This window comes from Pseudomonas sp. MF6394, assembly GCF_002018845.1.
GTDB lineage: Bacteria > Pseudomonadota > Gammaproteobacteria > Pseudomonadales > Pseudomonadaceae > Aquipseudomonas > Aquipseudomonas lactis.
On the sequence record NZ_MVOJ01000043.1, the window covers coordinates 1 to 45,790 of the forward strand.

General features: G+C 55.4%; 40 protein-coding genes and 1 pseudogene. 22 read left to right on the plus strand and 19 right to left on the minus strand.

The features are described 5' to 3' along the window. Positions 1 to 339 precede the first annotated feature (339 nt). From MF6394_RS29775 to MF6394_RS29785, 3 genes are all read right to left on the minus strand, one after another. Positions 340 to 1,743, minus strand: coding sequence for an aminotransferase-like domain-containing protein (locus MF6394_RS29775; protein ID WP_078468111.1), 1,404 nt, complete (start codon positions 1,741 to 1,743; stop codon positions 340 to 342). Between the two features lie 36 nt (positions 1,744 to 1,779). Further along, the gene (locus MF6394_RS29780) at positions 1,780 to 3,204 is read right to left on the minus strand and encodes a hypothetical protein (protein ID WP_177345161.1); all 1,425 of its coding nucleotides are present in this window, start codon (positions 3,202 to 3,204) and stop codon (positions 1,780 to 1,782) included. 705 nt (positions 3,205 to 3,909) lie between these two features. Continuing rightward, entirely contained in the window at positions 3,910 to 4,932 is a 1,023-nt protein-coding gene (locus MF6394_RS29785; RefSeq protein WP_078468113.1) for a zinc-dependent alcohol dehydrogenase family protein, read from the minus strand. Between the two features lie 268 nt (positions 4,933 to 5,200). Between MF6394_RS29785 and MF6394_RS29790 the strand changes: the two genes are divergently transcribed. The 3 genes from MF6394_RS29790 (at position 5,201) to MF6394_RS35280 (ending at position 8,134) form a co-directional block, all read left to right on the plus strand. After that, on the plus strand, positions 5,201 to 6,115 hold the full coding sequence (locus MF6394_RS29790) for a LysR family transcriptional regulator (protein WP_032903409.1): 915 nt from the start codon (positions 5,201 to 5,203) through the stop codon (positions 6,113 to 6,115). A 153-nt stretch (positions 6,116 to 6,268) separates the two neighbouring features. Next, positions 6,269 to 7,537: a tyrosine-type recombinase/integrase gene (locus MF6394_RS29795; protein WP_070413575.1), complete on the plus strand. Its 1,269-nt coding sequence runs from the start codon at positions 6,269 to 6,271 to the stop codon at positions 7,535 to 7,537. Between the two features lie 306 nt (positions 7,538 to 7,843). After that, entirely contained in the window at positions 7,844 to 8,134 is a 291-nt protein-coding gene (locus MF6394_RS35280) for a LysR substrate-binding domain-containing protein (protein WP_153425704.1), read from the plus strand. 181 nt (positions 8,135 to 8,315) lie between these two features. Here the strand turns inward: MF6394_RS35280 and namA are convergent, their stop codons facing one another. Both namA and MF6394_RS29810 read right to left on the minus strand, forming a co-directional pair. Continuing rightward, a complete protein-coding gene (gene namA / locus MF6394_RS29805) occupies positions 8,316 to 9,383 on the minus strand; it encodes an NADPH dehydrogenase NamA (RefSeq protein ID WP_070413574.1) in 1,068 nt (355 codons plus the stop codon). 168 nt (positions 9,384 to 9,551) lie between these two features. Continuing rightward, a complete protein-coding gene (locus MF6394_RS29810; RefSeq protein ID WP_153332835.1) occupies positions 9,552 to 9,902 on the minus strand; it encodes a winged helix-turn-helix transcriptional regulator in 351 nt (116 codons plus the stop codon). Between the two features lie 275 nt (positions 9,903 to 10,177). On the opposite strand from MF6394_RS29810, the gene MF6394_RS29815 reads away from it, so the two are divergent. Both MF6394_RS29815 and MF6394_RS29820 read left to right on the plus strand, forming a co-directional pair. Continuing rightward, positions 10,178 to 10,390: a hypothetical protein gene (locus tag MF6394_RS29815; RefSeq protein WP_070413572.1), complete on the plus strand. Its 213-nt coding sequence runs from the start codon at positions 10,178 to 10,180 to the stop codon at positions 10,388 to 10,390. Positions 10,391 to 10,451: 61 nt separating this feature from the next. Further along, positions 10,452 to 10,634, plus strand: coding sequence for a hypothetical protein (locus tag MF6394_RS29820; protein ID WP_070413571.1), 183 nt, complete (start codon positions 10,452 to 10,454; stop codon positions 10,632 to 10,634). Positions 10,635 to 10,698: 64 nt separating this feature from the next. Here MF6394_RS29820 and MF6394_RS29825 read toward each other — a convergent pair whose 3' ends face one another. Beyond that, a complete protein-coding gene (locus MF6394_RS29825; RefSeq protein ID WP_070413570.1) occupies positions 10,699 to 11,517 on the minus strand; it encodes a CHAD domain-containing protein in 819 nt (272 codons plus the stop codon). Positions 11,518 to 11,627: 110 nt separating this feature from the next. Between MF6394_RS29825 and MF6394_RS29830 the strand changes: the two are divergent. Then, a pseudogene (locus MF6394_RS29830) lies at positions 11,628 to 12,202 on the plus strand (DNA/RNA non-specific endonuclease); the annotation flags it as partial. Positions 12,203 to 12,315: 113 nt separating this feature from the next. Here MF6394_RS29830 and MF6394_RS29835 read toward each other — a convergent pair. The 3 genes from MF6394_RS29835 to MF6394_RS29845 form a co-directional block, all read right to left on the minus strand. Continuing rightward, a complete protein-coding gene (locus MF6394_RS29835; protein ID WP_070413569.1) occupies positions 12,316 to 13,029 on the minus strand; it encodes a histidine phosphatase family protein in 714 nt (237 codons plus the stop codon). Between the two features lie 167 nt (positions 13,030 to 13,196). Next, on the minus strand, positions 13,197 to 13,511 hold the full coding sequence (locus MF6394_RS29840; RefSeq protein WP_054895773.1) for an EthD family reductase: 315 nt from the start codon (positions 13,509 to 13,511) through the stop codon (positions 13,197 to 13,199). A 305-nt stretch (positions 13,512 to 13,816) separates the two neighbouring features. Next, a complete protein-coding gene (locus MF6394_RS29845) occupies positions 13,817 to 14,884 on the minus strand; it encodes an LLM class flavin-dependent oxidoreductase (RefSeq protein WP_078468115.1) in 1,068 nt (355 codons plus the stop codon). On the opposite strand from MF6394_RS29845, the gene MF6394_RS29850 reads away from it, so the two are divergent. Genes MF6394_RS29850 through MF6394_RS29865 form a run of 4 tightly spaced genes read left to right on the plus strand, consistent with a single transcriptional unit; the run spans position 14,861 to position 21,106 of the window. Then, a complete protein-coding gene (locus MF6394_RS29850) occupies positions 14,861 to 15,967 on the plus strand; it encodes a DUF1329 domain-containing protein (protein WP_231740685.1) in 1,107 nt (368 codons plus the stop codon). The genes MF6394_RS29845 and MF6394_RS29850 overlap by 24 nt on opposite strands. Before the next feature lie 20 nt (positions 15,968 to 15,987). Further along, positions 15,988 to 17,700: a DUF1302 domain-containing protein gene (locus MF6394_RS29855; protein ID WP_070413567.1), complete on the plus strand. Its 1,713-nt coding sequence runs from the start codon at positions 15,988 to 15,990 to the stop codon at positions 17,698 to 17,700. Between the two features lie 8 nt (positions 17,701 to 17,708). Next, positions 17,709 to 20,108, plus strand: a complete 2,400-nt coding sequence (locus tag MF6394_RS29860; RefSeq protein ID WP_070413566.1) for an efflux RND transporter permease subunit — start codon at positions 17,709 to 17,711, stop codon at positions 20,106 to 20,108. A gap of 17 nt (positions 20,109 to 20,125) precedes the next feature. Next, the gene (locus tag MF6394_RS29865; protein ID WP_070413565.1) at positions 20,126 to 21,106 is read left to right on the plus strand and encodes a WD40/YVTN/BNR-like repeat-containing protein; all 981 of its coding nucleotides are present in this window, start codon (positions 20,126 to 20,128) and stop codon (positions 21,104 to 21,106) included. Between the two features lie 76 nt (positions 21,107 to 21,182). Here MF6394_RS29865 and MF6394_RS29870 read toward each other — a convergent pair whose 3' ends face one another. After that, positions 21,183 to 21,473 carry a chorismate mutase gene (locus MF6394_RS29870; protein WP_054895786.1) on the minus strand — a complete coding sequence of 97 codons (291 nt, stop codon included), beginning with the start codon at positions 21,471 to 21,473 and terminating at the stop codon, positions 21,183 to 21,185. Positions 21,474 to 21,602: 129 nt separating this feature from the next. Continuing rightward, positions 21,603 to 22,469 (minus strand): fumarylacetoacetate hydrolase family protein, encoded by an 867-nt coding sequence (locus MF6394_RS29875; RefSeq protein ID WP_070413564.1) that lies wholly within the window; start codon positions 22,467 to 22,469, stop codon positions 21,603 to 21,605. A 687-nt stretch (positions 22,470 to 23,156) separates the two neighbouring features. On the opposite strand from MF6394_RS29875, the gene MF6394_RS29880 reads away from it, so the two are divergent. Then, positions 23,157 to 24,107: a sugar kinase gene (locus MF6394_RS29880; protein WP_099421682.1), complete on the plus strand. Its 951-nt coding sequence runs from the start codon at positions 23,157 to 23,159 to the stop codon at positions 24,105 to 24,107. Between the two features lie 117 nt (positions 24,108 to 24,224). Here MF6394_RS29880 and MF6394_RS29885 read toward each other — a convergent pair whose 3' ends face one another. The 5 genes from MF6394_RS29885 to glnT all read right to left on the minus strand — a co-directional run bounded on the left by MF6394_RS29885 (position 24,225) and on the right by glnT (position 30,125). Next, the gene (locus tag MF6394_RS29885; RefSeq protein ID WP_054895788.1) at positions 24,225 to 25,562 is read right to left on the minus strand and encodes an ammonium transporter; all 1,338 of its coding nucleotides are present in this window, start codon (positions 25,560 to 25,562) and stop codon (positions 24,225 to 24,227) included. Between the two features lie 204 nt (positions 25,563 to 25,766). Then, entirely contained in the window at positions 25,767 to 27,101 is a 1,335-nt protein-coding gene (locus tag MF6394_RS29890; protein WP_054895789.1) for an FMN-binding glutamate synthase family protein, read from the minus strand. 15 nt (positions 27,102 to 27,116) lie between these two features. Then, on the minus strand, positions 27,117 to 27,800 hold the full coding sequence (locus MF6394_RS29895; RefSeq protein ID WP_054895790.1) for a protein glxC: 684 nt from the start codon (positions 27,798 to 27,800) through the stop codon (positions 27,117 to 27,119). An 11-nt stretch (positions 27,801 to 27,811) separates the two neighbouring features. After that, positions 27,812 to 28,717: a class II glutamine amidotransferase gene (locus MF6394_RS29900; RefSeq protein ID WP_054895791.1), complete on the minus strand. Its 906-nt coding sequence runs from the start codon at positions 28,715 to 28,717 to the stop codon at positions 27,812 to 27,814. A 73-nt stretch (positions 28,718 to 28,790) separates the two neighbouring features. After that, positions 28,791 to 30,125: a type III glutamate--ammonia ligase gene (gene glnT / locus MF6394_RS29905; protein ID WP_078468117.1), complete on the minus strand. Its 1,335-nt coding sequence runs from the start codon at positions 30,123 to 30,125 to the stop codon at positions 28,791 to 28,793. A gap of 275 nt (positions 30,126 to 30,400) precedes the next feature. Between glnT and MF6394_RS29910 the strand changes: the two genes are divergently transcribed. From MF6394_RS29910 to MF6394_RS29955, 10 genes are all read left to right on the plus strand, one after another. After that, complete coding sequence (locus tag MF6394_RS29910; protein WP_054895793.1) at positions 30,401 to 31,006, plus strand: helix-turn-helix domain-containing protein; 606 nt, start codon at positions 30,401 to 30,403, stop codon at positions 31,004 to 31,006. Positions 31,007 to 31,113: 107 nt separating this feature from the next. Beyond that, entirely contained in the window at positions 31,114 to 32,418 is a 1,305-nt protein-coding gene (locus MF6394_RS29915) for an AAA family ATPase (RefSeq protein ID WP_070413562.1), read from the plus strand. Continuing rightward, positions 32,415 to 33,221 carry a hypothetical protein gene (locus MF6394_RS29920; protein WP_070413561.1) on the plus strand — a complete coding sequence of 269 codons (807 nt, stop codon included), beginning with the start codon at positions 32,415 to 32,417 and terminating at the stop codon, positions 33,219 to 33,221. The genes MF6394_RS29915 and MF6394_RS29920 overlap by 4 nt, the downstream gene beginning before the upstream one ends. A gap of 248 nt (positions 33,222 to 33,469) precedes the next feature. Beyond that, entirely contained in the window at positions 33,470 to 34,336 is an 867-nt protein-coding gene (gene purU, locus MF6394_RS29925) for a formyltetrahydrofolate deformylase (protein WP_070413560.1), read from the plus strand. Further along, positions 34,333 to 35,253, plus strand: coding sequence for a bifunctional methylenetetrahydrofolate dehydrogenase/methenyltetrahydrofolate cyclohydrolase FolD (gene folD / locus MF6394_RS29930; RefSeq protein ID WP_070413559.1), 921 nt, complete (start codon positions 34,333 to 34,335; stop codon positions 35,251 to 35,253). The genes purU and folD overlap by 4 nt, the downstream gene beginning before the upstream one ends. Further along, a complete protein-coding gene (locus MF6394_RS29935; RefSeq protein WP_070413558.1) occupies positions 35,235 to 36,476 on the plus strand; it encodes an FAD-dependent oxidoreductase in 1,242 nt (413 codons plus the stop codon). The genes folD and MF6394_RS29935 overlap by 19 nt, the downstream gene beginning before the upstream one ends. Before the next feature lie 24 nt (positions 36,477 to 36,500). Further along, entirely contained in the window at positions 36,501 to 36,803 is a 303-nt protein-coding gene (locus tag MF6394_RS29940) for a sarcosine oxidase subunit delta (RefSeq protein WP_070413557.1), read from the plus strand. Further along, the gene (locus MF6394_RS29945) at positions 36,800 to 39,697 is read left to right on the plus strand and encodes a 2Fe-2S iron-sulfur cluster-binding protein (protein WP_070413556.1); all 2,898 of its coding nucleotides are present in this window, start codon (positions 36,800 to 36,802) and stop codon (positions 39,695 to 39,697) included. The genes MF6394_RS29940 and MF6394_RS29945 overlap by 4 nt, the downstream gene beginning before the upstream one ends. Position 39,698: 1 nt before the next feature. Continuing rightward, positions 39,699 to 40,304 carry a sarcosine oxidase subunit gamma gene (locus tag MF6394_RS29950; RefSeq protein ID WP_070413555.1) on the plus strand — a complete coding sequence of 202 codons (606 nt, stop codon included), beginning with the start codon at positions 39,699 to 39,701 and terminating at the stop codon, positions 40,302 to 40,304. A 110-nt stretch (positions 40,305 to 40,414) separates the two neighbouring features. Further along, positions 40,415 to 41,203, plus strand: coding sequence for an IclR family transcriptional regulator (locus tag MF6394_RS29955; protein ID WP_078468118.1), 789 nt, complete (start codon positions 40,415 to 40,417; stop codon positions 41,201 to 41,203). On the opposite strand, the gene MF6394_RS29960 is transcribed toward MF6394_RS29955, so the two are convergent. Then, on the minus strand, positions 41,200 to 41,976 hold the full coding sequence (locus MF6394_RS29960) for an acyl-CoA thioesterase (protein WP_078468119.1): 777 nt from the start codon (positions 41,974 to 41,976) through the stop codon (positions 41,200 to 41,202). The two genes, MF6394_RS29955 and MF6394_RS29960, sit on opposite strands and share 4 nt — an antisense overlap. Before the next feature lie 371 nt (positions 41,977 to 42,347). Next, positions 42,348 to 43,322 (minus strand): cyclase family protein, encoded by a 975-nt coding sequence (locus MF6394_RS29965; protein ID WP_054895803.1) that lies wholly within the window; start codon positions 43,320 to 43,322, stop codon positions 42,348 to 42,350. Between the two features lie 629 nt (positions 43,323 to 43,951). Here MF6394_RS29965 and MF6394_RS29970 point away from each other — a divergent pair. Then, positions 43,952 to 44,665: a FadR/GntR family transcriptional regulator gene (locus MF6394_RS29970; protein WP_054895804.1), complete on the plus strand. Its 714-nt coding sequence runs from the start codon at positions 43,952 to 43,954 to the stop codon at positions 44,663 to 44,665. Between the two features lie 215 nt (positions 44,666 to 44,880). Here the strand turns inward: MF6394_RS29970 and MF6394_RS29975 are convergent, their stop codons facing one another. After that, entirely contained in the window at positions 44,881 to 45,648 is a 768-nt protein-coding gene (locus MF6394_RS29975; protein ID WP_070413553.1) for a DUF3313 family protein, read from the minus strand. Between the last annotated feature and the right edge of the window lie 142 nt (positions 45,649 to 45,790).

Genomic DNA, 45,790 nt, shown 5'->3' on the forward strand with positions numbered 1-45,790 from the left:
GATTTGGGGGGCCGCCGCCACGCGCCATCCATGGCGCGGGGCGGCTAAACCGGCATCCCTGCCGGTTTACCCCCCAAATCCCTGTCGAATTCCGGCCAGCGTGGTTTAACGGGGCGCCTAAGATCAAAAGCAGATCAAGATCAAGAGCGGCTCGCTTCGCATCGTGGTTACGGTTTGCTGCTACAGCCCACAAAGTTGTGTAGATACCTATGCCTATCGCAGGCCAGCTCCTACATTGGATAGTTGTAGGAGCGAGCTTGCTCGCGAAAAACTCACCGGCGCCGCGTTTATTCAGGCAGCGCGCATTATCGTTGACGTTTTTCGCGAGCAAGCTCGCTCCTACTCAGTCTGCGCCTGCCGTAGTGACTGCGCCAGCGTATCCAGGGCGATGTCGAGGTTGGGATGGCCACTAAAGGTATGGCTCAAGCGCATATGTTGGTGATGCAAACCACTGAGGCTGAACAGCTCGCCCGGGGCAATCACCACCTGTTGGGCAAGCATGCGTTGAAACACCAGGCGCATGTCCACCGGGGCCGTCGACTGCAACCAGAAACTCGCCCCGGCCACGGGCATGCGGTAATGCACACGCCCTTGCAGACGCACATCCAAGCGGTGACTCATGGCATGGGCCTGCTCGTGAAGGCGCTGACGCAGCGTCTGCAGGTGCTGGTCAAACCGCCCACTCTCATAAAGCCGGGCAATGGCGCGTTGTCGGATAGCGGACAGTCGAAATGAACGCAGCAAGAATTGGCGCTGCAATTCACTGCTCATCTGCCGCGCCAACAGGTAACCAAAGGGGGCTTCCGGGCCCAACACCTTTTCGAACGAAGAAAACACGATCAGCCGCTCTGGGTTGACCAGGCTGCGCAAGGCCGGCCCGGGCGGCGCAAAGCTCAGGTCACCGAAGGTATCGTTCTCCAGTAACCAGCAGCCGTGCTGGTCGAGCAGTCGCGCTACGTGCAGCCGCTCGGGTTCGGTCATGGTGTTACCCGAGGGCATGCTGACCACGGATGAGAGCAGCACAAGGTGCACCGGCTCATGGCGCAGCAAGTGCTCCAATGCGGCCAGGTCCGGTCGGCCGTCGGCACGCCAGGGCCATTCAATAACCCGCACGCCAGCGGCCTGTAGCAGGCGCAACACCAGGTAATCGCAGGGCGATTCAACCACCACCACGGTGCCTTTGAGGCCCAGTGCATCAATGAGGATGTCCAGTACGCCTTGAAGGTCGGCCCCCACATACACCTCATCCGCTTGCCAGCAACGGGTGGGCGACGAGGTATAACGGGCGGCCAAGGCGGCGCGCAACTCCCACACACCGCAGGGTTGCGAGGGTTGCAGGTGATGGGGATACCGGCGTACCAGTTGGCGCTCCAGCGCCAGCAGTGCGCCATCGAGCGACCCCAACAGCGCCGGTTCATCACCACTGAGTACCACCATCGCCGGGCGCCGTGCAGCCGTGTACAAACGCTCGAGCAGATCAGTACCGGCCATAAGGGGCGCGTTTGCAGCCACGGGCCAGGCGAAGTAGCCGGATTTGGCCACCGAGTACACTCGGCCTTCCTTTTCCAGCAACGAATAGGCGTACTGAATCGTCGAGATCGACACATTCATGCGCGTCGATAACTGCCGCAGGGACGGCAGTTTCACCGGCGTTTCCCGGCTGACTTCGTTGATCAGGTTGATCATGTAGCGGTACACCGCCTGATAGGCAAAGTCTACTTGCCGCTCCCCGCGAAGGTTCATCGTTGCTCACCGGCGTTGATTGGCGGACACACGTTGCTAACGCCCCGACACTTGGGCGACGCGCGCCTCGGGCCGCGCGAAAGCTCGTTTGCGCGCCCGCGTGCCGCGTCCTTCCAACAGCGGGCGCTTACGGTACAGGTGCTGCAACAGCGGCAGCGGCAACCCACTGGTATCCACCAGCCACTGGTGCAGGATGTCCGCTGCGGGCTTGCCCTGTAGTGCCTTGTGGAGTTCGGGGAGCGCCACCAGCATGCCGGGATGGCATTGACGCAAGAAACTCTCCAACCGCTCGCCATGCTGAACAAAAGGTGCAAATAACAGGCAGGTCAATTGGCTGTCGTCCAGACCCGAGAACTCCTGGATGTAGGCGGAGGACAGCAACTGCCCTTCCCGCCCGGCCGCTTCTTTGATCAGCGCGACCGGCACGTGCCGGCGATGCAGGAAGTCTGCCGCACGACGAACAAACCCCGCGACGCCATGTTCGTAGGAAAGCTCACGCAGGCACTGGGCCTGCACGCCGTGCAAATGCGCCATGAGCAATGGGTTGGGATAGGCAGGATGGCTGAAATGGAACTCGAACGGGTCCCGCTTGTGGACGAGAAACCCGGTGAGCAGTGGCGCATGGCCGACGTCGGCGTCTTTGAGCAAGTCGGCGATGCCGATATAGGCCAAATGACGATGCCCGCCCCGGCCCGGACTTTCGTTGCCCGCATAGTGCTCGCCATAGAGGTCGCGATAGCAACCCACACTCCACTCCTCCATGCGTGCAAACCATGCATTGAGCGACGATGGCTTGGCGGGCGCAAAGGTAAGGCCGGTCGCCAGCGCGCTTTTTTTCAGCCACGCGATGTATTGGCTTTGCTTGCGTGCTGAATCACCGCTGACCAGGGCATGCACGCCGCCGTTCCAGGTAGCGACCCGCTGATAGAAATCGCCCAAGGCCAGGAGCGTGTCGTCGCACAGGGCGGCACGGATATCGCCGGACGTCAGGTGCCCGATCATCAGCTTGTTACGCTGGCTGATTTCCCGAGCGGCACTGGACGCCGGGCGCTGATGGTTGAACGGCAGCACCTCATGGTTTTCCACCATCAACAGCTCTACCCGTGGGTCGTCATGGAAGAACAGCGCTGCGTAGCCTTGATTCAAGGAGTCGAGCGTTGCCTGAGTCATACCGGCATGCCGCAATGTTGCCACCCGTATCTGAAACGTCTTGGGCGAGCGGCCAGCAATGGTCAGTTGCGCCGCACGCAGCAACGCGAGGGTGTAGCTGCTCACTTCGCCGCCACCATGGGCGATCAGTACTTTGTAATTGCCCACTTGTTCCATGCCGCCTGCGGCCACCACGATTCGCTGAACGAGCAATTGAAGTGACGTTCGTTCGGCGCGCGTAAAGTGCCCGATTAAACGTTGCAGAACTTGCTGGTAAACATAGCTCATGGCTTGTTCATGAATAGTGCTCATCGTTCTACTACCTGAGTTGAAATATCAGTTTCAAGCAACTACCAAACAGCGTTGCTCGACCTATTACATCTGTAGGCTTGTCTTCCATTGCGCAGCACAAGTTTGAGTCAACATTAGCACCTTGCAACAAAAGCGCAGGTGAGAGCATTGAGGGCGCCCATGGCCGCCCCGCCGGAGAATCCAGCGCCTGCGCGGGCTCCAGCGAAATAGCTGTTAGCCTTAGGAATATTCCGACAACGTCCTACACTGTTTTAACTAAGAAATTAGAGAAGCGTCCGACGAATATTAATCACCTGCGCACCTTCGCTGCGCGCAAGGCAACAGGGTATTCGTTTTGCACTTTGCGGGAGAAACAATCCGAGCCTCGTTAGTGCTGAAGGTGCGTGACGCAACTGCCGTGTAATCAATCATGGCTCAATCCTTGAGATGACAATGAAGACTCAATTATCGGCACTCAAATAATGATTAACAGATACAGAACAGCGTCAAAAAGCAGCTCAGATGACCTGCCAGCCCAACTTAAATGACGCCCACACAAGAGCGCCGCACTGGATTTCAGGGCGGCGCACGGCAATAACGGTATTGTTTGCGGGGCGCAGCGCCCCTGCGGCGGCTCAACCCCGGTGCGGGTTAAGCCCTGTCAAATGGCGCATTTGCCTCATCAGCTCAGGCGCCGGAGTATTCATTTGCGAATACTCCTACAGCTCAAACAGCTTCAACCTGCAACGCCACCCGTTCGCGACACGGGCATTCATCCATGTATCGGTGCGCTTCGACGAACTGACTGAACGGAAATACCGTGGTTTTCAGTGGGACAAGCACACGGTCGGCCGTCAGCTGGTTGATATCGCGCAACGCACGCTGCAACGCCACTTGGTCCTGGATAATGCCCAGCTCCGGCTTGCCGGTGAAGTTGCCGATACAGTGCACAAAGAACTGAATGTTCTTCTGGAACGCCGCACAGGCCGGGAATGGCGTCTGATTGCCACCTTGCAGGCCATACAGCACCAGGCTGCCACGCGGCGCCAGGACGTCACCGAGCAGCGACATCTGCGGGCCACCCAGGCCATCGAACACCACGTCGACGCCACGGTTGTCGGTGAACTTGTTGATCTGCATCAGCAGGTCTTGTTCTTCAGTCACGATGACCTTTTCCGCCCCGAGGGACAGCAGGTATTCGCGCTCAGCACTGTCTTTGGTGGCGGCAATCACCCGCACACCCAGGGCCTTGCCCAGCTGCACAAACGAAGGGCCGGCACAGTGGCTGGCGTCGGTCACCAGGGCAAACTGGCCGGGTTTGACCCGCGCCAGGTCCATGTAGGCAAAGTACGCAATCAGCAGCGGCGTGTAATGCACGCTGGCTTCAATCGGGCTCAAGACATCCGGGTAGCGGGTCAGGGCCGAACGGGGCAAGACGATCTGCTCGCCATACACCGGGTAATCATTGGGGCTCTCGGCCGGAAAACTGGCCACCTTATCGCCTACTGCCAAGTCATCCACGCCGTCGCCGAGGGCGACTACGACACCGGCCATTTCATGGCCCAGGCCAGAAGGCAGACGTGCGTGGGAAGACGCCAGGTTCTGGCGCCACAGAATGTCATACCAACTGATACCGATCGCATCGACACGCACCTGCACTTCGCCCGGTGCGGGCTGCGCGGCTGGATGCTCCTCGCATTTGAGCACCTCAGCCGGACCAAACTTGTGAAAACGAATCGTGCGGGACATCGCAAACCTCGTCAAAGTAACCTCTAATGCCATGAACTTTATCTGGGCTTTGGGGGTAAGACCACCGGTCACCATTAATAGTCGACATGCCTGTCATTGATTCCGCGAAGGAGGAACACCCCTCAACTATCGTAGGAAAAATCAATTAGCCGGTGCAGAGTACCAGCCTTTCCCCGTAAGATTCATGCCGGTCATCCTTCTGAATCGAACCTCAGGGGGGGCTACATGACCGCTCACATCAAGTTTGCTGACTCTTCCAGGACACAAGATGAACCGTAACGACCTGCGTCGTGTCGACCTTAACCTCTTGATCGTATTCGAAACCTTGATGCATGAGCGCAGTGTGACCCGCGCCGCCGAGAAATTGTTCCTCGGCCAGCCGGCCATCAGTGCGGCACTGTCACGCCTGCGCGGGCTGTTCGATGACCCTCTGTTCGTGCGCACCGGGCGCAGCATGGAACCCTCGGCCCGCGCCGTGGAAATCTTCGCCCTGCTCTCCCCGGCCCTGGACTCGATCTCCACCGCCGTCAGCCGCGCCGCCGAATTCGACCCGGCCACCAGCACCGCCGTGTTTCGCATTGGCCTGTCCGACGACGTGGAATTCGCCCTGCTCCCGCAACTGCTCAAACGCCTGCGCTCCGAAGCCCCCGGCATCGTGCTGGTGGTACGCCGCGTCAACTACATCCTGATGCCCAGCCTGCTCGCCTCCGGCGAAATCTCCATCGGCGTCAGCTACACCGCCGACCTGCCCGCCAACGCCAAGCGCAAAGTGTTGCGGCGCAGCCTGCCCAAACTGCTGCGCGCCGACAGCGTGCCGGGCTCGCTGAGCCTGGATGACTTCTGCTCACGGCCCCACGCCCTTGTCTCCTTTGCCGGCGACTTGAGCGGGTTTATCGATGAAGAGCTGGAAAAACTCGGCCGCAAGCGTCACGTTGTACTCGCGGTGCCGCAGTTCAACGGCCTGGGTACCTTGCTGGCGGGTACGGACATTCTGGCCACGGTGCCGGATTATGCGGCGGAAGCGCTGACCTCGGCGGGTGGGTTGCGGGCCGAAGACCCGCCGTTGCCGGTGCGCTCGTTTGAGCTGCATATGGCGTGGCGGGGGTCGCAGGATAATGATCCGGGGGAGCGGTGGTTGAGGTCGAGGATTCAGATGTTTTTCGGGGACCCCGATAGCCTGTAACGGAATTCCACTAAATTCCATAAAACCTTTTAATAACAACAATTTATTGGTTATTTAAGTCCATAGCCGCCTGTCTAAATCCAATGGATTCCACGACTCATGGGGGCATAATTGGGGGCAAATTTCGGTTCCTTAAAAAGGATGCCCCCACCGATGCCCCCAGATAATGCGGTTGTTTTCAAACGAAAACTCAGCGATGCCTTGATCCGGTCACTGACCGAACCTGGCAAACACGCCGATGGCGAAGTTCCTGGCCTCTACTTGGAGGTGAGGGCGTCGAGTAAGGTCGGCAAATCTCCTTCCAAGGTTTGGCGATTGAAGTATCGGCTGCATGGGAAGGAAAACCGCTTCTCCATCGGCGCTTACCCCGACATTAGCCTCAAGGAGGCGCGCGACATTGCCCGCGGCGCACGCCGCGACGTGGCTAACCACACCGCTCCGCTCAAGGCCAAGACCGCCAAGATCGAGGCACAGTTGCTCAATGAAGAGCGCACCTTCGCTTACGTGGCCGAGCAATGGTTGGCATTCAAGTCTGCCGAACTGGTGACCAAATCCATCTCGGGCTTTACCGGAGCGCTGAACAACCACATCTTGCCTGCCATTGGCAAAAAACCGATCAGCGAGATCAAGTTGGAGCACATCACTACGATCATCACTGAGTTGCGCCGCCAGCGGACCATGGCCATGGCCCGGCGCGTGCGCACCATCATACGTGCCGTTCTGGGATTTGCCGAAGGTCGCGGCTGGGTGGAGCGCAACGTGGCGCTCAGCAACATTGAGGAGTTGAAGATTCGCCACATCGTGACCAGCAACCCGGCGATCGAAAGGCCGTCCGACCTAGGCAGGTTTCTTCTACGGCTTGATGACTGCAACGACGGCAGCGTAGCCGCAGCAATGCGGCTGCTGGTCATGTTGCCGGTTCGCCCAGGCGAACTGGTGCAGATGCGCTGGGAAGATGTCGACTTGGTGGGCGCCGATTGGCGTTATGTGGTGAGCAAGACCAAGCACCTGGACAAGAGCAAACACATCGTGCCGCTGCCTGAGCAAGCGTTGGTCCTGTTACGAGAGCTACATAAAACCCGCGTGGTGGATGAAGACGGCAAAGGCTGGGTGTTCGTCTCGCCGGTCTATCCAGGCCGCCCCATTAATCCTACCTCCATGCTCAAGTCCTTCCAGCGTATCTGGCCTGAGTACGACATCACTGCCCACGGCTTTCGCGCTACCTACCGGACCATTGCCCACGAGCACTTGGGTATAGACCCCATCGTGCTCGAACTGTCGTTATCCCACCGTATGCCAGGCGCGTTGGGAGCTGTGTATGCGCGCGCGCAACTGCTGGTACAGCGCCGGGAGGCGGCTCAACAATGGGCTGACTACCTAGACCAACTGCGGCACAACGCAGCTCAAGTGAGGAAAGACTGACGACACAGCGAAAACAATCAGAAGATTTGAGCTGGAAACGATATTGATAGCCCATTTGCTCGCCCATCGCTTGCCTGAATTCCGGGCCAAATATCCAGAAATCACACTTTAGATGTCTGCACAGCCTCAACAGGTATCGTTGAGCCGACGCGAAGCTAGGTGGCATTACGCCTGACCCGTCCCGAAGAACCCAATGATGTTGTGCGCAAAATTGGCCATATTCCGTATGCCTTGCATGCCAGTCCCAACTAAACATTCTTTGATAGTCCAGACAGGTGGGCATTCATCGTTTACGACGCACAATTTGTGGATCTGCCGCAACAACAGTGGCTTCTGAACATTGCTGGCGAGCGTCGAATTGGATGTGAGCTAAGCGATGTTAGTAGTCAATTGGTGGTTGCATGCTCTGGAGCTGGGATTGCTGGATCACCAAGATTTCTCGGCGATGCACAACCAGGACTGAAACGCATCGAATATGACGGCGCACCCTTTTCAAGAAACGTCTGGCTAGTGGTTCACCACGATTTGAAACGCTCGGTTCCTATCAGAGCTGTGATGGACTTTCTTACCCACACGTCAAAATCCGTACGCCTGTAATTGCTGACAGCCTCAAACACTGAATATCCCTGGAGCCCGATCTCGAAGATGGCGCTATACCCAGTAAAACTGAACAGACTAAGATTGACCGCCTCGCCTGAGCAGAAACGGATCGTAAAACCCCTGACGCTGCGTGGCGCATCAGGGGTAAATTTAACAAGCCTTTATGTTTTTAGGCGCATCAGTTTTCGGTCAAAGGAGCTGCTGGCAACGGCGGCTGACTGCGCTGCCACACCGAACCGTAGCGGGTGTATTGCGGAGGCACAGGGATAGCTGTGCGCAACTCATCGGCGGCAGTGCGAGCCCAGAAGGGATCTCGCAACATATCTCGGCCAACCAGCACTATGTCTGCCCTACCGTTCTGGACGATCTCTTCCGCCTGACGACCACTTTCGATCAGGCCCACCGCCCCCGTCATGATGCCCAGTTCACGACGCAGCAATTCAGCCGCAGGAACCTGGTAGGCAGGAAAAGCGTTCACTTTGACCATTGCAATGCCACCCGATGAACAGTCGATGAGGTCAACTCCCTGCTCTTTCATCCACTTGCCGTAGATCAGGAAATCTTCAGGAGTATTGCCGCCTTCGGTGTAATCGGTCGAAGAAATACGGACAAACAACGGGCCTTTCCATTCGGACCGAACAGCGTCAATTACTTCTCGGACGATACGATAACGATTCTCGTGACTGCCGCCATATTCGTCGGTGCGATGGTTAGCCAGCGGAGAGAGAAACTCGTTCAGGAGGTAGCCATGTGCGGTATGTACTTCTACAACATCGAAATCAGCTTCGCGGGCGCGACGTGCGCCTTGGCGGAATGCCTCAACGACGCCTTTGATGCCGTATAGGTCGAGCGCCTGAGGTACTTGCGAATCCTTGGTAAACGGAATAGCCGATGGGGCAATAGACGGCCCCGGAACGCCCAACTGACGACCTGCGTGGCCCAGCTGACAGCCTGCCTTGGCGTCAAAGCGTTGAATGGTTTTCACCAGCCTTGCCAGCCCCCCAACTTGTGCATCGTCCCAGATACCGATATCGCCGGGGCCAATAACGCCGTTGCAAAGGATGGCTGTGGTTTCCAAAAAAACGAGCCCTGCGCCGCCCAATGCTCGAGCACCGTAATGCACGGTATGAAAATCAGTGACGCATCCGTCTTCGCTTGCCGAGTGCATGCACATTGGAGACATTGCAATTCGGTTGCGAAGTGTTAACCCACCAATGGTTACGGGTTCAAAAAGTTTTGCGGCCAAAATTCAGATACTCCAATAGTTTGCTCAAGAATGCGCGGGGCACGTGCTTCTGCTCTCTACGCGTTTTGAACAAGGCTATCGAAGATAATAAAAACGTAAATACTGCAAAAATTTGCATATAGTACGCTTAAGCGTACTGCAAGAGTCCGAGCAACTGGCCTTAAGCTTCTAGCTAATCATGGGGGCGATGTCGGACTTTCCGCCAGGTGGCTGCTCGTCCGCCCTCATCTGAGCGGCAGTGGTCATGCCCCGACGCTTCAACCACGCATCTCCCCAGTCACATAGTCCCAGGATAAAAGGCTCAAGGCTTCGGCCCTCATCACTAAGTGCGTATTCGACCTTGGGCGGTACTACTGGGTAGACAGTTCGCACTAGGAGACCGTCTTCTTCCATATCCCGAAGCTGCTTGATCAGCAACCTAGGCGGCACTCCAGTGAGACGTCGCTGCAATTGGTTGAAACGGTGTGTGCCATCCAGTAGCAGGTGATAAAGGATTACGCCCTTCCACTTTCCACCCATGATGTGCAGTGCGGCCTCTATAGAGCACCCAGGGGCACCATCATAATTACGAAGCTTGGTCACAACGGTCTCCAAAGGGCAGTACGCTTTATGGCACTACCTACAAATTTATGGCGTTTTTCTAACAAGACCCAGTGACTGTACCACGTCCGAAGTGGCCAACACGTCTTGGGCCGATTACTCTCGGCTGCACCACCTACAAGGGATAGGTTGATGATTCAGCACACCCTACCTGACGCTGCTAGTCTTCCAGTTCACTCCGAGGAAATGTCGACATGTCAGCCCCTCCCCAATTACCGGACATACTTGAAACCCTCCACGAAAACGAACTCGCGCTTGCCGACGCCATTGAGTCGATAGCAATGTGGATAGATCAGAGGGGATCCATCGGCGTTTCCAGCACCGCCCTCGGTGGTATCACCACGCTCGAATTGAATGCCGAGTCCGTCAGAAAGGGCATTGAACCACCGAGAGAAACCGCCAAATGAAACCTAGTTACTCATTCTCTGTATCGCTTGAGAATCGATACCTCATGAAAGGATTCTCGTGATGCTGATCAAAATCGAAGAGACAGAGACGCCCGAAGACTGGCTCGTGTGGATGAATGCATGGCGCGTTAAGTTTCACAGTTATGCCGAAGCCGAAGCCTTCGTCAAAAGGCTGGAGGGTCGCATAAATGCAGCCCACCCTTTACCTATCAGCATAAGTAGACCTATGGCTGAAGTGTCTTGAAGAGAATTCGTTGCCAGATCAAAAAACGTCATCGCTTTGTAACCCTCCAGCCGTAATACTGCGTCTATTCAACGCCTGCTGTTTTTTCTGCTGCCACATTAGGCGGCTTTTTTTTGCCTGAGGACGTTGGCAGCAATTTCTCCAGGTCAGCTAACTGAGCCTCAGCTTTCTCGAGCGCCGTCGCGGCGCATCGCCGCCAGACCTCTTCCAGCTGGTGTAGATCTGATTCGACCAATGCTTTTTGACACCACTGATAATGGTCGTGCCAGGCACCCAGGGCCGATTGAAGGGCCTTGAGAGAGCTTGCCGCCTTACCCGAAAGCGGTGACAGCTTGGGAAAAGCCTCTGTCAGGTAGCGAGTTCGCTTGACCAGGATTCTCAACTCGTGCCGATCAGATTCAGCGTCATCTACCGCCGCATGCAATCGGTCGATCTGCTTAGTCAGTGATTTTTCAATTTGAGACTGGACGTGCTGCAAACCGCCGTTGATCTCAGCCAAGCGAAAGATTGAAGGCCACTCATCCAACTGAGTGAACAGATTCTTGAGGGCCGGGCTTTTTAGAATCTTTGAATAGTCATAATCCAAGTGCGCTTTGCGGAACTGCGCAAGGTCAGGAAAGCCCCTTTCCTCTAGCTCCTCAATCAACACCTCAAGATCGCGCGCCGGCGTGGTTAGCCTTCCGACTTCCGCCGCAACATTATTCAGCGCCATGACTTCGCTAATCGAACGCATCGGTCGGAGTAGGCTCCGGATGCGCCTCACAGATATTCTGAGGTCATGCAAAGCCTCGCTGTCAGTCCTCGCTTCCAACCGTGCACGGGAGTGATACAGGGCGATCTGAAGGGTCAGTATCTCAGCAACGAACTCGTCAACGAAGGACATGCAGTCATCTCTTTGAAGCGTTATGGATACGAGCTTAGCAGAAGCGCAAGTCGTCAAATATTGATCCTGCTCGCGATTTGATAAGGCCATCAATGACCTAGCCTGAATGCTATGATGGTCGTGTGCCTATGAGCGCCCAGGTGGGCAACGAGCTCTACGCGAGCAACGGCCTGGACCGTGGCCATTTGGTGCGCAGGCAAGACCCTATAGGGGCGAAGAAGCGACCATCGCCAACCTCGACACCTTTCACTTCACTAACTGCTCGCCGCAGATGAGCGCGTTCAACCAGAAGACCTAGTTGGAACTTGAGGAGTACATTCTCGACAATACACGGCGCTGGAAGGCCCGAGCCACTGTGTTTACAAGCCCGGTGCTGGCTGAAGATGACCGTGTTTACCGTGGTGTCAAAATCCCCAAAGCATTCTGGAAAGTGGTGGCCTATTTGGGGGATGACGGCAAACCTTCCGCTAGCGCTTATATGATCGACCAGAGCCGTCACCTCGATCAGTTGGACTCGGTGTTTGGCCAACTCAGAACCTACCGCCGCAGCGTGTTGCAAATCGAGCAAATGGCCTGTATTCGTCTTGCCAACTTGGCCGACTATGACGGGTTCAGCAACGAAGAACGCGCGACGGGCACGCACATTGAAGCGCTTATCCAAGGAACAGAGGATATCCGGCTTTGAGCAACATAGCCGCAGGTGGACAAAGCTTATCTGTGCTGTGATGCAGGCTACTTGCCTTAGAACGGTGCTTGGGCCAAGTTTGAACCGGACGCCAATAAGTAACGCGGGTGTGGTCAGCTAACCGTCAATACCGTCTGTGAGTCGGCGACTTTGCAAAGGTCGTAGGGCGTTATGTTGATTCCTCGCACCAGTCGCTTCAATACCTGAGTACCCACTACGTCGAGGTCAATGATATTGAGGCATGCAGAGTCCTGCTTCAGAGAACTCATGATATGACGATCTGAACCCATAGCCCAGGCCAGCAACACACGGCCAACCGCGTCGTGGCTGACGAGTAGAAGCGATCTCCATGCTGGCTCGCCAATGAGCCGAAAAAATTGCTCAAGCACCCGATTTTCAAAGCTGTCCCAATGCTCTCCCCCCAAAAATGTGCCATCACCTTCGCCTATGGTTTCGTAGGCCTGGCATACTCGGTCATCAGGGTGCTGTGGGGTGATTTTACTGAAGCAACCTGCTTTTATATCGCTAAACGCTTTAGCTTGCTCAAGCATGCTTTCCTGCTCGTCCAGCAAGATATTTGCGGTTTGTCGAGCACAAGAATAATCGGAGCACACAGCCCGATCGAAAGCCACATGTTGCATCATCACCGAGAGCTCTCGGACCTGACGAACTCCTTTATCAGACAGGTCGACACTCCGAGGATCCAGCGCCATACCGTCATCGCTTAGCCGCTTCACATGCCCGCTAATGACTAGATAACAACGTCTCCTGCGAAGATTCGCCGGGTAGACCGGAGTATGTTCGGCTGCATGTGCGTCGATTTTCATAGCGCCACCCTGTGATTGCTTATGCTTAGAGACAAGAACGCCGATCGCGTTGAACCCTCATCAGGTCATGATCCACGTTTGACCGCTATCGGACATTGCAGCAGCAATAAAGTCACCAATACATGACCGCACCGAAGAGAAGCTCAGTGCGGTCACGGTCTGGCTCGTTACTGAAGGCTATCTTTGACTTCCATTACCAACGCAGTCATGCCCCCGGTTGCGAAATTGGCAGCGTCCATTGATGCCTTCATCCCCTCAGACGAGTACTGAGAGTCTTCTAACGACTTGAGATCTTCATAACCTAGCAAGGCGATACGATAGTAAGGACCTCCGCCACCAATGATGGTTATAGGGCCCTCACTAACAGAGAAGCTTTTCAGATGCGGCATTTTCTGGACCAGTGGAATATGAACATCTTTGTAATACTGATCGAACGCTTCTGAATCCGTTGGAACGCCATAAAGCACTATAATTTGGTACATGGATTATCCTCGCTCTATTAATGGTAGATCTTTATATGACAACGGCTCCCTTAAGATCATTGACAGTCAGTATTCGGGCATAAAAGCTTACCCGTGCACTGTTCAAGACCGTCAACTGCCCAGTTTCGCCTTATAACATCACCGCTTTACTCCACATCGACCTCATTGCCTTACAGCGCTGCGAACCCTATACACAAACGCGCACGCAGCCAGAAATTTCAGCTCTTTAGCTTGACTCGAAAATCGATGTGGCAACCAGGTCCCCCAATAACAGGCGCGAGACTTTCTTACCTGATGGGGTCTACTCAATTCTTATGAAAATGAGGAAGAACGTGCTCTCCCAGAAGATTGAGAGTCTGCATGTGCTGTTCGTGGGTCATCGCATCAACAGTCAAAATGACCTCATCCACTCCGCGTCTCTCGAGCGCCTTCAGAGATTCAATAATATCATCAGGCGTGCCCACCATAATGGATGGACTAAGTTCTATAAGCTTCTCAAGATTGCGCTTATATTCCTCAATCTTCTGGATACCACCAAAGTATTCGTATGAAGATTCTTTCGCCAGAGGCAAGTAGATATCCAGAATGAACTGGACATAGCCGTAAGCCCTCATCCGTACTTCCGCCATCGCGGTCGCCCGATCTTTTGCGCAATGAACGATTGGTACATAATAGCCATAAGAATTGTTTACTTGGCCATTCACGGGTTTAGCACTTCCGATTGAATCGCGGTAAGCACCGATGCATTCGTCCACGTAGTCCCACCCGAAAAAATTGTCAAAGGTAAGAATTCCAACACCGTACTCAGCTGCCAATTTGTGAGACTCGGGGCCAGAACTTACGGAGAACAGATGGGGAGAAGGTTTTTGCAACGCCCTCGGGTTAACCTTAACCTCTTCGAAAGGCCAATACTGACCATCAGAGTTTGACACAACGCCTTTTGTCAAAGCCTGGCCAATAATGGTTATGGCCTCTTTCCACCGATCCCTAGTCTCGGACGGCTTGACACCAAATGCTTGCATTACGAGCTTGTTGTTACCGCGCGCCGTACAAAGCTCAGCCCGCCCTTTCGACAATATGTCAAGCGTGGCCAGGCGCTCTGCTACTGTAATTGGATTGTGGAAGGGGATCGTTACAGCCATGTACCGAATAATGATGTCTTTGGTAAGCGCTGCAACAGCGCCATAGAGCGCGTCGGGGGCTGAGATGGTCGGACCATCAATGAAGTGGGCTTCAGAGGTGCCCCAGCAATAAAAACCTAGCTCGTCCGCACGTACCGCCTCGCGGATCATGTCATCAAATCTGATGCGCCGCTGTACACGGTCGATGCCAGTAATGTTGATAAGTATGTGGGCCTGCTGAACCCCGGCCAAGCCGCTCTTGTCAAGGGTATCAAGGGCTACAGCATGCCCGTGTATCCATCACGTCGAACATGTGGCGTGCCTGACTTTGTAGCAGAGAACACTAAGAAGAACCTCGGGTTTGCAAAGATGAGTGCCGATGGCACGGCCCTGGCCGATGCCTACACGCCCGGCGTCCCCTTTCTCGAGCCTAAAACAGGGGCCGAGGCGATGTGGAATGCAAAAATGCGTTACCGCGGCGTAGGGATGGAACTAAGCCGTCTGACCACGTCCATTTCACCGCGTAAGGGTGGCTCGGATTGGATAAAGCTTACATCCGATCTATACACCTATATGCCGTGGGCGATAAAGAACGGAACAAAGTTTGCGGACGCAGGCAATGTAGAGGCGATGACGTACTTCAGTTACGTCTCCCCTGTGGCATTGGCGGGCCAGGCTGCAACCTACACGAGCAGCGCTGATAAACCGGCGGAGGTTTTCTACTATTTCCCAGGACAACGGCGCACCCGTCGCATGCCTACGTACTCTTACGACGCTCCGCAGATTGGCTACGAAAATCAGTACAACGTTGATGAGTCGTACACGTTTTCAGGTTTACTGGACCGTTTCGACTGGAAACTCGTAGGCAAGAAAGAGATGGTGGTTCCCTACAACGCCTTGGGGATGTACGACTTCAATGCCAAGCATGAAGACGTATTGCAGCCTGAGTTTGTCGCCGCCGCACAGCGTCGCTATGAATTACACCGTGTATGGGTCGTCGAGGCGACGGTAAAACAAGGCATGCGCCATTCTGCTCCGAAGCGGACCTTTTACATAGATGAAGACAGTTGGGCGCTCCTTGGTGCTGTTGATTACGACGCTCAGGGCAATATTTCGAAAGTACGCGAAGGATACGTAATCCCCGTGTATGAAACCGGAACATGCGATTCTCTTGCATTTGCTCAATATAACTTATCTGAAGGCCGCTACTTGGTAGATGGGTCACCGATCGGAAGTGGCAAAGACATTAAGTGGATTGTTGATGGTGCCGGAAACCCTCACATGAAAGCGGGATTTTATACGACTGAAAACCTTCGTGCTATGAGCGAACGATAAAATCACGAGAAATAAATATCATGAAGAATTTTTCGATCCACTACGATGAAGTGTATGTGTTTTCTGTTAAAGCTGCAGCTACAGCCTTGCTGGTGGTTGGCAGCAGCAATGCAAGCGCTTTCAACTTCTCTAACGATGCCGACACGATTCGCGGCAGCCTAGATTCTACAATATCCGCAGGCTCAGGCATTCGCACTGACTCGGCCAGTAAAAGTCTTGTAGCGCCTACTTACAACTCGGCCACCGGGGCAAAGACCGGAAATGGCCATATGGGGCAACTTAGTGGCTTAAGCGATCAAGGTGACATCAACTATGACAAAGGTGATGCATTTACCACATACTTGAAAGGCAGCCACGAACTGCTACTCAAGATGCCTGCCGAAGGATTGTCTTTCATGGCCCGAGGAACGTGGTTGCGTGATGTATCGGCGACAGATACTACAGGCGACACCAGCGGGCAAGATGCCTTCGCCGCGGCCCCACCGGATATCAGGGACGGCCTGGCGTCACACGCGCGAGAAAAACTGGCTTTTCAGTCTCGGTTGCTTGATCTATGGATAAGTAAGACGTTTGACATCGGTGATCAACAAGCCAGAGTTCGAGTCGGCAACCAAGTCATAAGCTGGGGTGAAAGTATTTTCGAAGTCGGCGGTATCAATGCCACAAACGGTATCGATGTTAACCGGGCTTCGCAACCTGGCGCGCAAATCAAAGAGTTCGTATTGCCTGCGCCAATTCTCAGTGTCGCTTCCGGGCTAGGTAATGGATTTAACGCCGAAGTCTATATCCAAGGGCATTGGAACGAGAGCTACTTGCCTCCTGTGGGTAGTTATTGGTCAACCTCCACGGTAGGACCAGGAAGCGGTGCATACGGTGTCCGAACTGAGTCTGCACGCGATAGTGGGCAATATGGATTGTCCTTACGGTACCAACCCGATGGCGCAGCTCTCAGCTTAGGAGTTTATGCCATCACTTACCACGATAAACTTCCGCAAATATCACTCGATGCGAGTGGCACCACGGTTTACATGTATCCGGAAGACCGTCACATGTTCGGTGTTAGTGCAAACTTTCCATTGGGCGATTGGGCGATCGGAACCGAGTTATCCTATCGCCCCAAAGATGCGGTTTCTCTAAATGCTTCTAGCGGTTGTGTTTCGCAGGAGGGCAAATGCTGGGTGGACGAGAAAAAATTCCAATGGCACTTAACATCGCTGTTTACGCTTCAACCCTCAAATTCTGGCGGGCTTCTGAAGTTACTTGGCGCCGATACCGCCACACTGACAACAGAGACCGTGGTAATCGCTTATCCTGGGCTGCACGACAGTTATCAAGGATCGCCAATTGCCGCCGGTGGTTGGCTCTGGGGCAATCAGTCAAACGACCTGGCAGTAACCGGCGCTCTAAATAGCCCAGGTGATTCCAAAGGTACAAAGTACTCGGGTGGGTTGGATGTCGATTTTAACTGGATCTACGATGGCTCGCTAATTGGTGGATGGCAAGTTAACCCAGGGGTTTATGTTCGCAGGGGGATGTTTGGCTATACGCCTAACATTAGCGAACAATTCATGGAAGGAGTCACTTCGGTGAATATGTATGTCAACTTCATACAGAATCCGGCGGACTGGCAGGTCGGTATGAATTATACAAAGTTCCTCGGGCCATCTGATCCGCTCACCAATCCACTCCGCGACCGTGACTTCGTTGGCATCAACGTATCCCGTAATTTCTGAGGCGCTATATGAAGGCATTACCCGAGGCCGAATCCGCGCAGCCGGACTTGCTAGTTCGGATATTGAAAAAGCTCGAGAACATACTTTTCGGTCACAAGCAGCTGGTGCTGGGAGTGCTGATTTTATTCACGACGTTAATGGCGTTTTTTGCCGTTCAGCTACGAATGGATGCTGGATTCGAGAAGCAACTTCCAATGGGTCATGAGTATGTTGCAACGTTCAACCAGTACCGCGGAGAGCTCTTGGGGGCGAACCGACTGACCGTGGTCGTCAGGGCTAGGAATGGTGCCATTTGGACGCAAAATGGATTGAAGCGCGTTTATGACGTTACCCAAACACTCAAGTTTTTACCACACGTGGCGGCCAGTAGCGTTCAATCCCTGTGGACACCAAACTCTTTCGTCACGGAGATCACGGAGGACGGGTTCAGAGCTGACCCGATTATTCCGGGCACTGTGACCCCGGATAGCCTGGACGCCGAATCCATCGCCTCCATTACCGCATCTGCAGTCCAAGGCGGCTTTATTGGCAACCTAGTGGCTCGTGATCAAACCAGCGCGATGGTGACTGCCGACCTGAACGAGGTCGATGCTAAGGGTGAGCATATTGATTATGTCGATTTCGACCGAGAATTGGAGGCACAGCTTCGATCTAAGTTCGAAGACGATCAGTTCGAGATTCAGATCATCGGCTTCGCCAAACAGATTGGTGACATCGCAGAAGGCGCCTCCTCCGTCCTCGAGTTTTGTATCATTGCTTTGTTACTCACTGCTCTGGCTGTCTACTGGTACTGTCGTTCAGTCCGCTTAACGTTGCTACCGCTGGCCTGCTCTCTCGTATCGCTCGTTTGGCAGTTTGGCACTCTGCGCTTGCTTGGCTTCGGGCTTGATCCGCTCGGTGTCCTCGTCCCCTTCCTGGTGTTCGCGATTGGCGTTTCACATGGTATCCAACAGATCAACTTCATCGTTCGTGAACTGGCAAGTGGCAAGTCAATGGACGCGGCTGCCAGATCGAGTTTCAGTGGACTCTTAGTGCCTGGGACACTCGCTTTGGTCACGGCATTTGTCTCGTTTATAACCTTGATTTTGATGCCTATCCCGATGGTCCGAGAGCTCGCCATCACGGCCTCGCTTGGCGTTGCATACAAGATAATCACCAATTTGATTATGCTGCCCTTGTCAGCATCCCTGTTGAAGGTGAGCCATAGCTACGCGCAAGGTGCGGAATTGAAGGCGACTCAGCGCGCGCGCTGGTTGCGGGTTTTGGCACGCATTGCAAAACCTCGAAATGCTGCTGCAGTCTTGTTCATTGCTTTAACAGTGTTTGCAACGGCGGTTTGGCAGAGTCGAGATCGCGTAATAGGAACGCTGCAAGCAGGCGCCCCTGAACTTCGACCGGAGGCACGATTCAACAAGGATGCGGTGTCAATCGCTTCAAGTTATGACGTCGGATTGGACTGGTTAACGGTTGTGTTTGAGGCGCCTCCCATGTCATGTGAAGACGTCCAGATTGGCGTCTACCAAGACCGATTTGTGTGGGCTATGCAGTCTGTAGAAGGCGTCATGTCGGTCCTGTCCTTTTCTTCGCTCTTACGCCAGTACAATGAAGGCTATAACGAAGGAAACCCTAAGATGTCTGTAGTGCCGATCGACTCGGCTAACTACTCCTCAATGGGGGTAGAAATTGCTCGAGTTCCCGGCATCATGCGTAAGGATTGCAGCATGACTGCGGTGCACATCTATCTCACGGACCACAAAGCAACGACCATCAGCCGCGTAATCGAGGCGGCGAAAAAATTTCGCGATAAAGACAAGCTGGCAGGTGTCACCATTCGATTGGCATCGGGCAACGCGGGCATCTTGGCGGCTGTCAACGAAGAGATCGAGCACAGCGAGCTGCCTATGATGCTTTACGTGTATGCGACGATCATTTTGCTGGTGTTTTTCGCCTATCGTGATTTTCGCGCAGTTCTCGCGTGCTGCCTTCCGCTCACAATCGGAACCTTCATTGGTTATTGGTTTATGAAGGAACTGCAGATAGGTCTGACCGTAGCAACGCTCCCTGTGATGGTGCTCGCCGTCGGTATCGGTGTCGACTACGCGTTCTACATATATAACCGGCTGCAGCTTCACATGGCCAATGGTGTAGGTGTCGTCCAAGCTTTGGAACAGTCAATCTTAGAGGTAGGAACTGCCACCATTTTTACCGCCATTACGCTGGCAGTAGGCGTCGCGACCTGGTCATTTTCGGAACTCAAGTTCCAAGCGGACATGGGTAAATTGCTCGCGTTTATGTTCATCGTGAACATGGTGATGGCGATCACTGTTTTGCCTGCTTTCGCGGTTTGGCTTGAACGACTTTTCCCGCGTCGCCGCCCCGTCCGCGTCCCCGGGCTGTTGGCACACTGACCTCTGGAGCAGATAGTATGAAAACGTTATTTAAGCGACAGGCGCGTGTTTTGGCGATTGGCACGGTCGTGATCATGGTTTCAGCATCTTCATTTGCGGATATTGTTGGCCCTCTCGAGCCTACGCCAGCAACGATATCCCCCATAGCGACTCAAGCAGCGATGCTGGCCGCCACCTGGGCTGGCCAGAGAGCTGTGAGTGTTGGCGACAATGGCACGATTTTGTTATCCGACAATCACGGAGCGTCCTTTCAGCAAGCCCAATCGGTGCCGGTCAGTTCAACGCTGACTGGCGTGAGCTTCACTGACGACAAGCATGGTTGGGTTGTGGGGCATTGGGGCGCGATTCTGGCAACGGTCGACGGTGGTGAGCAATGGCAGATCCAACGGCTCGCGCTGACGGAAGATCGGCCGCTGTTCGCAGTCCACTTCTTTGATATTAAACAGGGGCTCGCTGTGGGCCTGTGGTCACTCGTTTTGACCACTCAGGATGGTGGAAAGACCTGGACCGAACAAAAGCCCAACCCTATGGACAAGTCACTGTCTGACCTGAACTTGCTGAGCTTGTTTCCTGATATTAAAGGTGGCGTATACGCAACCAGCGAAAGGGGCCGGTTGCTTCACTCAACCGACGCTGGGCGCAGTTGGGACTACTTGGATACGGGCTACGAGGGTTCTCTGTGGTGCGGGAGGCAGTTAGTCGACGGTACGCTTTTAGTCGGCGGGCAGCGTGGGACAATGCTTCGCAGTGAGGACGATGGAAAGACTTGGGTGCGAGTACCGATTGGCAGGAAAAGCTCGATTACCTCTATCGACGTAAGCGGTCGAGAAGTAATTGCCGTTGGGCTGGATGGACTGCAGATGAAGAGCCTTGACGGTGGCCACACGTTTACAGACATTGCAGCCCCGAATAGAGAATCACTAACTGCGGCTCTTGCTACAGAAGATGGCAAATGGCTGCTCTTTTCCCGCCACGGAATCGTCCATCAGGTTGAATAGTGTTAAGCACGTAGAATGTTTGGAGTACTATACAGCAATGATGCGTGTGCTTACTTAAGGACAAGCACACCCTAGCCTACTTGACCTTACTTTCACTAATGGCCTGGTGATTCACCACGACCTCATCAATAATGGCTCTGAACACCTTTTGGATCACTTCTATGGAGACACCGTGACGTAAAGCCAGGAGGGAATACCTCCTCATTTGCTCAGCTTCGCGAGAAGGATCTACCGCCTCCAGGCACCGGGTGGCCTTTATAACGCCAATCTTGCCCGTAGCGATGAATCTTAGCGCAAGTGTCCTGATGAGTTCCTCATCCAATGTATCAATTTCCGCCCTCAAAATACTCAACTGGTCGTTACTCATACGGGTTGCCTCGTAGACTAGAGCCGCCACACAAGTGTCAGCCTTCGTTTATAACCCCGTCCTTGAAGTTCGCATTTGGGTGACGTTGCACTGCCTGTCCCTAAGAGGTAAGCAACGCATGTTGCCAAGTCAGCATCTATATTCTTCACTTCCCGGATGTGCCACAACGTACTGGCGCTGAAGGCCCAAACCCTGGATCCCTAACTCCATCACATCACCGGCTTTCAAGTAAACCGGAGGTTTTTGTCCCAAGCCGACTCCCGGTGGCGTGCCGGTGCTAATCACATCTCCTGGCATCAGGGTCATATAACGACTGATATGACTGACAAGCTCTGCAACACCAAATACCATCGTACGCGTGTTCCCGCTCTGGTAGCGATGACCATTCACCTCCAACCACATGGATAGGTTCTGCGGGTCCGGTACTTCATCTTTGGTCACCAACCACGGTCCGATAGGGCCAAAGGTGTCGCAGCTCTTCCCTTTTACCCACTGACCACCGTGTTCGAATTGAAAATCACGCTCGGATACATCGTTGATCACAACGTAGCCTGCTACATGACGTAGCGCATATTCAGGAGCTACGTCGCGTGCAACATCGCCAATCACAACACCCAGCTCTACTTCCCAATCACACTTACTCGCCCCCTTCGGTATGATCACAGCGTCGTAGGCCCCGCAGATGGCGGTAGTGGCCTTCATAAATAATATTGGCATCTCTGGCACTGCAACTCCCGAATCGGCAGCATGATCGGCGTAATTAAGCCCTACACAAATAAACTTGCCGACCTGCCCAACAGGAGGCCCGTAACGTACGTTCCCCTCAACCAGAGGAAGAAAAGACGTGTCTATTTCACGTAGCCTTCGGAGGCCGATCTCGGAGAGGTGCGCACCAGCAATATCGTCAATGAAGGCTCCGATGTCGCGCAAAGTCCCTGAAGAGTCCAATATTCCTGGCCTCTCGCTACCCGGTTTACCATAACGGAGCAACTTCATTGTAGGTCCTCTCGAAGCACCAAATTGGATCGACAGCAATGTCAACGATCCATCGGGATCGCGTGCATAGCCCTTGTTAAATAACGTTAAAATTGCATGGTCCTCAGGTATGGCATTAAAAATGCGTTTCCGTGACGCACTGTGGTCTATGCGGCTAGCCGTGTCTGGTTATCGCATGCCCGCTGAAATCGCACGGCATCCTCGATCCAAAATAGTAAATCTGCACCCTCGTCTCCCGCCATCCTGCCCTCTCCCCTGCACTTCTCAGCGGCGAGACCAATGCTGCGCGACAAGCCAATGACCCGACCATCTCACACCAAATGTTACAATATAACGATGCATCCATAAATGGCAAAAAACCGGCAAAGCACGAAGGCCAATCCTCCAGAGCCTTCACATTCAAGACACAGCCTCCGTAGTTATAATGTAACAATTGCTAGGTTAATTTGCGCGTTCCGGTGAAGGAGACCAGCCGCCTCGTCAGACGTCGCCTAAACAAGCGGACAGAACGAAGAGGTCCACTCCAGGCGGATACATAGAGATCGAGGCCAGTCGAATGTGCCTAATTCTTACGACACACGTAGTGATTATTTCGGCAGCAAATTTGAACGGGTGATTCGGAAAGTGAACCAAAGAGAACTAAGGATGGCCGCGGTCTTGCTACCGAGATAAACCGGAGGTTTTGAGATGGGCGAATTGATGAGAACACAGAACTCGCGCATCGCCGCAATCGGTGAGTGCATGATAGAGCTGCGCCAAAACAGTGACGATACTCTGCATCATGGATTTGGTGGCGATACGTTAAACACTGCGATTTACATGGTTAGATTATTAGGAGACCGTGCAAAAATTGACTATTTTACGGCATTAGGTAATGACAGCTTCAGTGATTCGATGTGCCGTGCGTGGGCTAAAGAAGGTATCGGATTGACAGGGGTGCAGCGCCTTCCTGGCCGTTTACCCGGACTTTATTGCATTCAGAACGATGCCGCAGGGGAACGCCGATTCTTATACTGGCGCACTGAAGCTGCTGTTCGCGATTGTTTCGCCACTCTGCAGTCGAAAGAGATTCTCGAAACCTTGACACAGTACGACCTGCTTTATATCAGTGGCATTACTTTGGCAATTTTAGGCGAACACGGTCGAGGTCGCTTGTTACCTGCGTTGCGTCGAGCACATGAAGGAGGCACGCGGATCGCTTTTGACAATAATTATCGACCTCGCCTATGGTGCAGTGTCACAGAAGCACGAATAGCGTACCGAAATATATTGCCGATTACTGATGTGGCGTTAGTGAGCGAAGAGGATGACCAGGCATTGTTTGGCTACTCTACCACTGAACAGCTACTTTCAGCTTACGCCGAGTTTGATATCGAGGAAATCATAGTTAAGAGAGGTTCAAACAGTTGCCTATTAGATTGCGAAGGGGAACGAGCTGAGATTGATAGTCAGCGGGTCGATCAAGTGATTGACACAACCGCAGCCGGAGACTCGTTCGGAGCAGCTTATCTGGCGTCGCGCATCCTTGGTAGAAGTCCTGGATTATCTGCGGTCAATGGTCACCGACTTGCTAGCCTGGTGATACAGCATCCCGGAGCCTTGATTTCGACAGAGCTGATGGCTAATTTCGCAATATGAAATACATCTTAAGCTTTCCAATTTTCATTGTTCGACTTCAAGCGTTTTTTCTACATAGAGCCCTATGAAACCGGGTGCGTCCCTTTATAGTTGACGATCACCCGGCGAGGGCAGAAGTTAATGGTTATAAGCGCTTTCGTTATGCTCAGCCAAATCCAGCCCCATTTCCTCAACATGCTCATCTGCCCGCAAACCAATCAGCGCCTTGATCACTTTTAGGATGATCCAGCTGACTGCGAAACAGTACACCGTGGTGAACAGCACCCCTTTTATCTGTGCCACTACCTGACCACCCAACGTCACACCTTCCACCAGACCACCCAGCGACGGCAGGCAGAACACGCCGGTTAGCACCGCGCCAATCATGCCGCCGATGCCATGCAGGCCGAACACGTCGAGGCTGTCGTCGTAACCGAAGCGTTTCTTCAGCACGGTCACGCTGAGGTAACAGAACACGCCGCACAGCAAGCCAATAGCCAAGGCGCCGCCGACTCCAACGTACGCACACGCCGGAGTGATGCCGACCAGACCTGCCAGCGCACCACTGGCCAGACCCAACGCGCTGGGTTTGCCGACCTTGAACCACTCGGTGAACATCCAGCCTAGAATCCCGGCACACGCGCCCAGTTGGGTGTTGAGCATGACGATCCCGGACAGACCATTCAGCCCGCCGCCCGAACCTATGTTGAAACCGAACCAACCGACCCAGAGCATCGCCGCACCGACCATGGTCAGGCTCAGGTTATGAGCGGGCATCGGCGCGTTTGCGTAGCCCTTGCGCTTGCCCAGCATCAGGCACGCTGCCAGCGCCGCAACGCCTGCGTTGATGTGCACCGCGGTGCCGCCAGCGAAATCCAGCACGCCCCAGTTGTGCATCAGCGCACCCGCTCCGCCCCAGACCATATGCGCTACCGGCGCGTAAACCAGGGTGAACCACACGGCCATGAACAGCAGCGCCGCCGAGAACTTCATGCGCTCGGCGAACGCACCAGCGATCAGCGCTGGGGTGATGATGGCGAAGGTCATCTGGAAGGTCACGAACACGCCTTCGGGGATATCCCCCACCAGGCTTTCAGGCGTCATCCCGGCCAGAAACGCGCGACTCAAGCCGCCGACGAAGCTGTTGAAGCTGACCTGACCTTCGACCATGTTAGTGGTGTCGACCACCATGCTGTAGCCGTAGATCACCCACAACACGCCGACTAGTCCGGCCACGCCGAAGCACTGGGTGAACAGCGAAAGCATGTTCTTGGCCCGTACCAGACCGCCGTAAAACAGTGCTAGCCCCGGCAGGCACATGAACAGTACCAGCACCGCCGCGGTGATCATCCACGCGGTGCTGCCAGTGTTGAGCGTCGGGGCGTCGGCCGCCTGAGCCAGAGGAACGAAAGCGCCGAGCGCCCCGGATGTAAAGGCAGAGAGAAGAAGGGATTTGCCGGAAAGATGGTTAACCATTTTCGAAGCTCCTGCAATGAATGGAAAAGTGCCTGGCAGAAAGCGATGTGATGAAGCGTCGGGCCTGGTTGGCCTCTTTTAATTTGATGAGCGTGATCCATGTAGGAGCGCGCTTGCCCGCGATGGCTGTATGTCTGCAAAAAATGCGTTGTCTGACACGACACTATCGTGTTCAAGCGCGCTCCTACAGGGCCGTAGCGCCTTTTAGTACCCCTGCCCCGGAATCCACGAAGTCCCTGCCAGTGGCACCCGAGCCATGGCCGCCGACTCAACGGTCAGTGCCACCAGATCCTCGGGATCGAGGTTGTGCAGGTGCGATTTGCCACAGGCGCGGGCCATGGTTTGCGCTTCCAGCACCAGTACACGCAAATAGTTGGCCAATCGGCGACCGCCCTCGACCGGATCAAGACGCTTGGACAGCTCCGGATCCTGGGTGGTGATACCGGCCGGGTCTCGACCGTTCTGCCAGTCGTCATAGAAACCCGCCGCAGAACCGATCTTCTTCAGCTCTTCGTCCAAACGCGGATGGTTGTCGCCCAGGGCGATCAACGCAGCCGTACCAATGGCCACGGCATCAGCGCCCAATGCTATTGCTTTGGCCACGTCGGCACCGTTGCGAATGCCACCCGAGACAATCAACTGCACCTTGCGGTGCATACCCATCTCCTGCAGCGCCTGAACTGCTTGCGGAATGGCCGGCAGAATCGGAATGCCAACGTGCTCGATGAACACTTCCTGAGTCGCCGCCGTACCGCCCTGCATGCCGTCGAGCACGATGACATCAGCCCCGGCTTTCACGGCCAGCTTGACGTCGTAGTAGGGGCGGCTCGCGCCGATCTTCACGTAGATCGGTTTTTCCCAATCGGTGATTTCGCGGATCTCGGCAATCTTGATCGCCAGATCGTCCGGGCCGGTCCAGTCCGGGTGACGACAGGCCGAGCGCTGATCGACGCCAATCGGCAGAGTGCGCATGCCAGCCACACGTTCAGTCACTTTCATGCCCAGCAGCATGCCGCCGCCACCGGGTTTGGCACCCTGTCCCAGCACGATCTCGATGGCATCGGCTTTGCGCAGATCGTCCGGATTCATGCCGTAGCGGGACGGCAGGTACTGATAGACCAGATGCTGCGACTGACCGCGCTCTTCCGGGGTCATGCCGCCGTCGCCGGTGGTGGTGCTGGTGCCCGCGATGGTTGCGCCACGGCCCAGGGCTTCCTTGGCGTTGGCAGACAGCGCGCCGAAGCTCATGCCCGCGATGGTCACCGGAATCTTCAAGTGAATCGGCTTCTTGGCGAAGCGGTTGCCGAGGATCACATCGGTGCCGCATTTCTCGCGATAGCCTTCCAGCGGATAGCGCGAAACGCTGGCGCCGAGCAGCAGCAGATCGTCGAAATGCGGCAGCTTACGCTTGGTGCCGCCGCCGCGAATGTCATAGATGCCGGTTTCCGCGGCACGCTGGATTTCCTGGATTGTCAGGCGATCGAAAGTGGCCGACTCGCGCAGGACGGGTGGGGCTTTTGGAGTATTGGACTCGCTCATGTTCTTGCTCCTGAATCAGTACGCGGAGGCGTTATCGACTTTGAAGTTGTACAGCTGACGGGCCGAGCCATAGCGCTTGAAATCCGAAGCCTTCTCGTTGAATCCGGCGCGATTGAGCAGCTCTTGCAGCTCTTCGATGTGCTCGGCGCGCATCTCTTTCGCGATGCAGTCCGAGCCCAGCGACTCGACGTTGCCTTTGACGTAGATGCGGGTCTCGTACAGCGAGTCGCCCAGCGCATCGCCCGCATCGCCGCAGACCACCAGGCGACCGGCCTGCCCCATGAAGCAGCTCATGTGGCCGATGCTTCCGCCGACCACGATGTCGATGCCCTTCATGGAAATCCCGCAACGGGCGCCGGCATCGCCTTCAATCACCAGCAGACCGCCGTGGGCCGTGGCGCCTGCCGCTTGCGAAGCGCTGCCTTTGACGCGTACATAGCCCGACATCATGTTTTCGGCACAACCCACGCCGACGTTGCCATGCACGGTGACTGAGGCTTTCTGATTCATTCCGGCGCAGTAGTAGCCGGCGTGCCCCTGAATATCGATGGACACCGCTTCGTTAACGCCGACCGCCAGGTTGTGCGCACCGTTGGAATGGGTCACGACCCACTCACGGTCCTGCACGTTGTTGACTTGATCATGTAGCGCCTGATTCAGCTCACGCACGGTGGAGGTAGAAAGATCGATAGTTTTCATATGTGCGTTCCTTAGGCCGACTCGCGTTCCCAGATGTACATGGTGGCGGGAACGGGTTCCCAGACTTTGGCCTTCTCGATGCCCGGCAGGCTCGACAGCGCCTGATATTCCGAGGCCATGGCAACGTAATCGTCGGTCTCGGCGAGGATCGCCGGCTTGCAGGCAATCGGGTCGCGGATCACCGCAAAACCGTTGCGCGTGCCGATCGCGAAGGTGAAGAAGCCATCCAGCGCTTCCAGCGAACTGTCCAGTGCGGTCTTCAGCGAATCGCCCTGTTGCAGACGCCAGGCCAGGTAACCGGCGGCGACTTCGGTGTCGTTCTCGGTGTCGAAATTGATCCCTTCGCGGCGCAATTCCTGACGCAGACGGAAGTGATTGGAGAGCGAGCCGTTGTGCACCAGACACAGGTCCGCACCGGTGGAAAACGGATGGCTGCCTTCCATGGTCACGGCGCTTTCCGTGGCCATGCGGGTGTGACCGATGATGTGGCTGCCTTTCATGCTGCCCAGACCGAAGCGCTCGGAAATTTCTTTCGGCAGGCCCATGCCCTTAAGGATTTCTATGCTCTTGCCAGCGCTCATGATGCGCACGGTCGGCGCCAGTTCACCCAGCGCGGCACGTACTGAGGCTTCTTCAGCCTTGATCTTCAGGACGATGGCGCTGGCGTTCTGGAACCAGTCCAGCGAAGCACTGAGCTTGCCTTCAAGCGCTGCGATGAGCGCCTTGAAATCGTAGTGTTCAGTGGTCGCCTGCAAGGTCAGCTTGACCCAGCCATCGCCCACTTCATCGCCATAAATGGCAAAACCTGCGCTGTCCGGACCGCGATCGGTCATGGCTTCGAGCATCGGCTCGAAGAGCTTGCCGAGCTGGGATTCCAGCGCCGGATTCTTGAGATAAAGACCTACGATTCCACACATATTCATAACTCCTGGGCAGATGACGCCCAACCCATTGGCAAGCGTCAGAAACGGGTTTGTTAAAACGAGGGGATTAGAAAAACTCTGTGTAGCGCTTCACTTCCCAATCACTCACATGCCGGCTGTATTCCACCCACTCCATGCGCTTGAGCTTGATGAATTCACCGACGATTTCGTTGCCCATCACTTCGGCAAACAGCGGGTCGGCTTCCAGTGCATCGCAGGCTTCTTTGAGCGACTGCGGCAGGGTCTTGATGCCGCGTGCGGCGATTTCTTCGAGGCTCAGTTTGTAGAGGTTCTCGTTGCAGACCTGATCGATTTCCAGCTGACGATCGATGCCGTCCAGGCCGGCGGCGATGATCGCGGCGCTGACCAGATACGGATTGCAACCGGCATCCGGCAGGCGGAATTCGAGGCGGCCGTAAGGCACGCGGACCATGGCCGAACGGTTGTTGGAGCCAAAGGCGATAAAGGCTGGTGCCCAAGTCGCGCCGGACAACGAGTTGCCGACCACCAGGCGTTTGTAGGAGTTGACCGTCGGCGCGGCGAACGCACACAACGCCGGGCCATGGGCTAGCAAACCGGCAGCGAAGTGGTAGGCCATCTTCGACAGGCCCATGCCACTCGGGTCGCTGGCGTCGTGGAAGAGGTTCTTGTTGGTGGCGCTGGCGATGGACAGGTGGAAGTGCATGCCATTACCGGCGCGCTTCGGGTCGGGCTTAGGCATGAACGAGCAGATCATGCCCATGTCATTGGCGATTTCACCGGCGGCCATGCGGAAGAAGGTGAAGCGGTCCGCCGACTCCATGGCATCGCTGTAGGTGTAATTGATCTCGAATTGGCCGTTGGCGTCTTCGTGGTCGATTTGGTAGATGTCGAAACCCACTGGCTGCAGCGCTTCGGTCAGGCGTTCGAGGAATTCACGGGAGCGCGACAGGCCTTTGTAGTCGTAGCAAGGTTTGTCCAGCGAATCGCTAGCGTCGACCAGTTGCAGGGCACCCGCGGCGTCGCGCTTGAACAGGCTGAATTCAGGTTCAAGGCCGGTGTTGAGGATCCAGCCACGGTCGCTCAGACGCTCCACCTGCTTTTGCAGCACGTAACGACTGTCGTACGGCCATGGCTTGCCTTCGACGTGACCGATGCACACTACCCGGCCATATCCCTTCTGCCATGGCACTGGGGTCAGTGACGACAGATCGCCCTTGGCCATAAAGTCCGGCCCGTGGGGCTCCATGCCCATGCCACAAATGGCGAAACCAGCAAAACCTGCGCCGTCTTCAGCGACCATTTGCAGGCCCGAGATCGGCACCGATTTGGTCTTGGACGAACCATGGATATCGACAAACTGGGCCAGCACGTACTTGATGCCGTGCTCCTCGATCAGCCGCTGTGTTTCGGGTGGCAACATGTTCATTCACTCCTGGTGAAAAACTACGCATGAGAGTTTTGTTGACTGATGGCTTTTATTCCAATCAGGAAACTATCTTTCTCATCAGGAATGCAAACCTCTTGCCAACTTGCCAATGCATACAAAGAAAGGCTGATGAAGGGGAATTTGCCCTCTATATATGGGAAACTCGTTTTCACTAGGGGAATATGCTGTCGCAGACAGAGCATCCAGAAATCAAATCGCACATTCCTGGTGCGAATTTAAAATTATTGAACGGAAACCGTGCGCAGCCGATGAATACGCCAGTAGAACAACAACCGAAGTTGAAGCTTGAGCAATATCTGGGTATTCAAATCAAGCGCCAGCGGCAAGCGCAGGAGTTGAAACTGTCCGATGTTGCGCGCATCGCAGGAATCAGCCAGGGCATGTTGAGCAAGATCGAGAACGCCCAGGTCTCCACCAGCCTGGAGAACCTGAGCCGCCTGTGCGACGTGCTCGGCATGCCCATGTCCAAGCTGTTCAGTCAGTACGACCAGCAAGGCAGCAGCGCCCTTTTGGTCAAGCATGACGAAGGGCTGGAAGTGGTGCGACGCGGCACCGAGAAAGGCCACACCTATCACCTGCTCAACCACACCCGCGGGCCGAAGAAGAGTTTCGAGGCCTACATGGTGACCATGGACGACGCCAGCGAAGAATTCCCGACCTTCTCCCACCCCGGCACCGAGTTTCTGCACTTGCTGGAAGGCGAACTGGTGTATCGCCACGGCAATCAGCTGTACCACATGGAAGCGGGCGACAGCCTGACCTTCGACGGCGACATCCCCCATGGGCCGGAAGAGCTGGTGCAAGTGCCAATACGCTTATTGTCGATCATGAATTACGGCGCACAGGGAGAGTAAGTAAGGGCCTCGACATAGGGATATTGAATAGTTTTGTACCGGCTGGTGATGGACCATCCTCTCAGCGTGACGCAAAATGCCCCCCTAGCCTTGAACCGGATTGCACCATGTACCTAACAAAACTCGAAATTTCCGGCATTCGCTCTCACAAAAACTTCGTGTTCCAAGTACCCGAAGAAAAACCTTGGGGTTGGCACGTTATCCTCGGTGATAACGGCGCTGGTAAGTCAAGCTTTGTTAAATCGTTGGCGCTCGCGCTGGCAGGCCCCACTGAGGCCCGAGCATTGCGTCAGGACTGGAGCACTTGGTTGAGTGTAGGCAGCGAGCAAGCCATTGTGACTGCTCATCTAACATGGAACCCTGAAGTTGACTCGATCACAGGTCAGGGCCGTGCCCCGGTTAAGAAGCTGGTCTGCCAGATCATGATCGAATCCAACGATGAGGCCCTGAGTACCGGAGCAATTCTAGTGGAGGGGAAGCACAAGTCGAAAGGGCTCGAACGCACCCTATGGGGCCGAAGCAGTGGGTGGTTTTCCGCATCCTTCGGACCATTTCGCCGCTTCACCGGCGGCAATCGTGATTACGAGCGCATGTTCTACACCAACCCTCGCCTGGCACCGCACCTTACCGCCTTTGGTGAGGACATCGCGTTGACTGAATGCTTGGAATGGCTTAAATCGCTGCACATCAAACAACTCGAAAGCAGAGATGACTCGCAGTTCCTGGACAGTTTGATTGCCTTCATCAACAACGGTGAACTTTTACCCCACGGGTCACGAATCAGCAGAATCAGTTCTGAGGAAATAATCTTTGTCGATGGGAACGGCAACGAGGTCAGTGTTGATTTCCTCAGCGATGGCTATCGCTCAATTCTCAGCCTCACCTTTGAGCTGATTCGCCAATTGACCATCAGTTACGGCCAGGCGGCTGTAGCACAGGAAATTCAGACCGGCGCCATAAGCCTACCAGGTATCGTAGTCATAGATGAGGTCGACGCGCACCTGCACCCATCCTGGCAAAAACGTATAGCACCCTGGTTCTTGAGCGTGTTTCCTAGGCTGCAATTCATCGTTACCACTCACAGCCCTATCATCTGTCAAGCCGCCGAACACGGCTCCGTATGGCGCCTACCGACACCAGGCACTGATGAATCGGGTGGGAAAATCCAAGGCGATACACTCAATCGTTTGATCTTCGGCAACATTCTTGAGGCTTACGACACTTCCTTTTTTGGAGTCGATGTGAGCCGCTCCGAAACCTCGCGCTCCCAGTTGCTGGAGTTGGCGCAGCTTAATCGCAAGCAAGCATTTGGTGAATTGAGCGAAAACGAGTCCATGAGAATAGCCGCGTTGCGTGCAACGATGCCCACTGCGGCATCGGTGGCCGAACGGTCGGGACTGGAGGTGGAATGATTCAGCTCCCTTACACGGATGTTCCGCAGGAAATGCTCTCTGGCTTGGCCGACTACCAGAGGGTTGTCGACAGTCAAGCCTCGTATGCGGAGCGAGTTGCCAAGGCCAAATCCGAGTTTTCCACACGTAACAAAAAAACCAACATGGTTTTCAAAGAAGTGCGAGCTGCACTGTCGAGGATGTGCACGAACACCCGCCGCTGCTGCTATTGCGAAGATTCGATGGCGGACGAAGTCGAGCATATCGCGCCTAAAGACCTTTACCCTGAACGGGTGTTTGACTGGCAGAACTATCTATATGCCTGCGGGCCGTGCAACAGCCCAAAAGGCAGCCAGTACGCAGTCGTAACAGCCACCGGCGAGCTACAGCCAGTCAATCGACCTAAGGGTGCTCCAGTCACCCCTCCTATGGGCGGAACACACGCGCTGATCAACCCGCGATTGGAAAACCCTCAAGACTTCTTATGGCTGGATATTGTCGACACGTTCAATTTTGTCGCGTTGGCTGATCCAGGAACCATTTCGGAGAGAAGGGCCATCTATACATGCAAGATTTTGGCGCTGAACAATCGTGATGTTCTCATTGAGGCCCGACGTGTAGCGTTCGGCTCATACCGAGCACGGCTTTTTGAGTACATCCATAAACGCAACGGTGGCGCCGAAGACGCTGAATTGCTCAGACTGATTGCCGGTTTGAGGTCAATGGCAAATCCAGCAGTATGGGCCGAGATGAAAAGGTCGCATGCGGCACGTCCTGAGATCAACCAGTTGTTCATTCAAGCGCCAGAAGCTTTGACCTGGTGATTTTGATCTAGCTTGGCAATCTGCCTCTGGTCGTGTGACCCACGACCTTAAAAATTTTCCCACCAGTTAAAAAAGTTTCCAGAAACCTCTGGACGCGTTGTCTCCTTTCGCCTATAAAACAGCCTTCATGAATATTTAATTCCTGATAGGAATTTTTATTCATCTGCAAAATACCCGTTCACCCCTGAATTTTTCGCGCTGATCGTTATCCGTTTGCTGAACTACCGCCATCTTCCAGAGGACATGCCATGCAACACGAAAAGAACCATTTCATTCTCAAGATCAGCTGTCCGGCGACCTCCGGCATCGTTGCGGCGGTCACCTCTTACCTGGCGGGCAACAGCTGCTACATCGGTGAAATGGCGCAGTTCGACGACGAATTCAGCGGCAAATTCTTCATGCGCGCGGTGTTCCGTTTCAACGACGGTCACGCCGGCGAGATCGCCCAGCTCAAGGCCGGTTTCGAAGACGTGGCCAAGGCGTTCGATATGCAGTGGGAACTGCACGACACCCGCGAGCCCATGCGTGTGCTGCTGATGGTGAGCAAGTTTGATCACTGCCTCACCGACCTGCTCTACCGCTACCACAAGGGCGAGATGGAAATGACCATCACCGCCATCGTTTCCAACCACCTCGACCTGCGCCCCATGGCCGAGCGCGAAGGCATTCGTTTCATCTACCTGCCGGTGACCAAAGACACCAAGGCCCAGCAGGAGGCGGCGCTGATGAGAGTGGTCGACGAGACCGGCACCGATCTGGTGGTCCTCGCCCGCTACATGCAAATCCTCTCCGATGACCTGTGCAAGCAACTGTCGGGCCGAGCCATCAACATTCACCACTCGTTTCTCCCTGGCTTCAAAGGCGCCAAGCCTTATCACCAGGCTTACGAGCGTGGCGTCAAGCTGATCGGCGCCACCGCCCATTACGTCACCAGCGACCTGGACGAAGGCCCGATCATCGAGCAGGAAGTGCAGCGCGTGGATCACGTCTACCTGCCGGATGATCTCGTCGCCACAGGTCGTGACACCGAAACTGTTGCCCTGTCGAAGGCGGTGAAATACCACCTGGAGCATCGGGTTTTCCTCAACAAGGACAGAACGGTAATCTTCCGGTGAGCACTTCCAAAATAATCGATGGCAAAGCCGCAGCCGACCGCGTACTCGCTCACGTCAAAGCCGACGTGCAGAAACTGAAACTCGAAGGCATTGAGCCTGCGCTGGCAGTGATTCTGGTGGGTCAGGACCCGGCCAGTCAGGTCTACGTGCGCAACAAGATCCTGCGCGCTGAAGAGGCCGGGATTCGCTCGCTGGAGTACCGCCTGAGCGCCGACACCTCTCAGGCGCAGCTGCTCAAGCTGATCGCCGAACTGAACGCAGATGACGGCGTCACCGGCATCCTCCTGCAGTTGCCGCTGCCTGCACACGTCGAAGAAACCCGTGCCCTGCAGGCCATCGCGCCGGGCAAGGACGTCGACGGTTTTCACAGCGAAAACGTCGGCGGCCTGAGCCAGGGGCGCGATGTACTGACGCCCTGCACGCCCAGCGGCTGCATGCAGTTGCTCGAAGACGCCTGCGGTGACCTGAGCGGCAAGCACGCAGTGGTCATCGGTCGCTCGAACATCGTCGGCAAACCCATGGCCGCCCTGCTGCTCAAGGCCCACTGCTCGGTGACCGTGGTGCATTCACGCAGTGTCGACGCCAAGGCTCTGTGCCGTCAGGCCGACATCGTCGTCGCCGCCGTCGGCCGCCCACGGATGATCGACGCCAGCTGGCTCAAGCCAGGTGCAGTGGTCATCGACGTCGGCATCAACCGTATTGAAGAAGATGGCCGCAGCCGCCTGGTGGGTGACGTCGATTTCGACAGCGCCCTGCCCCAGGTTTCGGCGATCACCCCGGTGCCGGGTGGCGTCGGCCCGATGACCATCGCCTTCCTGATGAAAAACACCGTGACCGCTGCCGTTCAGCAGGCCCACGCGCAGCGGTCCCAATTGCACAGCAGCACCTCGGAGGCCGTATGCCTTTCAATCTCCTGAAATACGGGCTCAGCTCGGAATACCCGGTCGAGGTCGATCTGCCTGCGCCGAAAGAACTCAAATCCTCTTACGACGTGGTGATCATCGGCGGCGGCGGCCATGGCCTGGCCACCGCGTACTACCTGTCGAAATACCACGGCATCACCAACGTCGCGGTGCTGGAAAAAGGCTATCTGGGTGGCGGCAACACGGCGCGAAACACCGCCGTGATCCGCTCCAATTACCTGACCAGCGAAGGCGTGCGTTTCTACGCCGAATCGGTGCGCATGTTCGAAGGCCTCTCCAACGAGTTTGACTTCAACATCATGTATTCGCACCGGGGCCAGCTGACCCTGGCCCACACCGACGCCACTGTGCGTTCGTTCCGTCAGCGCGCAGAGGTCAACAAACACTTCGGCGGTCGCACCGAGATGATCGACCGCCAGCAGATTCGCGAACTGGTGCCGTCGCTCAACCTTGATCCGGGGTACATCCCCGTACTTGCCGGCCTGTGGCACATCGACGGCGCCACGGCGCGGCACGATGCCGTGGCCTGGGGTTACGCCAAGCAGGCGGCCAAGCGTGGCGTGGAGATTCATCAGCTCACTGAAGTTCAGGAACTGGTCATCGAAAACGGCACCATCACGGCGGTCAAAACCAATCGCGGCACCATCAAGTGCGGCTGCGCGGTTCAGGCGGTCGCAGGCATGAGCTCGCAGCTGATGAAGAAGGCCGGGATTCGCTCGCCGATCCAGACCTTCCCGCTGCAAGCCATGGTCACCCAGCCATTCAAGCCCTTCCTCGACCCGCTGGTGAGTTCGTCCGCCCTGCACTGCTACGTGCAGCAGACCAGCCGGGGCGAAGTGGTGTTTGGGGGCGGGTCTGATCCCTACCCGCTGTTCAACACCCGCTCGACACTCGATCTGAAAGAAAGCCTGCTGGCCCACGCCATCGAAATGTTCCCGTTCCTGGCCAACGCCAAGCTGATGCGCCAGTGGGCCGGGATCACCGACATGACCCCGGATTACAGCCCGATCATGGGCCTGTCGCCGGTGAAGAATTACTACCTGGACGCTGGCTGGGGCACGTGGGGTTTCAAGGCCACGCCGATTTGCGGCAAGACCATGGCTGAGCTGGTCGCCAGCGGCGGCAAGGTGCCGGAACTGATTAGACCGTTCGGTCTGGAGCGGTTTTCGACCTTCCAGCAAGTCAACGAAATGGGCGCGACAGCGGCCAGTCACTGACCGCCATTGAGTAAGGAGAGAGAGATGAAAGTCATGACTTGCCCGCTCAACGGGCCGCGCAATATCAGCGAATTCACCTACGGCGGAGAGTTCAAGCAGATGCCCGATCCTCAGACCTGCAGCGACGCCGAGTGGGCCGATTACGTGTTCAACTGCGAAGACGTTCTGGGTGTGGTTCGCGAATGGTGGATGCACAATCCGTCCAGCTATTGGTTCCTGGCCGAGCGCCACACCGGCAGCGACGAAATCCTGCGCACCCTCGATCCCAAAGAGCTGTTCAGCCAGCGCGTCGAGTTCATCGCCGCTGCCAAGGAGACCGCCCGATGAGCCGCCTTCCCGCCCCCATGGGTCTGTTGATCGACCGCAATCAGCCGCTGGATTTCACTTTCGATGGCAAGCCGTATCAGGGCTTTGCCGGCGACAGCATCGCCAGCGCCCTGCTTGCCAACGGCCGCTTTCTGCTGTCTCGCTCGTTCAAATACCACCGCCCACGCGGCCCCCTGACCATGGCCGGGCAAGACGCCAACACGTTGGTGCAGCTGCCCAGCGAGCCCAACGTGCTGGCGGACAGTCACTTGCTGGAAAGCGGCGTTCAGGTCACCGGGCAGAACTTCAACGGCTCGCTGGACAACGACAAGGACGCTTACCTCGGCAAGTTCTCCAAGTTCATGCCGGTGGGCTTTTATTACCGCTCGTTATACAAGCCCAAGGGCGCGTGGAAACTCTGGGAGCCGATCATTCGCAAGAAGGCCGGCCTGGGTGTGCTCGATCTGAAATTCCAGCCCGAGTATTACGACAAAGCCTATCTGTTCGCTGATCTGGCCGTGATCGGCGCAGGCCCTGCCGGTCTTCAGGCCGCACTGACTGCCGCCAACGCTGGCGCCAAAGTGCTGCTGATCGAGCAACAGCCGGTCCTCGGCGGCTCGCTGACTTACGCCCGCTTCGATCTCGAAGGCACTCGCTCCGAGACCGTGCGCACTGAATTGGTCAGCGCCGTCGAAGGCCACGCCAACATTCGCGTGCTGAAAAAAGCCACCTGCAACGCCTGGTTCACTGACAACTACCTGCCGGTGATTCAGGGCATGCGCATGTACAAAGTGCGCGCCGCGCAATGCCTGATCGCCAGTGGCTCGTTCGACCAGCCGGTGATTTTCCGTAACAACGATTTGCCCGGCGTGATGCTGACCAGTGCCGCGCAACGCCTGATGAAGCTCTACGCAGTCAAGCCGGGCAAGCGCGCTGTGGTGCTGACGGGCAACGATGACGGTTATCTGGCCGCGCTGGACCTGCACGATCAGGGCGTTGAAATGGCTGCGCTGGTGGACATGCGCAGCAACCCCGCCGACCGCGCCCTGCTGCTGGCGCTGGAAAAGCGCGGCATCACCTGCCATCTCGGCAGCACGGTATTTGAGGCGCGGCACGAAAAAGGCATGCGTCACGTCAGCGGCGCCGACATCCGCACGATCACCGGGCAAGGTCAGGTCGCCGGCAGCGGGTTGGTTCTCGATTGCGATCTGCTGTGCATGTCCGGCGGCTATATGCCGGTCTATCAGTTGCTGTGTCAGGCGGGCGGCAAGTTGGCCTACGACGACCAACTGGCGGAATTCACCCTCAGCGGCCTGCCGAAAAACCTCAGCGTTGCGGGGTCGGCCCATGGTTATCACGCGCTGGACAATGTGCTGGCCGACGCTATTCATGCCGCTGCCGATATCGTCATGGCGCTTGATCTGGAACTGGCCGCCAAGCCTCTGGCGATGCGCCCTGAAGCGCAGGTCAACTTCCCGTGGCCGATCTTTCCGCACCCCAAAGGCAAGGATTTCGTCGACTTCGATGAAGACCTGCAAGTGCGCGACATCATCAACGCCACCAAAATCGGCTATCGCGACGTGCAGCTGGTCAAGCGCTACTCCACTGTAGGAATGGGCCCATCCCAAGGGCGTCATTCGGCATTGCCGACAGCGCGACTGGTTGCTGCCTCGACCCAGCGCAGCATCAGCGAAATTGGCGTCACCACAGCTCGTCCGCCCTTTGAGGCCGAGAAACTGGCCCACGTCGCAGGGCGTGCGTTTGACCCGTACCGGCAGACGCCAATGCACAAACGGCATGTGGAGGCTGGCGCGAAAATGATGCCCGCCGGCATCTGGCAGCGTCCGGCTTATTACGGCAAGACCACCGAGCGTGAGGCCTGCATGCAGGCCGAAGCGCTGCACGTGCGCAACAAGGTCGGCATCATCGACGTATCGACCCTGGGCGGTCTGGACGTGCGCGGCCCGGACGCCGCCGAATTGCTCAACCGCATGTACACCTTCGCCTTCCTCAAGCAGCCGATCGGTCGCTCCCGTTATGCGCTGATGACCAACGAGCACGGCGTGGTCATTGACGATGGCGTGTGCGCACGCTTCGGCGAGCACCATTTTTACGTCACCGCCACCACCAGCGGCGTTGATCGCATTTATCAGCAAATGCTCAAGTGGAACGCACAGTGGCGCCTGAATGTGGACATCGCTAACGTCACGGCGGCGATTTCGGCGGTCAACGTGGCAGGACCGGATTCACGCAAAGTGCTGGAAAAGGTCTGCCAGGATCTGGATCTGTCGGCTGAAGGTTTTCCTTATCTGGGTGTGCGTCAGGGCACCGTGGCGGGGATCAAGGCGCGCTTGCTGCGGGTCGGTTTCGTCGGCGAACTGGGCTATGAAATCCACGTTCCCGCTCGTCACGCATTGAAGCTGTGGGACGCATTGATGGAAGCCGGCAAGGCCTTCGATATCCGCCCGTTCGGCGTCGAAACCCAGCGTCTGCTGCGTCTGGAGAAAGGCCACGTGATCATCAGTCAGGACACCGACGGCATGACCCATCCGGGCGAGATCGACATGGGTTGGGCGGTGAGCCGTACCAAGCCGTTCTTCGTCGGCCGCCGCTCGGTGGATATCCTCGAAGCCCAGCCGCAGAAACGCAAACTGGTGGGTTTCACGCTGCCCAAGGCCAGCCCGCAACCGCTGGAAGGCCATCTGGTGCTCAGCGGTCCGGACATCAGCGGCAACGTGACGTCCTGCGAGTACTCGCAATCCCTGGACAAGATCATCGGTCTGGCCTACGCCGCGTTCGATCAAAGCCAGCCAGGGCAGCAGATTCCGATTCGTGTCGAGGACGGCGTGATCGTCCAGGCCACCGTGGTAAAACTGCCTTTCTTCGATCCTGAAAACCAGCGCCAGGAGCTCTGACATGTCGAGCCTCAACACAGAAAGCTACATCGAACCCGCTCCGCTTCAGCTCGGCGCTCTACAGCAATGTGTGCTCGTCGATCTGACCGAGATGCCGAGGGTTGGTTTTCGCGGTCAGCAGAGCGCCGATTACTTGCAGGCCCGTGGCTTCAGCCTGCCGGATGCGCCGAACCGGGCGGTCACTCAGGCCGATGGCAGCCATGTGGCACGTCTGTCACAGACTGAATACCTGATCCTCGGCAGTCTTCAGGACCGTGGCGAACGCGTCGCCGATGAGGAAGCGCGCTGGGAGCTGGATCACAGCGCCAACTATCTGCTGCCCCGGGAGGACAGCCACGCCTGGCTGCACTTGAGCGGCGTGTGCATCGCTGAGGTCATGGCCAAGCTCTGCGGCGTCGACCTGCGCCCTGCCGCCTTCCCGCCGGGCGCAGTTGCGCAGACCTCTGCGGCGCGCATCAACGTGATCGTAATCAATCTGGGATCGAAAGGACAACCGACATTCCAGATCCTCTTCGACCGTGCGTCTATTAAATATTTCAAGGACGCGGTGCTGGATGCCATGGCCGAATTCGATGGGCAGGAGCTGGAGATAGAAACACTTCAGTGAGCTCTAACCTTGCAGCAAATCATTTTACCGGCAGTGGCGATTTCAATGATGTCACCGCCTGCAAACCATGGGACCACAGACAGTACAAAGGTCGTTATCAAGGAGTATCCATGAACATAGCTGAAGTGCCTGACAAGGAAGCCGACTACAGCGTCCCCGCCCTCGCCCGCGGTCTCAGCGTACTGGGTATGTTCAACGCCCACACACGCAGCCTGAGCCTCCAAGAAATCGCCGAGCGACTGGGCGTTAGCAACTCGGCGGTTTACCGCATTCTGTTCACGTTAACCAACATGGGTTATCTGAACAAGCACAACACCCAGTACGAACTCGGCGCGCGGGTCATCAGCGACGGCTTCAGTTACCTGGCAAGTCGAGACATCGTCGAAGTGGCGATGCGGCACCTCAACGAACTGCGTGATCGCACCTCGTTGTCCTGCCACCTGAGCATTCGCGAGCAGACCGATAGCCTGTACCTGTATCGCGCGTTTGCCGCGCAAAGGCTTTCCGTGAATATTCCAGTAGGTACCCGCATCGCCTGTCACTGCACGGCTATGGGCCGCATGCTCCTCACCTCATTGAGTGAAATAGAGCTAGGGCAGTTATATCAGCTTGTCCGGCTGGACGATTATCCAGCACCCGCACCGCGTACGTTGCTTGAGCTACAAAATTTGATTAGCGAAGACCGAGACAGGGGCTGGGTATTGCACCGATCCGATTACTCAACCGCAATTGCCGCGCCGATCAGAGATCATAACGGACACGTCGTGGCCGCGATCAATCTCTCCGGCCCAGATGCGGTGATGGACTCTGAGGACGTTAAAGAGCAATTTCGAGCTTTACTACTGGCAAGTAGTATAAGCATCAGTAATGAACTGGGTTATTCCCATCCATTTGGTTAGATGAAAATAGCGACTGTTTGGCGTCCCGTTAATACCTGCACTCCACTCTCATCCCACACATCTAAGCTCTGCAAAGAGTAACCATTACCGGCTTTTCGGCTAAATGTACGTATCAAAAACCAGCCACCTACAGTCGAAGGATTTGGTAAATCGAATGTCCAAGAAACAGTGCTAAATAACGCGGGCGCATCAAAACAAGCACTGACACCCGGTGGCACGCAATCAGCGAGTGCAATCAGCGCAACAGTGGAGTCGATGCCTTCGGCGTCAACATGTCTAGCCCAGACGATTAACTCTGGTATCGCTGCACCTGAAAACGGTAACGCACCGCCTGCCGGACGAAATTCAAAGTTTTGAGCGCAAGGAGGAGCATTATGGTCTAACACTAAAGTTGGGAAGATATGCGGACCACCTACATCAGGCATTCGCGTAAAATCGTGGATAATCTTACTCACCCGGGGGCGAGCAAACTGCATGACCATATGTAGAATATGCCTATCTTCAGACACAGTGTCTGCCACCATTGAGATCAGCGACTTCCCCTCATACAAGTGCGTCGCGCTGAACGTCTGAGATGCAGAGCAAGGACCCAAAAATGACACATGGGCAGACATCAGGGGGGGCAGTTCCTCTGGAGCCTCTAGCATCGCTGTATGCAACGAAAGCGCGGCGGACAAGCCACCATAAACGGTTCGTCCTTGAAGCCAGTCTGATGGTGGGGAAAACGGTTCAGTTGCTTTAAACTGCTGGAAAATATGGGTTAACGAACTCATTGCGTTCCCCGATCAGATGTATTGGGAATTAGAAGGATTGAACTTCAAACTTTACAAAGACTATCGAACCGAAATCATCAAGCCTATTAGCACTCTGAGAGATTGCTGTGGCTGTGTGACCGGTTGATTACGCGAACGAGCAGGAGTACAGCTGGGCGACAGGCGGTACTTATAGCGGTATGTTAGGTCTATTGTCGGAGTTTAAGCCACGGCGGCGGAAGCTGGCCATTATGGCGATCGGACTCCAGAAAAGCACAAAAACTGTCAAGCACTAGAATAAACGTTAGCTCATATTTTTGTGGTCGGCGCTGACCCCATTCAGGCCAGCGCCAGACTATCTATACAATTACCTTATACGAACTTCCTCGCCCTCACTTAATCACGATAGGGTTGACCGGAGCCCCGCTACCGCCTACAACCTTTAGTGGTGCTGCTGTATAAAGAAAAGTCCATTGACCATCACGTACGCAGTCTTCAGCGAGTGCATCCAGCGCGATGATCTCGCTGAATGTCACTCCTAAATTTCGCATAAGTGCATTATGCAGAGGTAACTGGACGCCGCTCACCGGATCAACAGTAACTTCGTTGGCGATTGTGTCGGTTACAAGGTTAGGAATTTCCATTTCATGAAACCAATGCACCAGCTCTGGGCTGAAGGTGAGACCAGGCTCTAGAAAATTGTCATAGAACTCTTCCGCTGAAACTTTATAAAACTTACCAATCCACCCAGTCCTGATAAGCAAAATATCATGCTTCTGGATCTCGACCCCCTGAGCCTTCGCGGCAGCGACGAGATCAACATGGTTGAATGTTTCACCTCGGTCCAAATATTCCTTGCCGCGGAATCTGGCCATATCGATCAAAATGCCACGGCCAACAATACCCCGCTCCGCTAATGGGAGGACGCTAGCCTTGCTAAGTCCTCCTACAGTCGTCATAGCATCAAATCCGTTATAAATCTGATCGCCATACCACGTGTGCCCGAGGGCATCGTACTGACTGGAACCTTGCAGATACATAACCATCATGTCATCGGCGTATTGAAGCCCTCCGGCAAGCGCGTCCGCCTTCCCGGCAACGTACATCCCTCGATCCATAACGTTCATTCGTTTTGCTCCGGTACGGCCCGGCCACACAGGGTCTCCATGGGGAGACCCCATGGGAACCTGCAGGGTAAACGTCTTACCCTGTCTGATGGCCGCAGCGCCCCGTAATACTTCATATGGATTTAGGAAGTTGAGCGCGCCCACCTCATCATCGTCCCCCCAACGACCCCAGTTTTTTGGCAGTTTTTCAAACAGTGCCGCGACACCTGGCACGTTACTTACGTCAGTACTTTCACACATAACGGACACCTTTTATTTTTATAGCCTACGAGGCGTTGATGGATCTTGTGTTCAGCCAACAAATGGCTGGTTTTCTACGCTCCATCGAATATGACGACAAACGTGCAGCCGATGAGAGCCTCTGAGCGGGTGGGGTTCTACCGCACTCAACCCATAGAAAATTTCCCAAAAAGTCTGTTAATAAGAACTTTTTTCTGAGCGCGCAAAAGTGGGTCGGTGAATGACACTCCTATCACGTCACTTGACCTTTGGATCGGGAGGGATGAACGCGCGCAGGAAAAACCTGAGATCAATATGAAGCGGCATCTGAGAGGCATCTGAGGTGCAAGGCCAATGCTTTTCAGGGGCTTTTTTTGCGTGGCTATGGATGAGAACCATGTGCAACCTCATATTTTTATTCTTTCTGGTCATACATCATTGATACATGTCTTACCAGATAGAAAAGCTAGCTACACCCAGCAAGCTTGTCAACTACAAAAAGTCGCAGCAAGCTCTTTGAACGCAACCTACCAGGCATATTGCACGAAGAAAAGGCGGCCTTGTCATGCAGCATTGGACTTGTAAGACCACCCTAAAATCCGCCACTATTCGGCATTACTGTTGCGCATGCTCAAAAACAGGATGGACAGATGAAAAGTGCGACCTCTCAAACGCCACAGCCGCTTCCGCTGGAAATCGTTCATTGGCTCACGGGGGAAATAAATTCAGGTCGATTGGCCACAGGTGATCAGCTGCCGAGCGAACGAAAACTGTGCGAACAGTTCTCCGTTAGCCGAGCTGTGGTGCGTGAAGCGCTGTCGCAACTCAAATTTGAAGACCTGATCACAACGCAACAGGGCAAAGGTGCCTTTGTCGCCAAGCGCGGAGAGCGGCACGCTTTTAGGCTGAGCGAGGTCTCGTTGGGCGAAGAAAACTCGCTCCTGCACATCTTGGAGTTTTTGATCACCATCGAAGTAGCTGCCACTCGTCTGGCGGCAACGCGTCACACCGCTGAGGACCTCAAAAGGATTCGCCAAGCTCTGATTGGCATGGAATATGCTATTGTCAACGATCGGCTAGGTGATGAGGAGGACTATGCGTTTCACCAGGCAATCTTTGCAGCGGCACATAACCCCCACTTCAAAGCGCTGAATGAGTATCTGGATCATAGTGTCCGTCGTCTTATACGCGAAGCACGAAGCAATACTGCCAAAAACTACCATGAGCTGGTCCAGGACGTACAAAACGAACACCAAGCAATTTTTTTGGCGATCCAAGCTAGAGACTCGGTGAAGGCGGGCGAAGCGGCAGAGCGGCATCTGCGTAATGCAGGCAAACGAATGAACATGTACATCGAAGACTGACACTCACGCCTTCTGTTCGATCCATCCTCTATCGGGTGACTTAACACCTGTGCGGAGAACGACGACCAGTGCTTATAATTGATCACAGATATAGAGGCTGGAGTGGAACGAACGCCTACTGGGCGGCGTCAACAGTTGATCAATACTACCACCATCATACAGCCGCTCCCCCGCTGCGCCGTTCGCTCCCATGCCGCCAATAGAGGGCAATGCGTTTATTGCAAGGGTCTGCCAAACGGAGACAAAAACTGCGTTGCTTCGACGGAAAATCTAGCAGCAAGTGTCAGCGCGTGTGAACTTCGACTGTAATTGCCGAAAAACTCTTTTATGCCACCCGAGTCTGCCCACAGTAGCATCGCCTTCTGTTGCCCAGTCACCCCATCAACCGCCTCCAACTCAACAGCCAAAGCGCCGTTGAGTAATGGACCAATCGCGAGGGAGGTAAGCGTGTTCAGCACTGGAGAGGCTTCCGTGATACGCGTAATGCGTACTTTGACACGAAGGATGGGATCAGCCACCCCCTCCCCGCCTGACAGGTAGAATTGTTTCTGCATTTCATTATGGAACTTGTCCTGTAACACGCCGAGAACTTCTGCACCTACCTCAGGGGAAATTTCTTCTGACCCGGCTGGAGAGATCAGAACCGGGTCAATTATCGCAAACCTATATCGACCAAAGTCGCCAGGTTGGGGAGGGATCGACATGACATTTTCTCCGCTCGGCACTAGCCCCTGATAAGACTGTGCCTGATCAGACCTCACTGGGGTATGCGATGCACACCCGCTTATGCTGCCAACCACAAGCGCTAACGCGAAGCCAAACCGCACCTGACACTTTGCCTTCGAAGGAGGGCATGACACCCCGCAAAACACTCTATTAAAAGGCTTCTTTCCAGATTCCAGCATAATTCTCACGTCCCTCTCAGGCATGGGAATGCCCAGGCCAGGGCCAAATATCATTAATTGGACGTCAGTGACCGTCATTCATCATGAAGCTAAGGATGGTCTGAAGTAGCCATGTATTTCCCCGGCATACCACCTAGCGCAACTTTTAAACTCGCCAAATGATCAAAAAACAATCAATTCGACGAGTATTTCTTACGTTTTCGCCACCCGGACCCCACTC

Coding starts and splice junctions, on each gene's coding strand:
- MF6394_RS29820 (WP_070413571.1), top strand. CDS start 10,452: ATGCTGATCAAAATCGAAGAGACAGAGACGCCCGAAGACTGGCTCGTG.
- MF6394_RS29855 (WP_070413567.1), top strand. CDS start 15,988: ATGAAGAATTTTTCGATCCACTACGATGAAGTGTATGTGTTTTCTGTT.
- MF6394_RS29975 (WP_070413553.1), bottom strand. CDS start 45,648: ATGACGGTCACTGACGTCCAATTAATGATATTTGGCCCTGGCCTGGGC.
- MF6394_RS29810 (WP_153332835.1), bottom strand. CDS start 9,902: ATGGGTGGAAAGTGGAAGGGCGTAATCCTTTATCACCTGCTACTGGAT.
- MF6394_RS29880 (WP_099421682.1), top strand. CDS start 23,157: ATGGGCGAATTGATGAGAACACAGAACTCGCGCATCGCCGCAATCGGT.
- MF6394_RS29775 (WP_078468111.1), bottom strand. CDS start 1,743: ATGAACCTTCGCGGGGAGCGGCAAGTAGACTTTGCCTATCAGGCGGTG.
- MF6394_RS29920 (WP_070413561.1), top strand. CDS start 32,415: ATGATTCAGCTCCCTTACACGGATGTTCCGCAGGAAATGCTCTCTGGC.
- MF6394_RS29825 (WP_070413570.1), bottom strand. CDS start 11,517: ATGTCCTTCGTTGACGAGTTCGTTGCTGAGATACTGACCCTTCAGATC.
- MF6394_RS29885 (WP_054895788.1), bottom strand. CDS start 25,562: ATGGTTAACCATCTTTCCGGCAAATCCCTTCTTCTCTCTGCCTTTACA.
- MF6394_RS29895 (WP_054895790.1), bottom strand. CDS start 27,800: ATGAAAACTATCGATCTTTCTACCTCCACCGTGCGTGAGCTGAATCAG.
- MF6394_RS29950 (WP_070413555.1), top strand. CDS start 39,699: ATGTCGAGCCTCAACACAGAAAGCTACATCGAACCCGCTCCGCTTCAG.
- MF6394_RS29970 (WP_054895804.1), top strand. CDS start 43,952: ATGAAAAGTGCGACCTCTCAAACGCCACAGCCGCTTCCGCTGGAAATC.
- MF6394_RS29860 (WP_070413566.1), top strand. CDS start 17,709: ATGAAGGCATTACCCGAGGCCGAATCCGCGCAGCCGGACTTGCTAGTT.
- MF6394_RS29795 (WP_070413575.1), top strand. CDS start 6,269: ATGCCCCCAGATAATGCGGTTGTTTTCAAACGAAAACTCAGCGATGCC.
- MF6394_RS29935 (WP_070413558.1), top strand. CDS start 35,235: ATGCCTTTCAATCTCCTGAAATACGGGCTCAGCTCGGAATACCCGGTC.
- MF6394_RS29960 (WP_078468119.1), bottom strand. CDS start 41,976: ATGAGTTCGTTAACCCATATTTTCCAGCAGTTTAAAGCAACTGAACCG.
- MF6394_RS29940 (WP_070413557.1), top strand. CDS start 36,501: ATGAAAGTCATGACTTGCCCGCTCAACGGGCCGCGCAATATCAGCGAA.
- MF6394_RS29835 (WP_070413569.1), bottom strand. CDS start 13,029: ATGAAAATCGACGCACATGCAGCCGAACATACTCCGGTCTACCCGGCG.
- MF6394_RS29865 (WP_070413565.1), top strand. CDS start 20,126: ATGAAAACGTTATTTAAGCGACAGGCGCGTGTTTTGGCGATTGGCACG.
- MF6394_RS29840 (WP_054895773.1), bottom strand. CDS start 13,511: ATGTACCAAATTATAGTGCTTTATGGCGTTCCAACGGATTCAGAAGCG.
- MF6394_RS29875 (WP_070413564.1), bottom strand. CDS start 22,469: ATGAAGTTGCTCCGTTATGGTAAACCGGGTAGCGAGAGGCCAGGAATA.
- MF6394_RS29910 (WP_054895793.1), top strand. CDS start 30,401: ATGAATACGCCAGTAGAACAACAACCGAAGTTGAAGCTTGAGCAATAT.
- MF6394_RS29955 (WP_078468118.1), top strand. CDS start 40,415: ATGAACATAGCTGAAGTGCCTGACAAGGAAGCCGACTACAGCGTCCCC.
- MF6394_RS29785 (WP_078468113.1), bottom strand. CDS start 4,932: ATGTCCCGCACGATTCGTTTTCACAAGTTTGGTCCGGCTGAGGTGCTC.
- MF6394_RS29780 (WP_177345161.1), bottom strand. CDS start 3,204: ATGAGCACTATTCATGAACAAGCCATGAGCTATGTTTACCAGCAAGTT.
- MF6394_RS29900 (WP_054895791.1), bottom strand. CDS start 28,717: ATGTGTGGAATCGTAGGTCTTTATCTCAAGAATCCGGCGCTGGAATCC.
- MF6394_RS29915 (WP_070413562.1), top strand. CDS start 31,114: ATGTACCTAACAAAACTCGAAATTTCCGGCATTCGCTCTCACAAAAAC.
- MF6394_RS29815 (WP_070413572.1), top strand. CDS start 10,178: ATGTCAGCCCCTCCCCAATTACCGGACATACTTGAAACCCTCCACGAA.
- glnT (WP_078468117.1), bottom strand. CDS start 30,125: ATGTTGCCACCCGAAACACAGCGGCTGATCGAGGAGCACGGCATCAAG.
- MF6394_RS29870 (WP_054895786.1), bottom strand. CDS start 21,473: ATGAGTAACGACCAGTTGAGTATTTTGAGGGCGGAAATTGATACATTG.
- MF6394_RS29965 (WP_054895803.1), bottom strand. CDS start 43,322: ATGTGTGAAAGTACTGACGTAAGTAACGTGCCAGGTGTCGCGGCACTG.
- MF6394_RS29945 (WP_070413556.1), top strand. CDS start 36,800: ATGAGCCGCCTTCCCGCCCCCATGGGTCTGTTGATCGACCGCAATCAG.
- MF6394_RS29790 (WP_032903409.1), top strand. CDS start 5,201: ATGAACCGTAACGACCTGCGTCGTGTCGACCTTAACCTCTTGATCGTA.
- purU (WP_070413560.1), top strand. CDS start 33,470: ATGCAACACGAAAAGAACCATTTCATTCTCAAGATCAGCTGTCCGGCG.
- MF6394_RS29890 (WP_054895789.1), bottom strand. CDS start 27,101: ATGAGCGAGTCCAATACTCCAAAAGCCCCACCCGTCCTGCGCGAGTCG.